Raw genomic sequence first — 53,913 nt, forward strand, 5'->3', positions numbered from 1 at the left:
CACCCGGGCGGGGTTCACAGGGCCGCGCGACGCCGTCATCGGGACGCTCGCCTTCTCGATGGGCTGGCAGTACGCGGTGGTGCGTGCCCTCCGGGTCAGGGACGTGAACATGACGGTCGTCACGACGACGCTCACGTCGCTGTTCGCCGAGTCGGTCGCGCCCGCCCGGCAGGGCCGCAGGCTGCTGTCGATCTGCGCGCTGCTGGCCGGGGCCTGCGCCTCGGGGCTTGCTGCGCCGCGCGGTCGACCCGACGGCGCCGCTGTGGGCCGCCACCGCCCTCCTGGCCGCCTGCGTCCTCGCCGCTGCGGCGGCGAGGCCCCGGTCCGGGCGCCGGAGCTGACCCCTGTCAGCGGGGCAGGACCGACCGCACGGCGCGGATCTCGGCGGAGACGTCGCGCAGGACCTCCGCCTGCGGCGCGTCTTCCCGGACCGGGAGGTTCCGGCCCAGCCTGACTTCGCCGGCGGTCGCGCGGATCTCCGCGGCGACGGCCGCGACGGCGTCCGGCGGGGGCGGCGCGCCCGCGGCGTCCGCCCGGACCGCGGCGGCGGTGACGGCGGTGGCGAGCCGGTCCAGCCCGAGCACCGCGGGTCGCCAGGCCGCGCCGGCGCGGCTCGCGGGCGGCGGCTCGGCGAGCAGCCGGTCGATCCGCGCGCGCAGCCCGTTGAGGACCCGGTGAACCCTGCGCCGCTCCCGGCCCCGCACGTCGGGCGGGGCGGTGAAGGCCGCCTGCACGTAGTCCGCGATGAGGACCAGCGCCTCGGCAGTCCTCTCCCGGGGCCGGACGCGCCAGCTTCCCGGCCACAGCGCGTACCCGAAGACGAGGACGATCACGCAGCCGAGCAGGGTGTCGGCGAGCCTCGCCGCGACGAGTTCCCCGGGCGGCTGCGATGAGACGGTGTCCAGCAGGAAGAGCATCATCGGGGTGACGGTGACCGCGCGCATCGCGTACGACCTGCTCTTGAACAGCGGGATGAGCGCGCCCAGGAAGGCCGCGAGCGGCACGGCCGCCCAGCCTCCGCGTGGGACGGCGACGAGCAGCAGCAGCGTCGGCACGGCGGCGGCCACCGTTCCGGTGGCGCGCAGGAACGCCCGGACGAACACCGAGCCGAGGTCGGGCTTCATGACGATCGCGACGGTCAGCGGTACCCAGAAGGAGTGGAACGAGGGGAGGCCGAGGAGGTGCGGGGCCTGGAACTCCACGACCGCCGAGGCGATGCCCATGCACAGGGCGAGCCGGACGCCGTAGCGCCAGGACGACGCCGACGTCAGCGCCGTCCGAACGGCCTCGGTCGCTCGGCGCGGCTGCGGGTCGGCCGCCGCGTCCCACAGCTTGCCGTCGTCTTGGCCGCGCAGGGCGCGCAGCACGCCGTCCAGCGAGGCGGCGAAGACCGGGTCGTCGACGGCGGCCGGGATGACGGCGTCCCGCCGTCCCGCGCGAACGGCCTCGGCGATCCGGCGGACGGTGTCGGCGAACCCCGGCGGGGCAGGCCGCACCGACCCGACGAGCACACTGACCACCTCCATCAGCGGCCCCGCGGCGGTCAAGAGAGCGATCAGCCACCGCGTCTCCGGGTCCTGCCGGCCCGCCGCGGGGATCTGGTGCCGCAGGAGCGTGTCCTCGGCCCGGTCGACGGCTTCGCTGAGGGCGGCGGCGTCGTCGCCCGGCCGGCCCGGCGCGTCGACCAGGTCGGCGATCCGCGCGTAGACCTCGGCGACCGTTCGCTTGCCGGGATCGCCCCCGCCGCCGGGCAGCCGCCAGCTCAGCACGACGAGCAGCAGATAGAACATCCCACCGGAGACCTGGAACAGTGGGGGCGCCCACCACTGTTCCCCCGCCGGGATTCCGGTCCCGATGACCTCGAGGAACAACAGGCTGAGCGCCGCCGTCGAGACGATCTTGCCGATCGGGCTGACCAGCCCGGAGACCAGAGCCACCAGCGTGGTCACCGCCACGGTCCCCCAGCCGAGCCCGTGCGAGAGCTGACCGATGACCAGCCCCGCCGCGCCGCTCAGTTGCGGGACGACCGTGCCGATCACCCGGGTGCGGTGCGCGCCGGTGTCCGGGCGGACGGCGGCCAGCACGATCCCGGCCGCCATGAACAGGCCCACCGCCGCTTCGCCCAGCGCGGTGGACAGCGCGATCACGGCGGCGAAGGCGAGGGCGGCGCAGACCGCCTCGGCGCGGGACGGGGGCGCGTCGGACCATGCGAAGGCACGGCTGAGCCAGCCCCTGGTGTCGGCGCGCGCGCCGCCCGTCGCCATGTCCCGCTCCTCCTTTCCAGCGGTGCGGTCCGCGCCGTCAGACGTGCGACAAGAGCGCGTACAGGAGGCCGAACACGACGAGGCCCAGCACGAGCGAGGCGAGCACGTTGATGCCCGCCTTGACGTACTGCCCGTCCTGGTAGAGGTGGACGGTGTCCAGCTCGAACGTGCTGAAAGTGGTCAGCGCGCCGCAGAAACCCGTCCCGAGCAGCGCCTCGGCCGAGGTGCCGACGCCCGCGCCGTGCAGCCCGCCCAGGATCGCGGCGCCGAGGAGGTTGACCGTCAGGGTCCCCCAAGGGAACGCCTTGCCCGCACGCTTCTTGACCGCTGTGTCCAGGAGGTAGCGCAGGACGGCTCCGAAGGCTCCTCCGATGAGCACGAGCAGCGCCGTCATCGCGTGCCCCCCGCGGCGTCCCGGTGCGGCGTCCGGTGGCCCGCCCACAGGCCGAGGACGATCGCGATCCAGCCGCCGACGACGCTGGCGAAGGCGTAGCCGACGCCGCTGCCCCACCCGGGATCGCGGCCGAGCGCGGCGATCCCGTCGACGAGGTGGGAGAAGGTGGTGAAGCCGCCGAGGTAGCCGGTCACCAGGAGCGGGCGGGCGAAGGCCGGCGAGCGCCCCTTGATCAGATAGGCGGTGAGGAAGCCCATGAGCAGGCAGCCGAGGAGGTTGACCGTCAGGGTCCCCCACGGGAAGCCGCGCTGCGCGCCGGGCATGGCCGCGGTAATGAGCCAGCGGGCCAGGGCGCCGAGCGCGCCGCCGAGCGCGACGTCGAGCACCGCCGTCATGATGGCACCCGGATGGAGCGGCGGGCTCGCACCCGTCCGGTCCAGCGCCGAGGCCTCTGCTCGCTCCCGTCGTCCGAGATGCTCGCCCGCTTCGCTCACGGCCCGTCCTCCTTCGGATGTCGTCCGCGCTACTGCTTGCGCATGTCCGGTGCGGGCACGCCGAGCAGCAGCCTGCGCACGGTGTCCCACGCGGCCGAGAAGGCCGCGTTGACCTCGGGCGATCGTGCGCCGAGGACGCGGGCCCAAGCCCCCCGGTCGCCGGGCAGGACCCCCGCGCCCGCCCGCAGTCCCGTCCCGGCGAGCGTCTCGTGCAGGGCGTCGGCGATCTCTTCGGCGGGCCGCAGCCCCGAGACGACGTACAGGGACGCCACCACGCCGAATCCGTCCATCACCGCCGGTCCCGTGGGGGCGCGCTCCTCCGGCACCAGGCGCACCGGGTCGGCGAACAGCAGCCGCCCGTCCGGATCATGCACCTCCACGTCGCTGCAGTAGGCGGTGTAGGCGTGCCGCTCACCGCGCGCGAGCCGGCCGGCGAGCAGCGTCTCGCCCAGGACGACGGTGGCGTCGTCGGCCGCCTCCACGGCGATCCGCTGGTAGTAGCGGGACCCGCCGAACGGGATCGTCGGATCGGGCAGGTACTCCAGGTAGCCGCCGGGCCCGACCGTCAGGTGGACGAGCTGGGTCGCGTAGTCCTGCTCCATCCGGTACAGCCGGGTGGCGCCCTGGGTGGTGAGGTGCACCGCCGCCCCGGCTCCGCAGGACGCGTCGAGGCGGTAGCGGTCGCCTTGGAGGATGCCGCCCCCGTTCATCATGAGCATGACGTACGGGAGGTCGGGCCTGGCCGGGTCGTGGTAGAGCGGGCGCGTGATGTGCAGCGGCGCCTTCTGGTAGTGCCCGGTCAGCTCGGTGCGCGGCCCGATCCGCTCGAACGCCAGCTCCAGCACGCCGACCTTCCCGGGGCTGCCCACCGGCAGCATGTCCGGCTCGCGGGAGTGCCGCCGGACGGGCTCGGGCACCCAGCACGGCTCGTATCGCTCGGGCGAGAGCCGGTCCACCGCCGCGGGACCGCTCGCCTCGGCTACGCCGGCGCGGTACACGCCGCTCCCGCCCGGGTCTCGATGAGGTCGGCGACCTCGCCGACGCCGGTGCCGGTGAGGCAGTCGGTCAGCATGACGGGGCCGTTGCCGCGCACGGCGCGCGCGTCGCGTTCCATGACCGACAGGTCGGTGCGCACGTACTGAGCGATGTCGATCTTGTTGATGACGAGCAGGTCGGAGTCCGTCGTGCCCGGACCGCGCTTGCGGGGCATCTTCTCGCCCTCCGCGGTGTCGAGGACGAAGATGTACATGTCGGCCAGGACCGGGCTGAAGGTGAGCGTCAGGTTGTCGCCGCCGCTCTCGAACAGGAGCAGGTCGATGTCGGGGAACCGGTCGAGCAGGTCGGCCGCCGCGGCGAGGTTCATCGTCGGGTCGTCGCGGACCGCGGTGTGCGGGCAGGCGCCGGTCTCGACGCCGACGATCCGGTCCGCGTCGAGGACCCCGGTCAGGGTCCGCCGGACGTGCTCTGCGTCCTCCTGGGTGTAGATGTCGTTGGTGATGACGCCCATGTGCCGGCCCCGCTCTTTGAGCATCGGCACCAGCGCCTCGATGAGCGCGGTCTTGCCCGAGCCGACGGGCCCGCCGATCCCGACCTTGAAGACCTCGTTCAGTTGCATGTACTTCCTCCTTCGCCAGGGGTGTCGATCAGGTCGATCAGGTCGATCAGGTGACGAACAGGCGGGCCGGTGCCCGCTCGTGCGCGGCCGAGACGGTGTCGGCGACGAACGTCGAGCCGTGCAGGTCCCGCGGGTCCTCGGCGGCCAGCGCCAGGCCGGCGACGGCCGCCAGGTCGGGCCGCACCTCGCGCAGCAGGGCCTGGGCCCTGCGGAAGTCGGTGCGCGCCAACCGGACCGCCGCAGCCGCCCAGCTCGCGGCGAACGCGTACAGGTCCCCGGCGACCGCCTGCTCGACGGAGACGCCGAGACCCGCGTACAGCGTGCCGACGACCACCGCGTGGTTGCCCGGCGTGGCGCGCTCGGCGACGAGCGCGGCGAGCCGGGCCGCCTCGGGCACCGCGAACGCCGAAACCGCGGTGTCGAGGACCTGCTTGCCGGTCCGCACGGCGGCCGTGCGCTGCTCGCGGCTGAGCTTGATCGCGTGCAGCCGCCGGTCGACCTCGACGACCCGGTCCCAGTCGCCCGCGCGGACCGCGCGGTGGGCCAGGACCAGCGCCGTGGCGTCCCCCGGGCCGACGGAATGGTAGAGCAGGTCCGTGAGCAGGTCCCGCAGGCCCTCCGGGCCGACCAGCCCGAGCTGGGCATACCCTTCGAGCCCGTGCGAAAGGGTGTACATCCCGCTCGGGAAGCCCGAGTCCGTGAGCTGGAGCTGGGCGAGCAGCGGACCGAGGTCCGCACGGCCCCCTTCGATGCTCATGCCAGGAAGAAGAGCCGGTTGAGCGGCAGCTTCTTGGCGGGCTCGATGTGCGCGGGCTCGCCGTCCACCGTCACCTTGTAGGTCTCCGGGTCGACGCGAATGTCGGCAAGGGTGGAATTGTGAAGCATGTGCCGCTTGTCGACGGTCCGGCACTGGCGGACCGGCCGGATCAGCCGGTTCAGCCCGAGCTTCTCCGGCACCCCCGCTTCGATCCCCGCGCCCGACATGAAGGTGACGCAGGTGCTGGCGAGCGCCTTGCCGTAGGCGCCGTACATCGGCCGGTAGTAGACCGGCTGCGGCGTTGGGAGCGAGGCGTTCGGGTCGCCCATCGGAGCCCAGCTGATGAGCCCGCCCTTGACCACCATCGACGGCTTGGCGCCGAAGGAGTGCACCGGCCACAGCACGATGTCGGCGAGCTTGCCGTCCTCCAGCGAGCCGATGGTGTCGGCCATCCCCGACGCGCGGGCCGGGTTGATGGTGAGCTTCGCGATGTAGCGCAGCACCCGGAAGTTGTCGCTGCGGGCGGAGTCCTCGGGCAGCGGGCCGCGCTTGTCCTTGTTGTGGTGGGCGATCTGGAAGGCGCGCGTGAACGACTCGCCCACCCGTCCCATCGCCTGCGAGTCCGACCCGATGATGCTGATGACGCCCAGGTCGTGCAGCACGGTCTCGGCCGAGATGGTCTCGGCGCGGACCCGGCTCTCGGCGAACGACACGTCCTCGGGCACGTCGTAGCTGAGGTGGTGGCACACCATCGTCATGTCGAGCAGCTCGTCGATCGAGTTGACCGTGTACGGCAGCGTCGGGTTGGTGGAGGCGGGCAGCACGTTCGGCTCGCCCGTCACCCGCAGGATGTCCGGGGCATGGCCGCCGCCGGCGCCTTCGGAGTGGTAGGTGTGGATCGCCCTGCCGTTGATCGCGTTGATCGTGTCCTCGACGAAGCCCGCCTCGTTCAGCGTGTCGGTGTGGATCGTGATCTGGATGTCGAGCTCGTCGGCGACCGACAGGGCGCAGTCGATGACCGCGGGCGTGCTGCCCCAGTCCTCGTGCACCTTCAAGCCGCACGCCCCGGCCCGGATCTGCTCCTCCAGCGACGTCGGCAGGCTGCTGTTGCCCTTGCCGAGGACCCCGATGTTGATCGGGATGTCCTCGTAGGCCTGCAGGATCCGGGCGATGTTCCACCCGCCGGGCGTCGTGGTGCAGCCGCGGCTGCCGTCGGCGGGGCCGGTGCCGCCGCCGAGCAGGGTCGTGATCCCGTTGCTCAGCGCGTGCTGCGCCTGCTGCGGCGCGATGAGATGGACGTGGGTGTCGATCCCGCCCGGCGTCGCGATGAGGTTCTCCCCGGAGATCACCTCGGTGGACGCGCTGACGATGAGGCGGCGGTCCACTCCGTTCTGGGTGTGCGGGTTGCCGGACTTGCCGATCCCGGCGATCTTCCCGTCCTTGATGCCGATGTCGCCCTTGATGACACCCAGCACCGGATCGATGATCACCGCGTTGGTGATCACCGTGTCCAGAGCGACCGCCCGACCGGAGGCCGGGTCGGCCGACATCCCGTCCCGGGCCGTCTTGCCACCGCCGTACTGGGTCTCGTCACCGTAGTGGCCCTCGGTGTAGTCCTTCGTCACCTCGACGACGAGGTTGGTGTCCCCGAGGCGGATCCGGTCGCCCACGGTGGGCCCGTACATCGCCGCGTACTGCTGACGGCTCATGGTGGTCATGGCGGCTCAGCCCTTCTTCTCGGACTTCGACTTCTTCGACGGCTTCCCGCTCTCCTTACCGGAGGACGTGTCCGGCTCGTCGAGGTAGCCCCGCTCCCGCATGCGCTTGAGCGCCTCGCGGTGTGCCTGCTGCGACCGGACGCTGCCGTTCAGCAGGCCGCCGAAGCCCACCAGGCGCAGCCCGCCGCCGTACTCGACGAGGTTCACCCGCTTGGTGTCCCCGGCCTCGAAGCGGACCGCGGTGCCGGCCGGGATGTCCAGGCGCTTGCCGAACGCCTTGTCCCGGTCGAACCTCAGCGCGCGGTTGGCCTCGAAGAAGTGGAAGTGCGAGCCGACCTGGACGGCCCGGTCACCGGTGTTGTGCACGGTGAGGGTCACCCTCGGCTGGCCCTCGTTCAGCTCGATGTCGCCTTCGGCGTAGAGGTACACGTCATCCGACATGGGCTCGCGCCTCCTTCGGGTAGGCCGCCGCGGGCACCGTGAGGTCCGGGCGGTGGTCGTGGTGATCGGTGTCATGGTGATGCGTATGGCCGTGGTCATGGGTGTGGCTGTGATGGTCGTGGTCATGGCCGTGGCCGTGGCCGTGGCCGGTCGCCTGCGCGAGGCCGTCGTCGCCGTGCGCGTCCCACCGCTGCACGGCCTCGGTGGCGCGGGCGCGGGCCAGGGTGCCGAGCGCTGCCGGTCCGAGCAGGGGCCCCGCCGTCCTGACACCGTGCGTCGCGGGCGGCGGCACGAACGAGGCGGGCACCAGGACGGTCCCGGCCGCGCCGAGCCTGCGGCACCGGTCGAGTCCCTCGGCGACGTCCGGCGCGCCCCCCGTCAGCGCCACCTCCACCAGACGGGACGGCGCGCCCGCCCGCACGAGATGCGCTGCCTTGAACAGGTCGGCGTCGGGTTCCGGCGCCACGGCGGGCGCCACCAGCAGCGCCGCCCATCCGGGCGGCGCCGCGCCGAGCGCCGCCCGCACCGCGCCGCGCAGCCACCCGACCAAGTGGTCGAGCGTGCCCAGGGGCGGCGCCAGGAGCAGATCCCCTGCAGCCCGATCCCGCGCCGCCCAGCGCAGGGCCTGCGCGACGCTCTCGGCTAGCCCGGGATCGCGGCCCAGCGTCATCGGCACGACGACCGCGGGTCGCCCGTCGGCCAGCGCCGCCGCGAGGTCGCTTCCCGCGGCGCGGACCTCGGGCGCCCCGGCGCCGAGCAGGTCCGGCAGGCATCCTCCGTCCCGGCTCTCGGCACCGCCGACGAGCACGACGCGGCGGATCACTTCCCGCCCACCGGGTCGTGGCAGGAGACCAGCTTCGTGCCGTCGTCGAAGACGGCCTCGACCTGCATCAGCTTCAGCATCCCGCGCACCCCGGGCAGGACGTCGTCCGGCCCCAGGATCTGCTTGCCCAGCTCCATGCACTCCGCCACGGTCTTGCCGTCCCGAGCCGCCTCGACGATCTCCGAGCTGATGATCGACACCGTCTCGGCGTAGTTCAGCTTCAGGCCGCGCTCCTTGCGGCGCCGCGCCATCTGGGCCGCGGTGAAGATGTAGAGCTTCTCCATCTCCCTCGGCGTGAGGTTCATCTGCATTCCTTTCTCAGAGTGGTCCGCCCCGACCAACGGTGCGTCAGGCGCGCGCGATCTTCCGGTACATCGGGACGGCGGCAAGGAAAACCCAGGTCACGAGCACGAACGGCCAGGTGAGGGTGTGGCCGCCCACCACCGCGAAGAGGTTGCCGATCCCCGCGGTCAGGCCCGCCGCGGCCACCGCGCCGACGAAGGCGTACAGGGCGCTCAAAGGCGTGACCAGGACGAAAGTTCCGAAGAGGGCCAAGCCCGTCAGCACGGAGTTGTAGCCGTAGAGCCCGGCGCCGAGGTCCGCGGCCTGCGCGCCCAGCACCCAGCCGGTGAGCAGGCCCACCAGGCTGGACACGAGCGCAACGAGCCCGGTTCGCCAACCGGCGATGAACAGACCGATCAGGAAGATCACGCCGACGTACCACTGGTCCTGGAAAAAGACCTGCCCCACGCCGCTGAGCGTCCCCTGCCAGAGGTCGCCCCAGCTCAGCGCCGTTCCCGGGTCGGTGGCCGAGGGCGGTGCGGTGCCGGCGTGCCGGTCCCACACCCGGGTGAAGGACGGCCCGCCGATCACCATCACGGTGGTGATCACACAGAACGGCGCGGTGAACGTGGGCAGACCGTAGGGTTTCAACAGCACGACGAGCGCTGCCGTGAGCACGCTCCCCGCGATCGCCCCGAAGATCACAAGAAGCACCGTCATCCACCGGACGTCGAGGTAGAGCACAAGGCTGATGCCGATCAGCGTCCCGCAGAAACCCTCAAGGCCCAGCGAAACCCTGTCACGCCACGAGACCCCCAGCACGAGCGCCGTCAACGTGGCGACCACCGTGCCGAGCAACCCGAACACCCCGAACTGCCATCCCCCGACGAACAACGCGACGAGGAACACCAGCCCAGTCCACACGTTCGACTGGAAATCGACCTGCGCTACGCCGCGCGGGACGGTCGCCAGCAGGCGGGCACCATCACGACCGGTGGCGGATTCCTCAGCACCGGGTTCAGCCGGATCAACAGAACTGGACACGCAGAGTAGCTATCCGTTCCACGGCGCGCCCACAGGCATGAGGTGGTCATGAATTGGCCAATATCAATGATTCCGATCAGGGTCTGTTTAGCTGAATGGTGGGACAGCTTGTTGCTGCTGTTCGGTGAGCCTTTTTCATCCCTGGCGTGGGTGGGCTGATCACATGTGCAGTTTCATGCAATACCTACTCGAGATTGGCCGATTGCGGAGTCTGGTGATCGCAGACCGAGCTCTAGGAAGGAAGTGGTGGCTTCGGAACACAGCCCGGCTCGCGAAGGGGTGGTACGGCGGAAGCGGCCCTCGACCGTCGTTTACGGGTCGTTTCTCATGACGCTGCACGCCGTCGTGATCATCCTCTTCGCCCAGCCCCTCCCTCCTGCTGTGGCTGCTCCCGTCACTGCTTCCAGGTCTTGTCGCGTTCGTTCTACTGCGCACCCCTTCCGCCCGGAACTCCTACCGCGTACAGCCCGAGCCCAGACGGTGACAGTGGGAGGCTCACGGTGGGGACGTGGCTGCCGCCGTACCGCACCCTCGCGGTGGACCTGGGGTCGTCGCCCCGGACGCGGCGTCCTTTCCCCGTGCCGCATGGGCCGCGCTCTCCGAAGCCGCACGGAACGCTTTTTGGTTCTTCACCGGCATCCATACGAGCCGCGGCCAAGGGATCACGCTCGGCGGTCCTCGGCTCGTCGAGCGAGGCTTCTGAGCCGGGAGCGGCCGGATGCGGACGAGCGCCCGGGGTGGGCGGGGCGGAGGTCCCTGCGCGGGAGGCCTGCCCGGTTCCTAGCGTCGGGGGATGGAATCTCTGGTGTTCTTCTTCGGCATGGGCGGGATCGGGCTGGCGTTCGGGCACTTGGCGCGGTTGATGGCGCGGGACCTGCTGGCGGAGCGGCGGTTCCGGCAGGTCGCGGTGGGGGTGCGCGGGGAGGTGCTGGAGCGGGAGGACCTTCCCGGACCGGGCACCGCGGGCAAGGGTCAGGTGCGGCGGGCGGCTCTGCGGGTGAGCTTCAGGGCCTCCGACGGCTGTGAGCGCGTCGCGCGGGTGGTGGTGAACGATCCGTCGGCGGTGCCGGGAACGCGGGTGTCCCTCGAATACGATCCCGCGCGGCCCTCGGAGGCCCGGCTGGAGCGGGGGCCCGGCGCGGGCGGAGCCCACACGCTGGGATGGACGCTCGTCTTCGGCGCGTGCTCCATCGGCTGCTTCCTGATCCTGCTCTCCGCCGTCATCGCCTGATCCCGGGCCTGACGCCCCTGGGAAGCGTCCGGCCGGAACCGAGGACGTCGCTTCCCTGGGGAGCGGCCCGTCCGCCGTAGGCGCGCGGGGCGTCAACGCCGTCGAGCGCGTCGGCCGCCGCCATCGTCGCCCTGATGCGGTGGGGCGACGTCCACCTCCAGAACGGGAGCCCCCCGCTCCGGTATGTCGAGCCCGTCCCGCACCGCGCCGTCCTGGACGTCGACGAGTACGACCTCTCCGACGATCGACCCCCCGGACCACGACGCATGGCGCTGATCGATCTCGCCAGGGCGGACGAGCGCATCGTCGGGATTCACGGGCGGCATCAACTGGTACCCGAACCTCGACCGCCAGCTCCCGAAGATGGCCCCAGCCGCCACTTCGGCCGCAGAACCTTCGTGTGCGTGGGTGGTGAATCGGGGTAGTCTGGGCTTCCCCCGCCGCCGGAGCCGACAGACGCCTTCTTGTGAGGCGCGAAGAGGCGGTCGCCATGAGACAGGAGCAGGCGGGCGGGCGGCCTTGGACACCGCCCGGGGAGATCTCGGTACGGGAACTGCCACTGCCCGCACACGTCCAGGTCGCTCTCGAAGAGGCGGGGCTCGGCCGCGCGGCCGCGTCCGAAGGGTACGGCGCCGCGGGCCTCCTGCTCCGGGCGCCGCTTCTCACCCCGGAGTCCGCCCGTGCCGTGGCCGCGGTGTTCGACCTCCTCGCCGCGCCGGCCCCCGACGAGGACGACCTGATCGGGCCGCACCTCTGCACCGTGGGCTGGGAGCCCACGGCTGCGGTCACCGCGCGATATCCCATCGAAGAACTCGACCTCCCCGTGCGCCCCTACAACCTGCTCAAGAGAGCAGGCCTGCACAGCGTCGGCGATCTCAGAGAGATACTCGGCCGCCTGCCTGAAGCGGTCCCCCGCCTGGGCCCGACAGGCCTCGCCGCCGTCGAGAGCGCCCTCGCCGCATTGGACAACGAGCCGCACCGGTGACACCCGGCCGACCCGGGTGATGGCCGGGTCGGCGGCGTCTTCGGTCTTCGCGAACGAAGAACAGTGATGCCGCTCATGACGCGAGGCGATCTTTCCTCCCGCTCCTAAGAAGCCCTGCCGCCGCCGGATCGGCACACGCTCTTCTTGCGGACCGAGCCCCGCCCCGGTCCGGCGCCGGGCGCATCGTGCGCGCGCCCGTGAGGACGCACGCGGCCTCGGCGGTGCGCTCGCGCGGCGCACGGGTGCGTCGTCCGCGGGTTCGAGGCGCCGCCGGGCGTCAGCGCCGGCCGCCACGGCGGCGGGCCGACTCGAAGCGGCGTTCCCGGTCCAGGCGCCTGCGGCGGCGCCGGAGCTCGCGCACGCTGAGGTACAGGGCCACGACGATCGGGAGGGCGTAGGAGAGCCAGTCGAGATCGGGCGGGTCCCAGTCCGGGAGATCCCAGGATGGCGGGTCCGGAAGCCACGACCAGTCGATCCGCGGCAGCAGATGGCGGAAGAGGGCCGAGAGCAGCGCGCCGATGCCCAGGAGGGCCGCGGTCATCACGATCCCCTCGTTGACGACGTGGCGCATCGCGTACAGGGCCGGATGCCGTTCCCGGATCTCGTGCCACCGCCGTGCCCGGCAGCCCGGCGGGGGCGTGAACCGGGTGACGATCGGGGACCTCCACAGCCTTCGGCGGCCGTGGACGTCCAGCAGATCGCAGGCCCACGCCCGCCCGCCCCACAGGAACCGCACCTTCACGCGCTGCCGGGACCGCGCCTCCCGGGGCCCGGCCGGTGCCTCACCGAGTTCGAACGCCGCAGAGCGCAACACCCGGGCCGCGCGCGCCTGGACGGGTCTGCCCTCCATCAGCAGCAGCGCGCACTGCCTGCCGTTCGCCGCCCAGAGCTCCACCGCGAGGTTCCGCCCCCGGTCGCGCAACGTGTATCCGGTGTCCACTTCCGCCTCCCCCCCGGAAGGTGCCCACCGCGTTCGTGATCGGAACGGCGCGGCGGCCCCTGCCGGAACCGGTACGGCCAGGGCGAGGCGGGAGCGGTCCGGCCGAGCGCCGCCCCCGCGCCCGCTGCCCGCGGACACCGCCGAGCCGGGCGCCGCCCCGGGGTGTCCGGCGCCGAGACGGCGGTCCGGCAGAGCGCGGCACCGGCCCGCGCGCTCAGTCCTCGTCGCGCGGGGGCGCGCCGACGCCCCCGAGGCGCCAGTAGCCGCGGACGGCGATGCGGCCGGCGGGGATGCCGCGGTCGTTGCGCAGGTGGCGGCGGAGCGCGCGCATCACGCCCGCCTCGCCCGCGCCCCAGGCGTAGACGTCGTCGCCGAGCGGGATGCCGCCGAGGAGCTTCACGACGGCGTCGGAGAGATCGTCGGTGAGCGGGAGCCAGTGGGTTGATCGAGGCGATGATGCTCGGCATGCCGGTCGTCGTGCTGGCGACGACTGAGGCGGCCGAGGCGGTGCCGAACGACGCGGGCATCATCCCCACCGATCCCGATGTGCTGGACAGGGGCCTGCGCCGGCTCATGAACGACTCGGCCGAGGCCGCCGAACGCGGGAAGGCGGCTCGTGGGGCCGCCCTCAAGCGGTACGGCGTGGACCGGTTCCTCGCCGCATGGGACCGCGTCCTCCCACCACCTCGGCCGGGCCGCGGCGTGCCCCGCCAACCGCCTGCTGGACCGGCTCGGCGACAAGTGGGCCCCGCTCGTCCTGCGGGCCCTCGCCGACGGACCGGTCCGCTACAACGCGCTGTCCCGGACCGTCGCGGGCGCCAGCCAGAAGATGCTCACCCAGACCCTGCGCTCCCTTGAGCGCGACGGCTTCGTCCTGCGCACCGCGGTCCCCGGCGTCCCCGCCCGCGTGGACTACTCCTTGACCCCGCCGGGAGAGAGCCTCCCGGCCCTCCTGGACTCCCTGGCGTCATGGGCCGAAGAGCACATGCCCGGCGTCGACCTGGCCAGAGCCGCCTACGACGCCCGGGAGGACTGAGCGCGGCCGGCCACGCAAGAGCCGCCTACCGAGCGTGGAACACCCTCTCCTCGGACGCCGCGGTGACGCAGATCGAGGCGGACGGGTTCCCGGTCGCGGACGATGTGCGGCAGGCTGTCGCCCCAGGTGGGGTCGGAGAGGATCGCGCGGATGAGGGCGGTGAAGACCTCGCCCCAGACGGCGAGTCCGTCGCGCACCACCCGCGACACCGAGCTCGGCGGCGTCCGCCTCCCCGCCGGGTCCCGCCTGATGCTGGCGCGGGGTGCGGCCAACCGTGACCCCGACGCCTTCCCCGACCCCGACCCCGACCGCCTCGACCTCCACCGGCCCGCGATCCGATCCCACACCGCCTTCGGTCGCGGCATCCACTTCTGCGTCGGCGCCCGCCTCGCCCGCCTCGAAGCGAACCTCGCCGTCAAAGCCCTCCTCGACGCCGAGCCCTTCCACCGCACCGCACCCACCCGATACGTGCCCAGCCTGATGGTCCGCCGCCTCACCCGTCTGGACCTCGCCTTCTCGGGGCAGGACGCCGGTGAGCCTGCGTGACCGTCTGGTGGCCGATGTCGTCCCGGTAGTGCATTCCGGGAAAGCTGATCTGCTCTACGGCGGAGTAGGCGGCCGTCCGGGCGTCGGCGAGGGTCGGGCCGCTGCCGATCACGTGGGTGATCCGGCCCTTCGTGGTGAGGTAGCCGTTCGGGCCCCGCTTCAAGCCGGAGTGGAACAGCAGGACTCCGTCCCGGCCGGCGGCCTCGGTCAGTCCGGTGACCGGGACATTCCTGGTGGAATCGTAGGGGTAGTCAGAGGGAGTGAGGGCGACACCGAGATACGCGTCGGGCCGCGCCGCGAGGCTCAGGCCGGCGAGGCGGTGTTCGACGGTTTCCCGCAGCAGCAGGCCCAGGTCGGTTTCCAGCCTGGGCACAATGACCTGGGCCTCGGGGTCACCCGGCCGAACGTTCATTTCCAGGATCTGCCACCCCAGCGGAGTGGAGATGAGGCCGGCGTAGAGGATGCCGGTGTAGGTGATGCCTCGTGCTCGCAACTGCCCCAGGATCGGCGTGACGAACGCCGCCATGAGCTCCTCGGACGTCGCGGGATCCACACCGGGGACCGGTGAGAACGCACCCATGCCCGCGGTGTTCGGCGCCCCAGGGGCGGAGGACGACCTTTTGTGGTCGCGTGCGCTGGGCAGTATCCGGCATGAGGTCCCGTCCGTCACGGCGAAGAACGACAGTTCGTCCCCGGTGACGTGTTCCTCCAAGATGATGCGCACGTCGCTGATACCTGGATCGACCAGGGCACCGACCCGGCGTATCGCTGCCTCGGCGTCGCGACGGTCGTCGCAGATCCTGACGGCGGTGGCGTCCGCCTGTCCGGAGCATTTGACCACGTAAGGAGGGGCGAAGTCGTCCAGGCCTGCGATGGCTGTTCGGGGATCGTCGAAGACCGCGTACCGAGGAGTGGGCACCCCGGCGTCGGTCGCGAGTTGTTTGAAGAACGCCTTGGAGTTCTCCAGCCGGGCCGCGGCGACGGTGGGGCCGAATGCGGCGATCCCACGCGCCTGCACGGTGTCGCAGACGCCTGCGGCGAGATAGCTCGCGCCCAGGGGGACGACGATGTCGATCGCCCTGCGTTCGGCGAGGTCGGCGATCGCGGTGACGTCGTAGGGATCGACGTCGTGGCACTCACCGACGGCGGCGACCCCGATGTTGGCACCGATGCCGTGGATACGGCCGGTGACGCTGGAGCGGGACAGCCCCCATGCGAAGGCATGCGCCATTCCGCTGTTGCCGACGAGAAGTACCGAGAGGCTCATGTCGATCACTCCGTTCGGACGGTGATGGCAGCGCGCAGTTCGTCGTCGAGTCGCCGCAGGTCGGCCGGTGCCGGCGCATCGAAGATCGCGGTGACCGCGCGGTGGGAGGACTCGGCGATCCGGTAGAGCGTCTCTCCCTGTTCTTTGAGGATGAGGATGTCGTGCAGCCTGGCGGGTTCATGAGGGTGGACGGGCCGGGGCAGCGGCCAGACGCCGGTACGGGTGAGCCAGCGCGGCTCGGTACCGGTGGAGGTGGCGGTGACGTCCATGAGCGTCCCGGGGGTGTGGTCGAGGTAGATCTGTCGGCTCCACCGGGTCGGGCTCGGATGGTCCACCTCGCCTCCGAGCAGCGCGGTGATGATCGACCCCTCCAGCGATCTGCCCGTCGCCAGATGGTGGAGCGCCATGATCCCGTCTCCGGGAGGCCGTGCCGCGATCTCCATGAGGACCGCGCGGCCGTCGGGGGCCAGACGGAACTCGGTGTGCGCCATACCGGTACCGAACGCGAGCCGTTCGAGGATGCTCGCGTTGGCGTCGAGCAGACCGCCGGGTTCGGCGAGACCCAAGGGGGGTGTGGTGTGCCCCAGTTCGACGAAGTACGGGGACTCGCCTTCGTTGGTGAGCTTCTCCGTCACCGCGGCGAACACGACCTTCCCGCTCTGGACGATGGACTCCACCGAGAACTCGGGTCCCGTGATGCGCTCCTCGATGAGGAAGTCCTGATCAGGTGCAGCCGCGAGCGCGGCGTTCAGGTCATCGTGGTCGGTGATTCGGCGTATACCGATACTGGAGTAGAGGGTGAGCGGCTTGATGATGGTGGGGCATCGGTCGAGGAGCTCGTGGGCCTGGTGAGCTCGGCTGGCGGAGGCGATGGTGTGGCGAGGGCTCCAACGCGTGAGGTAGAGGCGTTGCAGGTGTTTGTTGCGAGCGACACGGCCTGCGCGCAGGCCGATGCCTGGAAGGTCGAGGAGGTCGGTCACCACGGAGGCGATTTCGACGTAGGTCTCGGCGGTGGAGAAGGCTCCGCGGATGGTGTGGGTCTCCGTCCAGGAGCGGATGCGCCGGAGTACGGCGGTTTGGTCGTGGGCGGAGATGAGCGCGAGGTCGTGGATGAGGCCGAGAGGGTGGCCGGGAGCACGCAGGAAACCGTGGGCCGCGCGCTCCAGGCTGGATTCGGGCGTTCCCGTGATGACCAGGACGTGGAGTCCGCGCTGGTGCAGCTCGATGACGAAAGGGGCGATCTTCGGCAGATCGCCGAACAGGACGAAACCCGGAGCCGTCACGGAGTCTCCCTGTCGTCCGGACCGAGGCGGTCTGTCATCCGAGGGCTTCGGCGGCGTCGTCGAGCCGGGCGAACCCCTCTTCGAGGTCCACGATGGACGTGGTGAGCGGCGGCATCAGTTTCACCATCGTTCCTCCTCTGCCCGCTGGGGCGCAGAGCAGCAGGCCGTGCTCGGCACAGGCCTCGACCAAGGCGGTGGCCGCCTCACGAGAGTCGGCGCCGCTCGGACCGGACATCCCTATCCCGGCAACGAGCCCGAAAACCCCGTAGACGCGTCGGCGGGAGCTTCGGGCCAGCCATGCCGCCAGCGCGGTGCAGAACACCTCGGCTCCCCGTGCCGCCTGGGCGACGATCCCTTGGTCGGAGAATAGCTTCAAGTTGGCTTCCACCGCCGCCAACGACACCGGGTTGGCGGCATGAGTCGTCGACAGATCACCGGGCGCCAGGTGGGCCGTATGGCGGGCATCCGCGATGAGGACCGCGGAGACGGGAAGCGAACCTGAGATGCCTTTACCGCAGAGCAGCAGGTCGGGCCTGACCCCGAACTGCATGTGAGCGAACAATGTGCCGGTGCGTCCGAATCCTGACTGGATCTCGTCCAGCGCGAGCAGCGCCCCGTTGGCGTCGCACCAATCCCGCAGGAGCCGGAGCGCCCGCCCGTCGATGATCTCCAGCGTGGAACCCTGGTAGATCTCGGTGAGGACCAGCGCGACATCGGCCGGAGCGGCACCGACACAGGCCAGTGCCTCTTCCAGGTGGGCGGTCTTCCAGGCGCTGCCCCGCGCGGGAAAGGGCACACGCACGAACACGTCGTCTCCCAGAGGCCTCGTCCACTGTCTCTGCGATGCCAGGCCTCCGGCCATCTGGGCGCCGAGCGTGCGACCGTGAAAGGCCCCGTCGAAACTCACGATGACAGCCCTGGCGCGCCCTGCCGCCTGGGCCCGGCTGCGTGCGATCTTCAGGCATGCCTCCACGGCCTCGGCACCTGTCGTGGCCAGGACCACCTGAGGGAATCCCGTCAGGTCACAGAGAGCGCGTACGACGCGCGCTCGCACCGCGGTGGGGAATCCGTACGCGTGCAGCAGTTGTGCGTTGGCCTGGGCGCAGATCGCCTCGACGACGGACGGAGGCGCGTGGCCGGCGTTGGCGGTGAGGATCCCGCTCGTCCAGTCCAGCCAGGATCGGCCCTGCTCGTCCCAGACCCGTGATCCGTGCGCGCGGTGCCAGACCACCGGGATCTGGGTGTGCAGGGCCGCGGGCTCGTAGCGACGGAGCGTGTCGATCACCCACCCGGCGGGTTCGATCGGTGACGGCGGGCCCACCGGCGTCAGCGTCTCACCGTGTAGATCGACCCGGACGGGTCGGGGCCGGTCACGACGACGGCGAGCAGGGGCTCGGTCCCGATGTTGATCAGTCCGTGATAGCGGCCCGCCTCCGTCATCGCCGCCGCTCCAGGGCCGACCGGGAGCCGACGTGGCAGGGTGCCGTCGAGGGCCGCCGGCGGCGGGACCACGACGGCGTCGGCTCGCGGGACGTAGCAGACGGCCGCATCGGGCGGACTGTCGTACGCCAGGTATTCTCCTTGGCCGCTGACCACCAGAAGGAGCTCGTCGGCCGCCGGATGGCAGTGCGCGATGATGCTCTGGCCGGGGGCGAGCCGCCAGCTGGCCGCCTGCAGCTTGTCGGTGAACCAGATGCCGCGCTTGTGCGGCTGCTCATCGCTTTCGGCGTCGTCTCGGAAGAACTCCACTATCACCCGGTCAGCCTTTCCGCTGTCTCATGCAGCTCCAGCTGCATGAACTGCACGAAGTACTTGCCCTCCGGTCGCCATTGGATGTCGTCCACCTCCAGGCGTATGCGCCGGGCCGGGGCGGGGGAGAGACGCCATGCGTGCCACAGCCGTCCGGTCGTCGGGGCAGGGGTCGCGGGCACCTCGTTCCAGGGTGACGACATGCAGGAGTAGACCCGGATGCTTGTGGGGAATCCGAGGTGGCCCTCGATGGGCCGATGCTGGAGCCTGAGCAACAGCGGTATGGCCGTTCTCGGCAGTTCCACCTCGAGGTACTCCAGCCGGGCCCGTGTTCTGCTCGGGGTGCACCATCCGGTGTCAGGCCGGCCGTCGAAGAGCGCCTGTTCGTTCCAGTAGTCGTAGCGGTGGCATCCGGAGGAGCCGGTGGCCCGGCAGCCTTCGATGAGGCGCAGGTCATCGGTCATCCCGCCCCTCCAATACGTCGGCCATGGCGTCCAGAGCCGTCGCGATGTCGGTGAAGACGTCGTGCGGGTCCTCTATGCCGACGGATATGCGGACGAGTCCGTAGTCGAGCCCGATCTTCGACAGGTCGCGGGTGGGGCGGGCGAAGGTCCCGAAGTGGTAGGCGAGCGACTCCAGATTCCCGAAGGTCGTCGCGATGCGGACCAGCCGGAGCCGCCGCAGGAACTCCGTGCCGTGCTCCCGGCTGGGCAGCGTCAGCGCGAAGACTCCGGTGGCTCCTGCGATCTGGTTCGTCCGGGCCTGCGGGGTGTCGAGGACTGTCGCCACCGGGTAGCGCGGGTAATGCCTGCGGAGCAGCTCCACGACCGTCGAGGCGTTGGTCGAGTGCCGGTCGAGACGGAGTGGCAGAGTGCGCATCCCGCGCAGGGTGAGCCAGGCCGAGAACGGGTCGAGGATGGAGCCGGTGTACTCGCGATGCGTGGCCAGGCGCTGCGCGATCGCGGAGTCGTCGGAACAGACCATGCCTCCCATCGCGTCGCCGTGGCCGTTGATGTTCTTCGTGGTGGAGTACACCGTCACGTCGGCGCCGAGCCGCAGAGGCTGCTGGTAGACGGGCGTGAGCAGCGTGTTGTCGACGACCAGGATGACGCCGCGTTCGTGGCACGCTTCGGCGAGCTTGCCGATGGGCACGTCGAGCAGAACGGGGTTGGTGGGCGTCTCCACGAAGACCAGCCGTGTCCGTTCGGTCATCGCCGCGGTGAAGGACTCGACGGAGTAGTCGGTGACGAAGGTGACGTCGACGCCGCATGCTCGGACGTCTGTGAGGAACTGGTCGGAGATCTCGTGGTAGAGGGCATGCTGAGTGACGATGTGGTCGCCGGCCGCCGTCAACGCGCGGAAGGTCGCGTAGCAGGCCGACATGCCGCTGTTGAACGCCAGGCAGTGTTCGGCGCCCTCGAGCCGGGCGAACTTCTCCTCCAGCACGCCGACGGTGCGGTTCGCATAGCGCTGGTAGGCGGTGTTGGGCACCGTTTCCCGGGTCAGCTGCTCCCAGCCGTGCTCAACGGATTCCAGGGGGATCGCGGCCGTCACCGACAGGGGAGGGGAGGGGAGGTCCTCAGGAGCCGACTGTCCGGCGTGCACCGCGAGGGTGTGCGGAGAATCAACGGGCGCGTTGGTCATGAACATCCCTTTTCCTGCGAAGCACCGCCGCCGGTCCGACGATCGATGCCGCGGCGGCCTGGAGGCCTGCGACGACGGCGTCGGCGTCGGCTTCTGCGGCGTGGCGGTGCGGCAGATCCCGATCGAGGAGAATGGTGCGCATTCCTATGGCCCGGGCGCCGGCGAGCTCATCATCGCCACCATCGCCGACAAAAGCGAAGGACTCCGGTGGGATCGATATATCTGCCACCGCTCGTAGATATATGTCGGGATGCGGTTTCATCCTGCCTATGCGGTAGGAGAGGGTGATCGAATCAAAGAACGGCCTCAGTCGCAATTCGTCGAGAACTGTTTCCGAATAAGATGAGGCGTTGGAGACGAGGGCGATCGGGATGTCGAGGGATCGTAGGAGTCGAAGGGCCGGCAGGGCCTCGGGATCGATCGAGATGTTGGCGACGAACTGAGGAAACCTTCGGTCCACCACCTCGGAGACCATCTGGAAAGACCGGCTTTGCCCGACATCGTTTCCCGCGATCAGGACGCGCTCCGTCATGCCCTCCAGCGCGCCTGACATGGATTCGATGCCGCGATTCTTGTAGGCGCGGTACCAGTGCCTGAAATCATAGTCGAGGTCATCGGCGACCGATTGATAGAAAGTGTTGTCCGGGCTTTCGTGGATCAGGGTCGAGTACAAGTCGAAACAGGCGGCACGCACGGCGTTCATCGATATGTATTGAAACACAAGGGTTCGTTCGTATTCAATGTCGGCGAAGTCGAGTGAATGGCCGCTGTAGGACAGGTGAGAATAATTCGGTGCTCGGGTCCAGAGGTTTTCCGGGCAGCCCGGAACCACTTCTTCCTGTTGCCGGACTCTGCGCGGAGTCAGGTGCGCCGTCGGCACCGGGCCACGATCGCCCCGCCTCAGCTCTGCGAATGAGCATCGGAGCCGCGAATCCGGTGAGCATGAAGATCGAGCCCAGGAGGCACCAGCCCGGTCTGCCCAAATTCGTGCACAAGAGGACCAGAAATGCGGGCCCTACGAAGTCCGCCAGGCCCATGCCCAGGCCGAACACGCCGAGGTACTGTCCGGAAGCATGATCGGGCGCAAGCGTGAAGGAGACCTCGAAACCCGCCGCAGCGTGCCACAATTCGCCCACCGTATGGACGAGGGCGGCGCACAGGATGCCGGCGGTCGCCGCCCACACCGGAGCCTCGCCGACCAGGGACATGATCGTGCACGAGGAGAAGAAGGCCAGGCCCGCGCGACGGTAAGCGCGCCCTCCGCTCCGGGGAGAGGTGACGCCACGACTGGCCCGTACCTGGAAGAGAATCACCATGACCGCATTGACGATCATTGCCGTGGCCGTCAGCCACCGCGGCGAACCGGTCAGGATGAGCCACAGGGGCAGGCCCACGGTCAAGACCTTGAATTGCAGCGCCATGACGCCGTCCAGAAGAGCCAGGGTGACATAGCGGCCATCGTGCAGAGCGCACCACCGGTGTGCCGCCTGCGGGGCCGCGACCCGCCGCGCGGAGGGAAGCATGATGATCAGCGTGGCCGCGACCATGTAGGACAACGCGCTGCCTGCGGTGAGCACCCGATAGGCGAAGGAAGAATCGAACTGCGTGGCGCAGCCGGCTGCCAATGCGCCGAGAGAGATGCCCACGTTCGTGACGGAGCGCAGATACGCGCGGAATTCCTGTGGCCGCGGTCCGCCGTGCTGCCGGATCAAGGGGCTTCGCGCCGCGAGCCCCGCAGAATGCGCACACATGACCAGGCTGACGGTGATGGCGAAGCCGGTGAACGAGGTGCTCGCGATGAATCCGGCGGTGGCGGCGCCTCGCACCGACAGCATCAGTGCCATCACGCCGCGGGCGCCGCGCGCATCGGCCAGCCGCCCGACCATGACACCGGCCGCAAGGGACAGGAGCCCTGCGAGGCTCAGCCCCAACCCGACCTGCGCAACGGGAATCCCGATCAGCTGGTTGAAGTAGAGGACCCCCGCGGTGAGGAAGACACCGCTGCCGGCGGAGTACGCCAGGGTCGCGAAGGCCAGAAGGCGCTGTGGGCCGTTCTGGAGCAGGAGAGCCGTCATGGGTCGGGTTCGGTGCGGATCCGGTTTTCGGAACGCCGCGTCCGGCACGGGTGCGCGCACGTCGACGATCTGTGCTGGTCCTGAGGACTGATTACCGTTCGCCGCGGTGTGAAACGCCCCGTCATCCTGGGAAGGGGCGCGCGAGGCAATCAAAGGCCCTGGATACCGTCAAACGCAGGGTCTGCCGGATTGGCGCCCGGACAGGAGCGGAACATCAAGAGTGGCCTGTCTTCAGGATTTCTCGCGAGCGGAGGACGTCATGAGCGCCGAGCGTGGTCCGGGTCCTTTTTCGCTCGTGATCGAAGGATCCGGCAGGGTGAACGACATCGAATTCACTGCTTCCGGACGTGGAGAAGGCGACACGCTGACCGGTGATCTTGAATTCGAGGTTGCCTTCTCCGACGTGAGTGCGCACACCGACCCCTTCGCCAACCTCTTGGCGGTTCTGATCCTTCCTACCGGCTTGTTCGGGCGAGAAGGGGAGAATGCGGCGAACCTGCTGACGATCTCCGGTGGTGACTTCTTCTTCCGTCAGATTCTGTCCGGGCCGAACATCGCGGCACAGAGCAGCGGCCGGCTCGACCGCACCGGACCGCGTGAGTTCACGTGGACGTCGTTCGCCGAAGGACAGGTGGAACTCGCCGAGGTCACGGAGATCCAGCCGTTCAACGTGGTCATGATCCCGGCGGGCCCTGGTGGCATGATCGAAACCGCAGAGTGGCCCATCGTCGACGACGGTCAGGTCAAGCGCGTACACGCCATCCGCGACTTCACCTTCGATCCAACGGCTGGCCTTGCCGGGCACCAGCTGCGGCACGTCCAGATCGAGTCGGCATCCGATGGCCTAGCCCTCCGGCTCCGAATTCAATCCACCATTCGACGTCTGCAGACCCCCGCTCTTCACCGCCCGTAGCGATCAGCCTTGCCGCTGGAGCCGGTTCCAGGCCTGTTCGGCTGAGGCCGTGACCCGCCCCGAAGGGTCCGGGCAGTGCTCCCGCCGGCATGGGTGCGTCCGGATAGGTAGTTCATCTTGGCTCGTCAGTGGCCGTGATCGGTTCGAAAGTCGAGTTCCTCCACCGTCCGCATCCCGGTCCACGGGTTCGTACGGCGGGCTGCAGGGCCGGTGAGCCCGAGCAGCGGTGGGACGACCTCGTCGGCATCGTCCGGTCGATTCACCGACAGCGCCGCAGGCTGCGGGAGCGTTCGGGGGGCGGGTCAGGTGGGGGTGGGCAGGAGGGCGGTGAGGGTCGCGGTGATGGTGGTGGTGAGCAGGGCGGGGTCGTGGCCGGCCCGTTCGCGGACGCGCAGGCCGAGGACCGTGGTGAACAGGAGTTCGGCGGTGGTGTCGGGGTCGGTGGCGGGGGTGAGTTCGCCGCGGGTTCGGGCGGCGTGCAGGAGGTCGCGCAGGGCCTGGCGGGTGACGTCGAAGGCGGCTTCGGTGCGGGCCGTGACGTCGGGGTCGGTGGCGCCGAGCTCGGTGGCGGTGTTGACGATGAAGCAGCCCTTGCGGGGGTCGCCGGCGGAGGCTTCGGAGCCGTCGCCGGTGGGGGCGGGGCAGGTGACGAGCCAGAGCAGCCAGTCGCGCAGGGTGTCGCGGACGGGATCGTCGATGCGGTCCAGGAGGGCTCGGGCCTGGGCGGACTCGGTGGCGCGGTAGTAATCGAGGGCGCGCAGGAAGAGCGTGTGCTTGTCGGTGAAGGTGCGGTAGAGGCTGCTGGGCGTGAGGTCGAGCGCCGCGCCGAGGTCGCGGACGGAGGTGGCGTGGTAGCCGTGCCGCCAGAACAGGTCGGTCGCCTGGACGACGGCGTCGTGTTCGTCGAACTGCCGGGGTCGGGCCATGTCCGTCACTCTATCCGAGTTGTGGAGCGTTCGTTCCCGTACTAGGGTCCCTCGGCATACGGGAGCGATCGCTCCCAAATAGTGAGGGGGTGGACGGTGACGACTGCGGAACAGGACGCCGCCGCGACCGTCGGCGGCCCGGGGCCGGAGCGGACCCGGTGGGCGGCGGTCGCGGCGGTGGCGTTCGGCACGTTCCTTGTGGTGACCGCCGAGCAGCTGCCGATCGGGCTGCTGACGGCGGTCGGGTCGGAGCTGTCGGTGTCGGAGGGCACGGCCGGGCTGATGGTGACCGTGCCGAGCCTGGTCGCGGCCGTCGCGGCTCCGCTGGTGCCGGTGCTGGTCGGGTCGCTGGACCGGCGGGTGCTGCTGCTCGCCCTGCTGGCGCTGATGACCGCGGCGAACGTGGGGACGGCGCTCGCGCCGGGGTTCGCGGTGCTGGTGGCCTCGCGGGTGCTGGTGGGGGTGGCGGTCGGCGGGTTCTGGGCGGTGGCCGGCGGCCTCGCCGTCCGGCTGGCGGTCCCGGCGCATGTGCCGCGCGCGACGGCCGTCGTCTTCGGCGGGGTCGGCGCGGCGAACGTGTTCGGGGTGCCGATCGGCACGCTGCTGGGCGAGTTCACCGGCTGGCGGATCGCGTTCGCGGCGCTGAGCGCGCTGGCGCTGGCGGTGCTGGTGGCCCTGCTCGCGGTCCTGCCGCCGCTGGCGGCGGCCCGGCCGGTGCGGCCGGCGCTGCTCGCCGCGCAGCTGCGCAACCCGGCCGTCCGGGTGGGGATCCTCGCGACGTTCCTGCTGGTGACGGGCCACTTCGCCGCCTACACGTTCGTGGCCCCGGCGCTGCGCGACCTGTCGGGGATCGACGCGCGCCTCGTCGGTCCGCTGCTGTTCGGGTTCGGCGTGGCGGGCATGGCCGGCAACTTCGCGGCGGGGGCGGCGCTGGCGCGGCGCGCGCACCGCACGGTCCTGGTGATCGCCGTCGCGCTGGCGGCGGTGCTGCCGCTGTTCCCGCTGCTGGGCCGGAGTCCGGTCGGCGGGATCGTCCTGCTGCTGGTCTGGGGCCTGGCCTACGGCGGGGTGTCGGTGGGCCTGCAGACCTGGATGATCAGGGTCGCGCCGCGGGCCGTCGAGGCGGCCTCGGCGCTGTGGGTGTCGGTGTTCAACCTGTCGATCGGGCTCGGCGCGCTGGTCGGCGGCCTGGTCGTGGACGCGGTGTCCCCACGTGGGGTGCTGTGGCTGGGCGGCGCGTGCTGCCTGGCCGCGGCCCTGGCCGTCTGGACGGCCCGCGCCGATCAGCGGCTGGGCTGACCGGCGCGGTGCTTTGCACCGGGGCGCCGCCCCGGTGCAAAGCCCATGACCAGGACGGTCTTCGGCGGCATCATCCCTCGCCACTGCCGAGCTCCCCGCCCGCGCCGTGGGCGCCGGCTCCGCCGCCCTCATCGGCGCGAACGGATGCTCGCCGGACGCCTGGCGGACCTGCTGGTTCGAAGATGCCGTTGAACGCGGTGGAGCGCCGTCCGCACGTGCGGCCGGGGCATGAGCCCCGCCATTCGCTGACCCACGAAGGTCCGCGCGGCCGAAGGGCGCCGGATGACCCGGTCGTGTCCCCGCGGGTGTGCTGGTCAGGGCCGGTGGGCCCGACGTCGGCGCCCGCTACAAGAGGGCCGCCGCCGTCAACCTCACCGCGCTCATCGCGCTCACCCGCCACCACCTGCCCGAACTCTGCGACACCGCACAACAGGCGTGCGCCCAGATCCTCATGGCCACCGGCGCCGTCTGGACCCACTCACGCCCCTCGCCCGCCATGCTCCAGGCCTACGCGAAAGACCCCGGCCTCGCCGCCCTCAGCATGGACTTCGCCTCCGCCCTCCAAGAGACCGTCGCCACCCTCATCGCCGGCACGCTCAGCCGCGCCGAACCCCGCGCTCAGCCGATCGGCCCTTAGCGTCGATACCGGCCAGGGAACCACGGTGCTCATGTCCTCCCACCTCATCGGCGAAGTCGCCCGCACCTCCGACGACGTTCGCCGCCCGGTCGCCCGGCGCCGACCCGGCTGGCCGGTCGTCGGACGACGTGTCGGTCATGTCAATCGGTCGTGCCGGCGTGCACGGCGATGATTCGCCAGCCGTGCGTCTCGTCGTGCAGCCAGGTGCGGGTGTAGCGCATCCTGGCCGCGAACGGCGTGCCGGAGACGCTCCCTTCGATGGTGCCGAGAAACCACGTCACCCCGGTGCGCCCCTCGGCGAACACGGTCAGCTCCTCCTCGGCGACCTTCGTCAGCACCTGCGTCCGAGTGCGGTGCAGCTCCAGGTCATCCGCCTTGGTCGCGACGTTCGCACCGAAGGTGAAGAGCAGCCGATCATCCAGCAGGCGATCCAGCGCCTCGACATCGCCCGCAAGCTGCGCGGCCTGGAGTCGGCGCTCGGCGTCCCGCAAATCCTCCATCATGAGATCCACCCTCCCAGCCGGCGCCGTGTCCATGCCAGGACGTTCACGCTCGGCTGATCTTCGCGGTCCGTTCTCAGGCCACGAAGACCTGGCGGTAGAGCGCCGAGAGGTGGTCGGTGAGTTGCCGGCGGGTCCACTGCCGCTCGTTGAGGAGCAGGTCGATCACGTCGAACGAGCTGAGTGCGAGGAGCATGTCCGCCCCCGTCTGGATCGTCCACTGCGGGGCCAGCCGGCCCTCGTCGGCCAGCAGCTCGATGGCTCGCCGGCACCCGTCGTAGCGGGAGGCGGTGGCCAGTTCCCAGTGCCGGGCGGCGTCCGGGTCGTGGCGGGTCGCCTGCTGGATGGCGCGGGCGGTCGGCATGATCCGCGGAAGGAAGTCGGCCGCCACCTGGGCGCGGGCGTCCAGCGCCGCGATCCCGTCCGCCGCCTCCCAAAGGGGCCGGAAGGCGGCGTCGCGGTCCTCGACCTCATTGAGGTAGTCGAACAGCGCGGCGAGGAGGTCGCTGCGCGAGGAGAAATGCAGGTAGATGGCCCGTCGGGAGACTCCGGCGCGTTCGGCCACCGCCGCCATCGTGGCCGCCGCCGGGCCCTGCTGCTCGATCAGCTCCCGGGCGGCCTTGAGCAGTGCCCGGGAGGTGTGGCGACTGCGTGCGTTCTGCGGGGTCTCGATGGCGGCCATGTCGACAGCCTAGCCAAAACTTCACATGGTGTGTACTTTACGAAGTGCACACCATGTGAAGTTAGGAGCATCGTGATGTCGCTATTCGCCTCTCCTTAGCGGCTCCGGGGCCCCACCGACCTGTCGGTCGGCACGGTCGTCCTCGTCAGCGCGGCCACTGCGTTGACTCGGCCGGGGTGTGCTCCCGCTGCACTTGGCGGTAGGGGCCGTGGTCATCCCTGACCCGGCCATCACGGCCCGTCGCGCCGGTTGAACCACTGGCCGCCCGCCGGCCCGCGAACTTGGAGGTCTTCATGCCCGTCGGCTATCTGATCCCTGTGGCGCTCGTCGCGCTCGGCACGCTGTTCGCGCTGCGGCCGGTGCCGTTCGAGCGGCCGCTCGGCCGCCCGAGTTACTACTTCGGTCTGGCCGCCAACGAACTGCCGTTCGCGGCCTTCTTCTGGCTGCTGCTGCTCCCGACGGCGCTGGCGTTCGTTCAAGGCGACATCGACTCGGCGGGCGGCTGGGCGATCGTCGCCCTGGCCGCCGTGACCACGCTCGGGCTCGTGGTCATCGCCCATCGCGCGCTCGGCGACCGCGCGCGGATCGCCCGCGCCCTGGACCAAGGGCTGGGCGCCGGATGGCGCGCCGCCCTCGACGCCGACCTCGCCGCAGGGCTGCGGCGCCGGCCGCCGCTGGCCCGCATCCTGTTCCTGCCCATCCTCAAGCGCCGGCCGGATGTGCGGCGCGTGGCCGGCCTCTCCTACGGCGACGCGGGCCGCCGCAACCTGCTCGACCTCTACCACCACCGCTCACGCCCGCAGGGCGCGCCCGTCATGATCCACCTGCACGGCGGCCACTACGACAGCGGCCACAAGAACAGCCAGTCGCTTCCCCTGCTCTACCACCTCGCGAGCCAGGGCTGGGTGTGCGTCAGCGCCAACTACCGGCTACGGCCCCAAGCCCAGCACCCCGACCACCTGATCGACCTCAAGAAGATCATCGCCTGGGTCCGCGAGCACGGCCACGACTACGGCGCCGACCCATCGACACTGTTCGTCGCGGGCAGTTCGGCGGGCGGCCACATGGCGGCCCTGGCCGCGCTCACCCAGGGCGACCCCGCCCTCCAGCCGGGCTTCGAAGACGCCGACACCTCCGTGACCGGAGCCGTCTACCTGAACGGCTGGTACGGGCCCTACTTCAACGGTGAACCCGGATCCTCGCCCCTCGACCACATCGGACCGGACGCCCCGCCGTTCTTCGTGGCACACGGCGACCTCGACCCGCTGGTGCCCGTGACCGACGCGCGGAACTTCACCGACCGGCTACGCCAGGCCTCGAACGCCCCCGTCGTCTACGCCGAACTGCGCGGCGGCAACCACGCCTTCGACCTGTACCACTCCTTCCGCTTCGAGGCCCTCATCGACGCCATCGAGGCGTTCACCGTCCACGTCAGATCGCAGCACAAGACGCCCCGGCCTTAGCGCTCGACCTGCCCGGGCCGGCGGCACAGACCAGGTGGGGCTGAACTGCGGAAGTCCGCACTTCCAGCGCCGCGGGGGAGGAGACCCGGCACGCCCGCCGTCCGGCGAGAGCCCTTTCAAAGCGGAGCAGGCCGTAGAGGAACTGAGGGCCCCGGACGGCAAGCGGGAGCCGTGGTGGTGGACGGGGCCGGCGGGAACGCGACCGGGCGCGGGCGTTCTCGTCCCCCGTGCGAGCTACCCGAAGGTGTCCACCGCGTGGTGACGCTTCGGGAGCGGCGGATCTCTAGCGTCATGGGCAGCGGCGACGTCTCGTCGCGAAGCCCCCGTACTGGAGTCGTCATGCGGTTGTTGAAACAGCTCGTCCCCGTCGCGCTGGTCGCCTTCGCCGGTGGTACCGCCGTCGGCGCAGTGGAGGGGAATCCGTTCCTCACCCTGGTCGTCGGCCTCGCGACGGCGGCGCTCGCCGTGTTCGTGTACGCCCGCGTCGTGCGGTGGTCCGAGCGCCGCGCGCCGGTGGAGGTGGTCGGCGAGGGCTCCGTCTCCGCCGTCGGCCGGGGCGCGCTGATCGGGGTCGCGATGTTCGCGGCTGTCATCGCGAACATCGCGTTCCTGGGCGGCTACCGGATCGACGGCCTGGGCTCGCCGGCGGGCGCGGTCGGGCTGCTCGGCTTCATGGCCGCCGCCGCGGTGACGGAGGAACTGATCTTCCGCGGGATCCTGTTCCGGATCGTCGAGGAGCGCACCGGCACGTGGGCGGCGCTGACGCTCACCGGCGTCGTCTTCGGTCTGTCGCACCTGGCCAACGAGCACGCGAGCCTGTGGGGGGCGGTCGCGATCGCGATCGAGGCGGGCGGCATGCTCGCCGCCGCCTACGCCGCCACCCGCACCCTGTGGCTGCCGATCGGGGTGCACTTCGGCTGGAACTTCGCCGCGGCCGGCGTGTTCGGCGCCGAGGTCTCGGGCAACGGCGCCTCGCAGGGGCTGCTGCACGGCGTGACGTCGGGCTCCGCGCTGCTCACGGGCGGTGAGTTCGGGCCGGAGGCGAGCCCGTACGCGGTCGTGTTCGGCCTGCTGCTGACCGCGGCGTTCCTGTGGCTGGCCCGCCGTCGCGGCAACCTGGTCCCCTTCCGGCGCGGCGCGCGGGCGGAGACCCTCGCTAGGCTCGCCCGGTGACAGATCTGCGCGGGCTCCCGGACCGGTGGCGGCGGTGCGACGTCACGGTCCGGGACGCTCCGCTCGCGGTGCTGCTGGCCGCGGCGTCGTTCCTGCCCGCGTTCCAGGGCACCGGGACGCAGCTGGGCGACGTGCCGGTCCGGCCCTTCGACGCCCTCGCGGTCGTGGCGGTCGCCCTCCAGAGCCTCCCGCTCGCCGTGCGCCGGCGGTGGCCCGATGTCTGCCTGGTCCTGGTGGCGCTCGGTTTCGTCCTCGACCAGTCGCGCGGCTACCACGCGCTGGCGGGCACCGCGCTGCCCATCGCGCTCATCAGCGCCGGAGCCCATCTCGAACGGCGCCGCCGCCTCACCGTGGTCCTCATGTCCGCGGCGTACCTTCCGCTGGCGGTCGCGCTCGAGCGGCCCGACGGGGCCGAGCGGCCCGAAGGCTACGCGCTGTTCTACCTGGCGCTGGCCGCCTCCTGGGTCATCGGGTCCTGGCTGCGCTCCACCCGGGCCGCCGAGGCCGAACGCCGCGGCCACCTCGCCGAGGCCGCCCGCGCCGCCGAACGCACCCGCATCGCCCGCGAACTCCACGACGTCGTGACCCACCACGTGACGGCCATGGTCGTCCAGGCCGAGGCGGCGCGCTATCTGACCGCCGCGCCCGACCGCCTGGACGAGGCGCTCAACGCCGTCACCGACACCGGCAGGCGGGCCATCGCCGATCTGCGACATCTGCTCGACCTGCTGGACCCCGGCCATGACGCCGACGTCAGGACGCCGTCCGTCCGAGACCTCCGCACGCTCGTGGAGCAGACGCGCCGGGCCGGGCAGCCCGTGGAGCTCATCGAGGAGGGCAGCCCGGCCGAATCGGCGGGCAGCGAGGAGTTCGTGACCTACCGGGTGGTGCAGGAATCCCTGACGAACGCCCTCAAGCACGCGCACGGCAGCCGCACCGCGGTCCTCGTCCACTACGGGGCGAGGGAGATCGTCGTGGAGGTCAGCACCGAGGGATCCGGCGCGCGGGACGCCTCTCCCGGCGGGGCGGGCAGGGGCCTCGCCGGGCTCCGCGAGCGGGTCCACACCCTGGGCGGCGAGTTCAGCGCCGACCGGCGGGCGGGCGGCGGCTTCGTCGTGCGGGCGCGCATCCCCGCGGGGAGCCCGTCGTGAGCGCGCCGGTCCGGGTGCTGGTCTGCGACGACCAGGCGCTCAGGGTGCAACTGTGGGACGTGGAGACCCGCACCAAGCAGGGCGAGGTCCTGAGATCCGCCGCAGGCCAGGACGACCCCGGCGACCAGATCCTCAAAGTGGTGTTCAGCCCGGACGGCCGGCTGCTGGCCACCGGCACCAAGTACGGGGACGGCGCCGTCCACCTGTGGCGCCCCTGACTCCGCCCCCGGCCGCAGCATCTGGGCTTCCATCCGTGGCCAGTAGGGGGTGAAGCCTTGGGGGAGACCGGCTGCGCGATGAACGGGGCCTTTGAGGTCGATGAACGTGACGGGCGTACGCCCCGGGCCGGGGGCCGGGGCGTACGTGCGTCAGGCCTGCCGGATCTCGCTGTGCAGGTCGGGGCCTCGGGTCACCGGCACGCGCCAGGGGCCGGCTTCAGCATGCGCGGCTTTGGGTCCTCGATCCCGGTTCGAAACCGGCCGAGGTCGTCTCCGGCGCCGTGCGGGCTCGTCCGGCGGTAGAGCTCCCAGACGGGGATCGGGACGCGGGCGCGGGGCCGTCCCTCGGCGTCGACGGTCGTCATCGTCGCGTAGCCGTCGCCGATGCAGGCGTCGAACCGGCTGGCGATCCGCGAAGCGCCGCACTCTGGTGGCCATCGGCCTCTCACACTTCTGCCAGGGCGGGTGACGGGGCCGGCGCGCGCAGGTTGCCCACCGAGACGACGGCGGCGGCCACCGCGGCGACGACGGGCACGAGCAGCGCGGTGCGCAGGGAGTCCAGGCCGGGGCCTCCGGCCACGTACACGGCGGTGACGGCCGAGACGCCGAGGGCGGTGCCGAACTGGAAGGAGGTGTAGAGGAGGCCGCCGGCCAGACCGTGCTCCGCCTCGTCGATCCCCTCGGTGCCCGCGATGGTGAGCGGCCCGTACACGAGGGCGAAGGCGAGGCCGAGGAGCAGCATCGTCGGGAGCATCAGCGTGTACGACCAGTCCATGCCGAGCGGAAGGAACACGGCGTAGGCAACGGCCGCGAGCAGGACCCCGCCGAAGATCACCCGGAAGACGCCGAACCTCTCGATGAGTCTGGGCGTGAGTGTGGGCGCGAGGATCGCGTCGATGCCGATGACCGCCATCGCCAGGCCCGTCTGCACGGTCGACCAGCCGCGGATCTCCTGGAGGTAGAGGGTCACGAGGAACTGGAAGCCCATGAACGAGCCGACGAAGAGCAGCGCCGCGAGGTTCGTCCGGACGAGCGCGCCGGAGCGCAGGATGCCGAGCCTGACCAGTGGTTCCTTCGCCCGCCGCTCCACCGCGACGAACACGCCGGCCAGCGCGGCGCCGGCGAGGAACACCAGGGCCGTCAGCACGGGGCCGTCCCCGGCGTGCTCCAGGCGGACGACGCCGTAGACCAGGAGCAGCATCGCGCCCGTCACGCTGAACGCGCCGGCGAGGTCGAAGCCGCCCCGGGCGCGCTCGGGCACGCCGTCGTCGCGGACGAGCACGACGGCGGCGGCCAGGATCACCGCGGAGAGGATGACCGGCGCGAAGAACACCCAGCGCCAGCCGAGGGCAGTGAGAAGGCCGCCCGCGACCATGCCGAGGGAGAATCCGCCCGCCGCGGCCCCCGCGTAGACCAGCAGCGCCTTGGTGCGCACCGGGCCCGCGGCGAAGTTCGTCGTGATGAGCGAGAGCCCGGCCGGCGCCATGAACGCGGCGGCGACGCCGGTGACGAACCGGGCCAGCAGCAGTGTCCAGCCCCCGTCCGCGAGGCCGCCGAGCCCGGAGAACAGCAGGAAGACCGTCAGCCAGAGCAGGAACATGCGGCGGCGGCCCAGCAGGTCGGCGGCGCGCCCGCCGAGCAGCATGAAGCCGCCGTAGCCGAGGACGTAGGCGGACACGACGCCGCTCAGCACGCCGGTCGACAGGCCCAGGTCCGCGCGGATCGCCGGGAGGGCGACGTTGAGCATGGCGATGTCGATGCCTTCGAGGAAGATCGCCCCTGAGAGGACGAAGAGCACGCCCCAGGCTTTCGCCGACATCTTCTCGATCGGTGGATTCACCGTGACTCCAGGTTCCGGAAGGTGAGGTCGGTTACCTCTTGATACCGACCTCAGCCTGGGGCAGGATGCTGGATCATGGAAGAAGGCACTTCAAAGTACCCGGGTTACTGCGCGGATACCGGCGCCGACTACGACGTCCGCCAATGGGACACCCGCGAGGACTGCGAGGTCCGCCAGATCCTCGACCGCATCGCCGACAAGTGGTCGCTCCTTGTCATCGCGCTCCTCGACCGCCGCAGCCTGCGCTTCAGCGAACTGAAGCGCGAGATCGACGGCGTCAGCCAGCGCATGCTCACCCAGACCCTCCGCCACCTGGAGCGCGACGGCCTGGTCTCCCGCACCGTCTTCGCCACCGTCCCGCCCCGCGTCGACTACGCCCTCACCCCGCTGGGCGCCGGCCTCCACACCACGATCAAGGCCCTGGTCGACTGGACCGAGCACCACCAGAACCAGATAGCCGCAGCCCGCACCGCCTACGACGCCAGGGAGGCGGCGGCCGCCTCCCCCTGACGCGCCGAGGACTCGCAGCCACCCTCACCGACGCAGCCACCGCCCGCCGCCCGGCGGGTTCCAGGCGGACGACGACCTCCTTGAAGGTGGGCGTGTTGCTGTCGGCGACGCTGTCGAGGGGGACGACGACGGTTGGTCTCCGGGGCGAGGGCGCGCTCACGTTCGCGGGCCTCTACGGCATCCCGGAGGCCGACGCCGCCCAGGCTCTGGAGACGTTCGGCGGAGTCGAGCGCGAGCAGAGGACGGCTCGTCCTGGCCTTTCAGCCCTCCGGCCTGCACCGCGCCACCACCATCTACGCGAGATCGCCCTGTCCCTCGTCGCGGCAGACGAGACCGTCCTCCTACCGCTCCACCCAGCCCATCTCGTGGAGGGCGCGATCGCGGACGTCGAGTCCGGCCATCTGCCATGAGGACGGAGTGTCGTTGCGGCCGTCGAGCATGGGGCTGATCTGCATCCGGCCCCCCATGGCCGGCCCGTTCCGGTCGCCCGGAGCCCGGTCGCCGGGGCGCGGCCGCTCGCGACCCGGCTCCGGCACCGCGCTCTCTGGCGCGGCGCCGTCGGGCCGTGGTGTCAGAGGTCGGGGCGCAGGGGGCGGAAGAAGGTGCGCAGGTCGGTGATGAGGAGGTCGGGGGCTTCCATGGCGGGGAAGTGGCCGCCGCGGTCGAACTCCGACCAGTGGACGACGTTGTGCTCGCGTTCGGCGATGCGGCGGACGCCGGAGTCGCCGGGGAAGACCGCGACGCCGGTGGGCACCGCGGACTTCTCGACGGGACGGCCCCAGTCGGCCGCGGTCTCCCTGTAGAGGCGTGAGGACGACGCCGCGGTGCCCGTGAGCCAGTAGAGGCTGATGTCGGTGAGCAGCTGGTCGCGGTCGACGGCGTCGCCGGGCAGGTCGTGGGCCGGGTCGGTCCATTCCTTGAACTTCTCGGCGATCCACGCCATCTGGGCGGCCGATGAGTCGTGGAGGCCGAACGCGAGCGTCTGGGGGCGGGTGGACTGGATCATCGCGTAGCCGGCGCGGTCCTGGTCGGAGTAGGCGGACAGGCGCTCCAGTTCGGCCTCGGTCAGCCCTTCCCTCTCCTCGGGCGCGAACGTCGGGAATCCCAGCGCGCCGTTGACGTGGACGCCGACGACCTGCTCGGCGGCGATCCTGCCGAGCTCGGGGGAGACCACGGCGCCGCTGTCGCCGCCGTGCGCGCCGTAGCGGGCGTAGCCGAGCCCGTCCATCAGCTCGGCCCAGGCGCGCGCGACCCGGCGCAGATTCCAGCCGGTCTCGCGGGTGGGCCCGGAGAACCCGAAGCCGGGCAGCGACGGTGCCACCACGTGGAAGGCGTCGGCGGGATCACCGCCATGCGCGCGCGGATCGGTGAGCGGGCCGCCGTGCTCCCGCCGCATGGCGATCTCGGCCCAGAGGTCGCCGCACCCGCTGCTGCCGCGCGCGTGCTGCTGGACAGCAACCGCGGTGCGTCGTTCCTGGCGGTGCTGATCTCTGGCGCGGTCATGCTCGGGACTTGCTGTTTCTCACCTACTACCTGCAGCAGAACCTCGGCTTCAGCCCGATCAGGACGGGCTTCGCGTTCATGCCGACGGTCGCCGGCCTCATGCTGAGCTCTACGCTCTCCTCGGCCGTCCTGCTGCACCGCGTGGGGCCCAAGCCGATCGTCCCGGCCGGCACGGGTCGGTCGGTGGCCGGGCTGGTGCTGCCGACCGGCCTCGACCTGGGCACCGCCTACCTGCCCGACGTGGTCGTGCCGCTGGTCGTCATCGGCCTCGGCATGGGACTCATCATGGCCTCCGCCAGGAGCCTGGCCGTCTCCGGCGTGGAACCCGCCGACGCGGGCGTCGCCTCCGCCACGGTCAACACCACCCACAGGTCGGCGGCTCGCTGGACGCCTATGACGCGGCCTACTGGTGGCCCGCGGCCTTCTTCGCCGTCGGCCTCGTGCTGTACCGCCGCGGCGCCGCCACCGGGAAGTCCGAGGTGCCGGCCATCCACCTGTGACGCCCTCTCCGCGAACGGGCCGAGGGACCGCGCGAGCGGAGCACGCACCCGCAGCTCATGCTGCGGGTGGTGTGGCTCGTCATCGCGGCGGACGCCAGGAGCAAAGACATGCCCCACCGGGTCGCCACCGTCGACGGCGACCTCCACGACTCGGAGAAGGCCGTCCTCGCTGAACTCGGCTACCGCTGCCACCGCTCCTGACACCGCCCGCTGAGGGGGCAGGAGGTTCAGCGGGCGCGGATGAGGAGGGGCTGGGAGACCTCGGCGAGGAGGCCTTTGGGGTCGCGGAGGGTGGCCGCGGCGAGGCCGAGGCCGTCGTCGGACAGGTGGGTGCGGCACTCCATGTGGACCCATTCGCCGGTCGGCGGGCGCAGGAGCGTCGCGGTCATGGTGGGCGGGATGGAGAGCCAGCGGTCGGGCGGGAGCGTCAGGGACAGGCCGTTGGCGGAGTCGGCGACGATGAGCGCACGGGCGAGGCCGGTGATGTCCTGCCCGGCGAGGAGGGGGACGCGGACCCGCGTCCAGACTCCGGTGGTTCCGGGCGCGCCGGACTCGGTGAAGCGCCACTCGATGGCCTGGCCGTAGCCGAAATCGGAGGAGGCGACGGACTGAGGCCGCTCCGGCGCGACAGGGACCGGCGGTGGGGGAGCGGTCGGGGTCTCCACGGGCGGGGTGGGCCCGGTGGCGATGTACCAGGCACGGGCGGTGACCGCGGCCCGTCCGTCGATGACGAGGTCGGCCTGGGCGAGCCGGACGAGCCGGCCCGGCCGCAGCTCCGTCACCTCCACCCGCGCGGGACGGCGCGGGATCGGGCCGAGGAAGTCGACGCTGATGCGGCCCATGCGCGTCCCGGGCGCCGCGGAGCCGTCGAGGACGTGCGCGAGCAGTGCCGTCGGCGGGCCGCCGTGCTGGGCATCGGGATCCCACAGGCTCTGCGTCGCGCTCGTCGGCTCGAATCCTCCGTCGGCGGAGGGCAGGTAGAAGGCTTCGGGGAGCGCGCTCATGCACGGATCCTCCCAGCCTCCCCCGCCGCTCGACAGGCCGCCCCCGCCAGGAGGACGGCACCAAGGCGAGAGGCCTATCAGGAGGCGGCGCAGCGGGCCCAGACCCATTTGCCGGCCGGCGGTGTAGGGCGGAAGCCGCAGGCGGTGGCGAGGGCCTGGACGAGGGGCAGGCCCCAGCCGCCGCCGTGGTCCCAGTCCTCGGGGCGGGTGGCATCGAGCGTCGCCAGGGTGAGCGGCGCGGCGTTCCGGGGTCCGGGCAGGCGCGGGCTGGGGTCCCAGACCTGGAGAAGGACGGCGGCCGGTTCACGGGTGAGGTGGAGGCGCAGTTGCTCCCCGGGCGCGGCTTCGGCGGCGTTGGTCAGGATTTCGGAGGCGACAAGGAGAACGTCGTCCGAAATGCTCTCTAGATCCCATTTGTTAAGTCGCTGGGAAATGAGCGTGCGGGCCAGTCCGGGAGTGGCGGGAGAGGCCAGGAGGCGTAGATCGAGAATGTCGTGGCGCATGGTCCGATTCCGGTGTCGTCGCAGGTGGTCGGCGGTGTAGAACTGCGTTGACGATGGCAGTCATTCGGCCGTGGTCCGGATGTTCTGCGCGAACGCGATACAACGGAGGCGTTGATGCCGGTCGTCCGCGAGCCCCTCGACCCCCGCATTTCGCTGTGGCACTGGCTCGCCTTCCAGCTCCGCCACCTGCGCGAGAAGAACGACCTCACCCTGGCCCAGGTGGGCTCGGTGATCAGCGCCGCCCGCTCCACCGTCTCCAACATCGAGGCCGGCCGCCTCCGCATCGACGACCGCCAGGCCTTCCTCCTCGACCAGCACTACCGCACGGGCTTTCTACTCCAGCTCCTCCTCCACTACGCCCGCCTCGGCCACGACCCCGAGTGGATGAAGGAGTTCATCCGGTATGAGTCCGAGGCGCACGTCATCAAGGCGTACGCAGGGAACGTCATCCCGATCCCGTTCCAGACGGAGGGCTACATCCGAGGGCTGTTGAGCGAGAGCCTTCGCGGCCCGGAGGGAGTCGAGGCCGAGGTGGAGCGCCGCCTGATGGCGCAGGCGACCACGCTCGACCGCGAGGGTGCGCCCTGGGTTTGGGTCCTCATCGACGAGGCGGCCATCGAGATCCCCGCCGGAGACGCGGGCGTCATGATCGAACAGTTGGCGTATCTGCTCAGAATCAACCAGGGGACGAAGACCTCGGTGCGCATAGTCCCCAAGTCGGCAGGGCATCATGCGGGCGCAGACGGGAGATTCCGGATTCTCAGCCTGGAGTCGCGAGAAGTCGCTTATGCGGGTGCGAAGAACGGAGGCCGACTCATCGAGGAACCTTCCGAGACCCGCAGGCTCGGCATAGATTTCGACCGTATCGGCAGGATCGCCCTGTCCCAGGCCGAGACAAACGCCCGGATCCATCGCCAACTGGAGGTCTTCTCATCATGGATGTGACCTGGCGCAAAAGCTCCCACAGCGGAGGCGTCGACGACGACCTGTGCGTCGAGCTGGCCTCCATCCCCTCGGCCGTGGCGGTCCGGGATTCGAAGAACCCGGGTCTCGGCCATCTGACCCTGTCCTCCCGCCGCTTTGCCCGTCTGCTGTCCGGCATCAAGGACGCCCCGGCCTGAACGCAAGCGGAAGACGTCGAACCCTCTGAAGACCGGCAGCGTTCAACCCTGTGCCCGGACGGTCTGACGCCGGTTGACCGGAACCCGCGCACGGGCCGGCCGTGACCTGCGCTCAGGTGGTGTCGATGTCGGTCTCGCCCGGCTCGACGGGTGCGTCGTCGACCCCGAAGGACGCCATGAATTCGCGCTCTCGGGCGGAGAGGTAGGCGATGCGCGCCTTGATGAAACCCTCCTCGTCGGATTCGGCGAGTGCCTGGACCGCGTCAGTGGGGATGCCGTGGGATGCGAGGACCTCGTCTCGCGTCTTGCCGAGGTCCAGGAGCGCGGCGCGGACGGAGACGCGCGACTTGGTGGGCATGATGACCCGATTGGCCGGGCTGGAGGCGAGGGCGAGGCCGGTCCGCATGACGACCTGCCGGTACGCCGAGGTCGGGGACTCGGCGAGCAGCTCCGATGCCTGCAACTTCCGGCCTGCGGGGTCGACGCGGTGCGGGAACTCCCGCAGCTCCCACAGCAGGTAGGCCCTGACGCGGGCGCTGCGGAGGTCGAAGCGGTCGGGGAACGGCCTTGCCCGCCGCTCAGTTCGCGACAACCAACTCTCGCCTCGCGCGAAGGCCTTCATCTCGACGAGCGACTGAGCGCGATGACCTCCCGGGCGGCGGCGATGGCAGAGTCCGAGGGCCGGCTCGGAGGTGAGAACAGGGTCGCCACGTGTCCGCCAGGACGGCTCCCGGATCCTCGGCGGGGGGCGCGATGGCCGGGTTCCCCCGCATGGTGGGGAATCCCATGAGGTGCCCTCGGGCGGGTGTCGGGCCGGGGCTCGGGTTCGTCAGGCGGTGGTGAGGGCGGTGAAGGCCTGGTCGAGGAGGGCGGCGAGGTCTTCTTCGCCGTTGGAGGCGGACCAGTGGGTGACGGCGAGGCTGAGGCAGTCGAGGGCGGCGGCGGCGCGGACGGGGGCGACCAGGGGAGGTGCGGGGGAGGAGCGGTCGGCGAGTGCCTGGGCCAGGGCGGGGAGCCAGCTCGCCTGCTTCTCCAGCTGGCGGTTCTTGAGGGCGGGGCTCTGCTGGATGAGGCGGGTGACGGCGAGGGAGCCCGGCGGGTCGGCGCGGTAGGAGTCGAGGAAGGGGTCGAGGCAGCGGCGGAGGGCGGTCCAGTCGGACTCGTCGGCGGGGCGGGCGCGGAGGGCGGCCGCGGCCTGGGCGCCGAGGTCGTCCATGGCGCCGAGAACGGCCTCCTCCTTGCTGCCGAAGTAGCGCAGGAAGGTGCTGCGGGAGACGCCGGCGGCCGCGGCGACGTCGTTGAGGGTGACGTCGTCGAACCCCTCGCGCCGGAACAGCGCGATGGCGGTCCGTGCCAGTTCGGCCCTGATCGCCGCGCGGGCGATGTCCCTGGTCTTCGCGCGTGCCGAGTCCTCCACCGGCGGATCCTATCAACGCAGACACCTGCTCGCGCTCCTGAAATGGCATTGCTACTCTGACACTCAGTTTCAAGTTGGGTATGTCGATCCGGACCAGGAATGGGATTCCGTGGCGTCCGGACGGAAGAGGGAGACGATGATGTCCACCGCTGAGGTATCGAGCAGCTCGCTCGCCGAGCTCGTCTCCTTGCAGGGCAGGCGCGCGGTCGTGACGGGCGGGGCCCGCGGGCTCGGCAGGGCGATCGCCGAGCGGCTGGCGGAGGCGGGTGCCGACCTGCTGATCGGCGACATCGAGGTGGAGCTCGCCGCGTCCACCGCCAAGGAGCTCGCCGAGCGCCACGGGGTGCGCGTGATCAGCGCCGCCATGGACGTCACCGACGCGGCGTCCGTGGCCTCGGCCGCCGCGCGCGCGGTCGACGAGCTGGGCGGACTGGAGGTGTGGGTGAACAACGCGGGCGTGTTCCCCGCGGTCCCGCTGCTGGAGATGAGCGAGGAGACCTGGGACAAGGTGTTCGCGGTGAACGCGCGCGGCACCTTCGTCGGGGCGCGCGAGGCGGCCCGGCAGATGGCCGCCGCGGGCGGCGGCGGCGTGATCGTGAACGTCGTGTCCACCGCCGGTTTCCGCGGGAGCGCGCCGGGCCTCGCGGCCTACGTCGGCTCCAAGCACGCGGCGCGCGGCCTCACCCGGGAGATGGCTCTCGAACTCGCGCCGCTCGGCATCCGGGTGCTCGGGGTGGCGCCGAGCTTCGTCCCCACCGAGGGCAACATGCTGGCCGCGGCGGCCGCCGGGGTCGGTCCTGACGACGTCCCCCCGACGGACCTCATGTTCACCGCGCCGATCGGCCGGATCGGGGTGCCGGACGACATCGCCAGAGTCGTGCTGTTCTGCGCTTCGGACATGTCGGCCTTCATGACGGGCAGCACGCTGCTCGCCGACGGCGGCACCATGGCCTGACGCCGACCTCGCGTTCGAGTACGCCCGCCCGATCACCGCATCGGGCGGGCCTCCTCCATGCGCAAGCCCGTCTTCTCCGCCGGCTCCGAGCCGGTGCGGCGATGAGAATCATGCTCTCAGATTCAGAGAATCTGACATAGCATGCTCGGCGTCGCGCGGCGCGGCGGTCCGGTACCGACGGAAAGAGGAGATTCCATGGAGCTGGCAGGGCGTTCGGCCGTCGTGGCCGGAGGCGCGGGAGGGCTGGGAGGCGCGACGGTCCGGCGGCTGGCCGCGGCGGGTGTCGGCGTGGTCGTGCTCGATCCGAACGAAGAAGGCGCCGTCGCGCTCGCCGACGAGCTCGGCGACCGGGTGAGGCCCGTCGTGGGCGACAGCGCCGATGACGAAGCCGTCCATGCCGCTGTCGCCGCGGCGGGGGAGCTGGGCGTCTTCTCCATCGCCGTCAGCGCCACCGGGGTGGTCATCCGCAGCCCGCGCCTGGTGGGCTCCGACGGATCGGTGATGGACAAGGAGATCCTGCGCGCGAACTTCGAACTCCACGTGATGGGGCCGTTCAACCTGGCGCGCCTGTCGGCGGCGGCGTTCGCGGGCAACGATCCCGACAAGGACGGACAGCGAGGCGTGGTCGTGCAGACCGCGTCGATCAGCGCGTTCGACGGGCAGGCGACGATGGTCCCCTACGCCGCGGCCAAGGGGGCGGTCGTCAGCATGGTCCTTCCCATGGCGCGCGACCTGGCCCCGCTGGGCGTGCGGGTCTGCGCCATCGCGCCGGGCGCGGTCGCGACGCCGCGCCTGTCGTCGCCGCAGGCCCAGCGGGCCCTGATGGGCGACATCCTCTTTCCCGAGCGGCTGGGCAGGCCCGAGGAGTACGCGTCGCTGGTGGCGTCGATCATCGGCAATCCCTACCTCAACGGCGAGGTGATCCGGCTGGACGGCGCCACCCGCCTGTCGCCGGAGTTCGGCGCGCGGCCCTGAGCCCGAGCGCACGTCCGGCCGCCGCCCCCTGGTTCGGGGGCGACGGCCAGACGGGTCGGAGCAGCGCTCGGATCAGCGCAGGGGAACGGTGACGTAAGGCGTCATCGTGATGGGACCGAGGAGGCCCTTCACGGCGGCGTCGGACAGGACTCCGGGAGACAGGTATTCGTAGGTGTACCCGGCGGAGGCGGTGGCCGAGTCGACGCCGAGCATGTGCCCGGGGGACTCCTGGACCCCGACGCTCATCCCGGCGAGTCCGAGGTCCTGGTAGTAGACGGCGAGGTCGAGGCGGGGCTTGCCCTGCCGCAGGACCAGTTGCAGCCGGGACAGGTGGTCGTTGACGGAACGGTGGTCCCGCCACTGGGGCAGCCGGGGTCCGAAGAGCTCTCCCACGTTGAGGAAACCGCGGATGATCCACGGGTTGTAGCCGGGCCAGGCGCCGCCTTCGCCGACGTTCGGCGAGGCGAGCCCGGCAGGGGCGTCCTTGTAGGCGAACCCGTGCCAGACGACCTGGGTGACGCCGCCCGCGAAGGACTTGTAGACGGTGTCGAGGTTGCCGTTCTGAGCGTCGCCGTTGACCCACGGCTGGTCGGTCTTCACGTCCTGGTAGAGATCGCGTCCGGCGGCCGTCGACCGGTAGGCGCCGTTGAAGACGGCGCAGCACTCGGTCGAGATCCGGCTGGTGCCGGCGGCGTGCGCTCCTCCGGCGATGACCTTGTAGCTCTGCGGCGGTAGCGGGCGCCGCTGCCGTCGCTGAAGTCGAACGCCGGGATGGCGGTGCCCTGGGCGCCGACCCCGGTGAGGGCGGGCAGGGCGTCGGCGACGGAGTAGCCGCGCCGCTCGGTGAACTCCTCGGCGAAGTCCCAGGTCCAGAGCTGGTTGGCGCCCATTTCGAGGGAGTCCTCGAAGATCGAGCCGGGTGCGGGCATCCGGGCGAGGAGCCGCTTGGTCTCACGGGTGAGGATCGCCGAGTCCCAGAAGGAGGAGACGGCCTCCGCGCCCGCGCCGCTGAGGTGGTCGACGACGTAGTTCGGCGACGTCGCCGACATGCCCGTCTTCGTGAGCCCGTCCGCGGTCTGGTAGAAGGCGAGCAGGGCCCATGTCCCCGATCCGGCGGGGGCCGTCCAGGTGAGGGAACCGTCGCGGACCTCGTCGGTCAGGTCGGTCACCGTGGTGCGGTCCAGTTGCCGGGACCCGCCTTCGGGGAGCGGACACGAGGCCTCGGCGCACCGGGCGGCGACGACGGAGACCAGGGTCGTCTTCGCGCCTGACGGGACGCCCGCCGCGGGCCGGGGCAGCGTCCCGCTGAACGACGCGCCGGCCTCGACCAGGGCCGAGCCGTGCACGAGCTGCTGGGCGGCCGCCGGATCGTTGACGTCCTTGACCGTGGGCACGGTCGGCGGATAGTGCGGGCCCATGTTCTGGTCCACGATCAGGCCGTACTTGTTCGCCTCGGCGATGATGACCTGGAGCTTGCGCGTCCACCGCTCGGTGCCCCACCCGTGGGTCTCCAGGAAGCCGGGCCGCTGCCCGTCGGCGCCGGGCACGCCGAACGGGGCGACCTCGACGCCGCCGGCGCCCGAGGCGGCGATCTGCCTGATCTCCTCGCGCAGGTTCGCGTCATCGGTGGCGGCGAGGGGCACTCACCACCGGTACTTGGGCCGCACGCTCGCCGGCGGGTTCTGGAACGCGGACGAGGTCAGCTTCGGGGCGAGGTCGGGCACGGCGGAGCCGCGCGAAGCGGGGCCGGGCGCCGTGACGACCGCTCCCGCGGCGAGGCAGACGCTCATGCCGAGGGCGGACAGCCCGATGGCCAGGGCCCGGCGGACGTGGCCGCCTCGCGGAGGTGGCGGAGGTGGCGGAGGTGAAGCGGGGATCTGCTGCGCAGGGGTGGGCAACGTGGACACTCCATTCGGTCGGGGGCATGGGCGAAGGCGCGCTGAAAACGCCGTGAAGGTGCGTCGGACGCGGTCGCGCGCGAACGGTCAGGAGGAGGCGGCGGCGGAGATGCCCGTCACTGGGGAGCGGGAAGCCCCAGGTACCGGAACCGGCTGAGGACCGCCTCGTCGTGCAGGGCCTCGACGCCGACGACGCGGCCGGTGAAACCGCCGGCCACCTCGGTGGACAGGTAGCGCCCGTCGATCTCGGCCAGGGGGTCCAGCTCTCCGTCGCGCACCAGGCCGAATGCGAGGCGGTCGGGTCCGTTGCGGCGGTCGAAGCCGGCGGCGCTGCTCGTGGCACGGACGGCGAGCGCCGCATCGGGGCCCGCGCCGGTGCGTTCGGCGATGATCTGGTCGAGCGGGCCGATGACGACGCGCACGGACACGGTCCCGCCCACGCGCTCCACGGCGGCCCAGTGCGCGTCGTCGACGCGGACGGTCAACGCCGCGTCCCCTCGGGGCACGGCGGCTTCGACCTGCCAGTCCGCGTCCTTCACCCGGACGGCGAGGAGCCGCCGCGCCTCGCGGTCCTGCGGTGCGCGGCCTCCCGAAAGGACGGCGCCGTCCTCCTCGTGCCGGACGAACGACCGGGGGTCGACGCCCGGGGCGATCCACCGCGGATGCAGGGAGCCTCCGGTGAACTCGTCGGTGAAGGACGTGGGCGCCGCCGGCACCTCGAAGGCCCGCTCGTCGGCGACGGGCCATCCGTCGGCCCAGCGGATGCCGGTCAGGAAGGTCTCCCGGCCGTTGACGTGCCACCGCGGGAAAGCGCCCCGCGTCCGTACCCCGAGGTGGACCATGGCCCACCGGCCGTCCGGCCCTTCCACGAGGTCGGCGTGGCCCGCGTTCTGGACCGGGTGCTCGGTGCTGCGGTGGGAGAAGAACGGGTTGGCCGGATGCCCTTCGAACGGTCCGGTCGCCGACCGCGAGCGCGCGACGGAGACGCAGTGACCGCGTCCCGTTCCGCCCTCGGCGATGACGAGGTACCACCAGCCGTCGTGGAAGAACACGTGCGGCCCTTCCGGATGGGACAGGCCGGTGCCGCTCCACATCTCGCGCGGCTCGCAGAGCAGCCGACCGGTGTCGGGGTCGACCGCGGCCTGCATGATGCCGAGCATCGACCAGGTGAGGTGGCAGGTGCCCGAGGCGTCCCACGACAGGTCGGGGTCGATCCCGACCGCGCCCTCGGTGTACACCGGGTCGCTCCAGTCGCCCGCGGGGTCGTCGGTGTGCACGATGAGGTGCCCGCGGTGGAGGTCGGTGACGTTGGTCGTGGCGAGGTAGAAGACGCCGTCGTGGTGGCGCAGGGTCGGCGCGTAGACGCCCGCGCCTGCTCCGGCCGGACCGGGTGCCACGTTGAGCTGGGACGGGCGGTCGAGCACGTTGCCGATCTGCTCCCATCCGACGAGGTCGCGGCTGTGGAAGATCGGGATGCCCGGGAAGTATTCGAAGCTCGATGTCGCCAGGTAGTAGTCGGCACCGACGCGGCAGACCGACGGGTCGGGGTGGAAGCCCGGAAGGATGGGGTGGGTGCTCACACTGCGTCTTCCTGGAGGCGGCGGGGTGCTGTCGACGCAGATTCCAGTCTCGGCCGCCATGGGGCGGCAAGCGGTTGCCGCTTGTTGCCCGGGAAGGGGCGGCTTTTGCGCGATGGCGAAGGCCGCGGTGGCGGCGCCGGCGGGCGAGGGCCCGGTCAGTGTGCGGGGGCGTCCGTTGAGACGCCTTCGGGGCGGGGCGCCTCCAGGCGCGGGGCGCGTCCGCGGGAGCGGCGGGTGGCGACGGAGGCTGCTCGGGCGAGTCTGCGGCCGAGGTCGAGGAGGTCGCCGACGCTGGTGGGCCGCCCGGTCCCGGTGACGCTCAGGGCCAGCAGAGCCCGGCCGTTCGGGTCGAAGACGGGGGCGGCGACGGCGCGGTAGGCGATCTCGTCGGAGTTCGAGAGGTCCTCGAACGACACGAGCATCTGCTCGCTCTTGTGCAGGACGTCGACCAGGTGGCGCTCCGCGGCGGGGTCGGCCGGTTCACCGCGCAGCCGCCCCATGGCCGCGATGACGGGCGGGTCGGCGATCGGGGGCGCGGCGACGCTGAAGCCGTGCGCGCGCACCTCGGCGAGGACGCGCCGGTAGAAGGCGGCGAGGTCGGGGTCGGCGTCGGCCCTGGTGAGCCACTCCTCGACGGCGCCGTCCTCCGCCCAGGCGATGAACGTCGCGCCGAGCGGCGCCAGCAGCGGTGACCGGTCGCCCGGGTACCCGGCCCCCGCCGTGACGGGCTCGGGTCCGCGCTGCGCGAGGAGGATGACGTCCCGCCCGGCGACCGCGGTGACGGCGACCTCGGTCTCCAGGTCGGCGGCCAGGACCTCCGCCTGCTCGATGGCGGCGGGGATCGAGGGGTGCCGCTCCAGGGCGGCGAAACCGGTGACCGCGAGCGCCGGCCCCAGGACGTAGGTGCGGTGCACCGGGTCGCGGACGACGAATCCGCAGTCGGCCAGGACGGCGAGGGTGGCGTGCGCCGAGGCGATGTTCATCCCGAGGTGCTGGACGAGCTCGCTGATCGTGAAACCGCGCAGCGGATGCGTGGTCAGGAAGGAGACGATGGCCGCCGCGCGGGCGGACGCGGGCGCGGGACGGGCCATGCGCACAAGATACCGGATCACGTCCCCGTCGCCCGGCCTCACCCTTGACCGCAATGTCGATATTGCTATAGCAATACCTTGTTCGCCGATGTGGCGTGCGTCGCATCGATGGGGGCCGACGGGGACCGGCCTCCACCGGGAAGAATCGAGGAGCAGTGGGAAAACTCGACGGCAAGGTCGCCTTCATCACGGGAGTAGCCAGAGGCCAGGGCCGCAGCCACGCGGTGCGCCTGGCGGCCGAAGGAGCCGACATCATCGGCGTCGACATCTGCGCCGACATCCCGGCCAACAGCTACGCCATGGCGACCCTCGAGGAACTCTCCGAGACCGAGGCGCTGGTCAAGGAGCAGGGTCGACGGATGATCGCCTCCGTCGCCGACGTGCGCGACCACCACCGGCTGAAGGAGGCGCTCGACGCGGGCGTGGCCGAGCTGGGGCGGCTCGACATCGTCTGCGCCAACGCCGGTATCGCGCCGATGGCCTTCCGGCAGCTCACCATCGAGGAGGAGCTGGAGCACTGGGACGCGGTCGTCGGCGTGAACCTCTCGGGGACCTTCAACACGCTCAAGGCCGCGGTGCCGCACCTGATCGAGGGTGGTCGTGGCGGCTCCGTGATCATCACCAGCTCGTCCGCGGGCCTGCGCGGCTTCGGCGGCACCCAGGGCGGGGGAGTGGGCTACGCGGCGTCCAAGCACGGCGTCGTCGGGCTGATGCGGACCTTCGCCAACGCCCTGGCGCCGCAGAGCATCCGCGTCAACACCGTCCACCCGACCGCGGTCCGCACGATGATGGCCGTCAATCCCGGCATGGTCGAGTGGCTGGAGCAGAACCCCGAAGGAGGCGGTCCGCACCTGCAGAACCCGATGCCGATCGACATGCTGGAGCCGGGCGACATCAGCGACACCGTCGTGTTCCTCGCCTCCGACGAGGCCAAGTACATCACCGGCGTGACGATGCCCGTCGACGCCGGCTTCAACAACAAGCTCTGAACGAGGGAGCGGCAACGATGTCTGGACGAGTGTCCGGAAAGCGCGTCCTGATCACCGGCGCGGCGCGGGGCATGGGGCGCAGCCACGCGCTGCGCCTGGCCGAGGAGGGCGCCGATCTGATCCTTGTCGACGTGTGCGCGTCGCCTCCCGGCCTGGAATACGGGCTGGCCACCAAGGAGGACCTGGACGAGACCGCCCGCCTCGTGCGGGAACTGGGCCGCCGGGCGGTGGCGGCGGTCGCCGACGTCCGGGACGCCGACGCGCTGCGCGAGGCCGTGGACCAGGGGGTCGCCGAGCTGGGCGGGCTCGACGCCTCGGTCGCCAACGCCGGCGTCCTCACCGCCGGAACCTGGGACACCACGACCCCCGAGCAGTGGCGCCTGGTGGTCGACGTCAACCTCATCGGCTCGTGGAACACCTGCGCCGCGGCGATCCCGCACCTCGTCGAGCGCGGCGGCAGCCTGGTGAACATCAGCTCCGCGGCCGGGATCAAGGGCAGCCCGCTCACGACCCCCTACACGGCGTCCAAGCACGGGGTCGTCGGGATGAGCCTGGCCCTGGCCAACGAGCTCGCCGCCCAGAGCATCCGGGTCAACACCGTGCACCCCACCGGGGTCATCACCGGCATGGCGCCCGCCTCGATGCACCGGCTCCTCGCCGAGAAGCGGCCCGACCTCGGGCCGATCTACATGAACGCGCTCCCCGCGCCCGTGGTGGAGGCCCGCGACATCAGCAACGCGGTCCTGTTCCTCGTCTCCGACGAGTCCGTGCACGTGACCGGCCTTCAGTTCAAGGTCGACGCGGGCGTGACCATCCGGTAGCGGGAGCGGGCCGTCCCGGCGCCGTGGGACGGCCCGCTCCCTCCTCAGAGGAACGGCAGCCAGGTGATCTTTGCCGAGGAGTCGCGCAGGGCGTCCATCGAGGCGGAGGAGACGGGCGCCTCCAGGAATCCGACCAGGCCGTCGAGGACGCTCGCGAGGTGCAGGGCGAAGGGCAGGACCGGGTAGCCGTTCACCTGCGCGTGCTCGCGGTCGGAGGCGGCGTCGACGCTGAAGGCGACGGCCTGGATGATGCGGTGGGTCCGCAGCGGCTCCGGCACGTGCGCGATGAACGCACCGACGCGTTCGTGGAACTCGCGGGTCGAGGCCTGGAAGTCCTCGGGAAGGCGGGCGAACACGTCGCGCCGGTCATGGTGGCGCAGCATGGTCACGAAGGTCATGTACCGGCTGCCCTCCTGCTCGCCCTGCTCCAGGATCGGCAGCACATAGCACCGGACCCACGAGCGCAGGTCGGCGGGCCGGTACTGGGCGATGAGGATGCGCCGTCGCTCGTGGATCCCGGGAAGGCGGTGCTCGCAGATCGCCTGGATCAGGTGGTCCTTCGTGCCGAAGTGGTACTGGACGGCCGACCTGTTGCCGTTGCCGGCCTCGGCGCCGATCTGGCGGAGGGAGACCCCGTCGATGCCGTGCTGCGCGAAGAGGCGTTCGGCGGCGAGGACGATCTGCGCCTTGGTCGAGGGCGTGAGAACTGACACGGCTGACGCGGCCCACCTGAAGTCATGAGAATCGAATTCTCCCTGCGCGGCCTCCATCTTAGGAGCAAGGCCGCTTCGAGGCGTGCACCGGGGCCCGGCGGCCGGAGGTGCTCCACCGGGCGGCCGCACGGGAGCCGGGAGGCCGGCCGGGATCCAGGTCCGCGGCCGGCTCCCGGCCGCTCAGCGTTCGCGCTCCGCCCAGATCGCGTCCGCGGTCTCCTGGAGCGCCTGGCCCTTGGCGAAGCCCGAGTAGGCGGCGAACTGGAGCGCGATCTCGTCCATCTCGGCCTTGGTGATGTCGCCGGAGTTCAGCGCTGCGCCGACGTGGGAGCGCAGCGGTGTGGGCGCGTCGCTGACCGCCACGCAGGCCACCGTGATCACGCGGCGCTGGCGGCGGTCGAGGCCGGGCCGCTGCCAGACGTGACCGAACACGAAGTTCAGGATGCCGGCGTGGATGTACGGGGTCTCGGCGCGCGGTGCCTGCACCAGGTTGACGTCGACGAACTCCTCGACGCCGCGCTTGAGCCGCTCCTCCCAGTCACCGGGCCCGAGCGACGCGTTGTCCAGCAGCGGAAACGGCCGCGGCTCCTCGCCCCGCTCGCCCTGGATGCGGGCCCACTGCCTGCGGATCACGCCCTCGACATGGGACGCCTTCGGCCAGCCGCAGTAGACGGCGAAGTGCAGCACGAACTCGAGCATCGCCTCAAGGTCGATGTCCCCGCTGTTCAGCGCGGCGTAGACGTGCTCGTCGATCGGTCCGGGCGCGTCGGCCGCGGCGACACAGGTCAGGGTCACCCACCGGCGGTCGCGCCGGCTCAGACCGGGACGCCGCCAGACCTCGCCGAAGAGGAAGTCGCGGAGCGCGGCGGTGAGCGGGGTGCCCGCGGCCGTCGGTTCCCGGGTCATGACCTCCGCGAAGGTCAGGTCGGCGCCTTGCTGGTCCATGGTGTGTCCTCCTGGCATGCCGCGTCTGCGCTGAATGCAGTCGTCTTAACTCTAAGACGGGTGACTTCCGCTCTCAAGGGCCGAAGCGGTGGCAAGCGTGGCTCGGAGGCTCTGGTAGCACCGTTCTCGCGCCCGGCGAACCGCATTTGTAGTGCATCTACGCAGGCCAGAGCGAAGGGAGTGGGTTTGATCGACCTGACTGGAAAATAAGACGATTGACTTCCATCGCGAGGGCGTGTTTTGATGCGGTCTCGGCGGTAGCTGTGTTCTCTCTGAGTGGAAACATGACTCTCGCCGCTGATCTCGGACCATCACCCAAGGCGGTAGCCACCCATGACCACCCCTCAGGCCGCCTCGCGTGAGCTCGGCTCCATCGGACCGCTCATCGACGGCGCATGGCTCGACCGGACTTCACGCGGCAGTACCGACCACGTAGATCCCGCGACGGGCCGCGTGAACGGCACCGTCCTGCTGAGCGGCCCGGAAGAGGTCGACAACGCCGTGGCCGCGGCGAAGGCGGCTCATCCCGAATGGCGGGCCATGTCGCCGCACAAGCGGCGGCGCATCCTCCAGCGGATCGAGGAGCTGATGGAGGCCCGGGTGCCCGAGCTGGCCCGTCTCACCACGCTGGAGATCGGCGCCCCGGCGCTGATCTCGGGCGCGCTGGCGCACCTGTGCTCGGGATGGTTCGGCTACTACGCGGGCTGGGCCGACAAGATCGAAGGGGCCACGATCCCGCTGAGCCCCCTTCTCAACACCGGCATCGACTACACCCTCCCCGAGCCGTACGGGGTCGTCGGGATCATCCTCACGTGGAACGGCCCGATCACGTCGATCGGCATGAAGGTGGCGCCGGCGCTGGCCGCGGGCAACTGCGTGGTGATCAAGGCGCCCGAGCTCGCGCCGTACACCGTCGCCCGCTTCGCCGAGATCGCGCTCGAAGCGGGGCTCCCGCCGGGTGTTCTGCACGTCCTGCCCGGGGGCCCGGAAGCCGGAGACCGGCTGGTCCGGCATCCGGACGTCGGCAAGATCTCCTTCACGGGCGGGATCCCGACCGCCAAGAAGATCCTCGACGCGGCCAGGGACACCTTGAAGCCGGTGCTGCTGGAGCTCGGAGGCAAGTCGGCCAACGTGGTCTTCCCCGACGCAGACCTCGACGAGGCCGTCGCCCTGACCGTCCGGTCCTGCTACAACATCACCGGCCAGGGCTGCAACCTCACCACCCGCTTGCTGGTGCACCGGGACGTCCATGACGAGGTGGTGGAGGCGGTCCGGACCAGGGTCGCGGCCCTGACCGTCGGCGACCCCTTCGATCCGGCGACGGCCGTCGGCCCGGTCATCGACCAGGCGGCCCGCGAACGGATCCTCGGGATGGTCGAGCGCGCGGGAAAGGAGGCCCGGGTCGTCATCGGCGGCCGGGCCGTCGAGCGCTCGGCCCTGGCGGCGGAGATCCGCGACGGCTTCTACCTGGAACCGACGGTCCTGGCCGACGTGGACCCCGCGAGCGAGATCGCGCGGCAGGAGGTCTTCGGCCCCGTCCTCTCGATCCTGCCCTTCGGCAGCGAGGACGAGGCCGTCGAACTCGCCAACGCGACGCCGTACGGCCTGGGCACCTACCTCCAGACCCGCGATGTTGCTCGGGTGCACCGGCTGGCGCCGCGGTTCCAGTCGGGCAGCGTGCACGTCAACGGCGTGTCCGGGCAGCCGCCCGGCGCTCCCTTCGGCGGCTACAAGCAGAGCGGGGCAGGGCGGGAAGGCGGTAGGGAGGGGCTGTTCGAGTTCCTCCAGGTCAAGAACGTCTTCATCCGCGCATGAGCGTCCTCACCGCTCGTCGACGACGGACCTGCCGTCGATCGGCTGCCGGAGATAGCGCTCGATCAGGGCCTGGAGTTCGGCATGGCCCAGGGTGAGCCCCATGGTGTCCTCCAGCACCAGGGACCTGGAGGCCATCGAGATCAGCACCGTCAGCGCGAGCGGCGGCAGCGCGTCGGGCCCGATCCCGCGCTTCGCCAGGTAGCGCGCGACGGCCTCCTGCTGGAGGTTGCGCAGCCGTTCGGCGTGGGCGGCGACCTCGCCGCGGATCGCCTTGCGATGGTTGGCGAGCGCGATGAACTCCAGGTTCAGCACCGCGCCTTCGGGCTGGCCGTTGTACTCCCACAGGGCCTTGATGAGCTCGTCCGATTCCAGGGCCTTGGCCTGCGCCTCGATCTCCTGGTCGAAACGCCTGCGCATCGTGGCGAGGAACAGGTCGTCCAGCGTGCGGAAGTAGTACAGGACCAGGGCCGGCGCCACCCCCGCCTCGCGCGCGACGCGCCGCACCCCGACCGCGGCGTAGCCCTCTTCGGCCATCAGCCGTTCGACGGTGTCCAGAAGCAGGTGGCGCGTCTTGGAACTCTCGGCGCCCATACGGCGGGGTGCGGTCATCGCCCCATTGTCGTTGACGACCGAGGGCGCCGGTGTTAAACAGTTGTTCAGCACTGCGATGTGTCGCCCGTCACTCCGGCCGGGTGCGGCCGCCGAGCGCGGCACATCAGGCCCCCGTACGTGCGGTGCGGCCGGACCACCCCTCCCTTGCGAACACCGGCCCCGAAAAGAACGGAGAAGCCGCTTTGATGGCACGCACCACGCCCGTCCCGCGCGATACGCAGCGGACGGGCAGGACCGGCGCCTCCCCGGCGCGGGCGCGCCGATGAGCGCCCCGGAGGCGGGCACCGCCCGCTACGCGGGCGCCCGGGTGCCCCGGGTGGAGGACCTGCGGCTGCTGACCGGCCACGGGACCTTCGTGGACGACATCGTGCGGCCCGGCATGCTGCACGCCCACTTCGTCCGCAGCCCGCTCGCCCGCGCCCGCATCCTCGGCATCGACGCCGCCGAGGCGCTCGCGCTGCCCGGCGTCCACGCCGTCTTCACCGCCGCCGACCTGCACCCCGAGGTGCACCGGCCCTGGTACTCCCTCATGGGCCCGGACGTGCCCGACACGCCCCGCCCGCCGCTCGCCGAGGGCGAGGTGAGATTCGTCGGCGACCCGGTGGCCCTCATCGTCGCCGCCGACCGGTACCTGGCCGAGGACGCCGCCGAGCTGGTCGTGGTCGACTACGAGCCGCTCACGCCGGTCGTCGACTACGCGAGCGCGCCCGAGGCGCCGGAACTGGTGCATGCCGCCTATCCGGGGAACATCGCCGGCGAGCTGAGCGGCCGTCCGGTCGAGGAGATCGACGAGATCTTCGCCGGCGCCGCGCACGTGACCCGCGCGACGATCAGGCAGCAGGCCTACGCCGCCGTGCCGATGGAGACCCGTGGTCTCATCGCCGAATGGTCGTCCTCCACCGGCGAGATGACGATCTGGGCGTCCACCCAGACCCCGCACGAGACCCGCGTGTTCTGCAGCCGCCTCCTCGGCATCGACGAGCACCGCATCCGCGTCGTCATGCGCGACACCGGCGGAGGCTTCGGCCAGAAGGCGGTGCCGCAGCGCGAGGACATGTGCGTCATGCTCGCCGCCCGCAAGGTGCCCGGCGCGCTGAAGTGGATCGAGGACCGCCAGGAGAACCTCATCTCCGCCGGCCAGGGCCGCCACGAGCACGGCGACGCCCGCATGGCCTTCGACGCCGACGGAAGGATCCTGGCCGCCGCCATCGACCACGTGCAGGACGCCGGGGCCTACCCGACGCCGTGGCCGACGCAGACGACGATGGTCGTGGGGCTGCTCTTCCCCGGCCCCTACCGGGTGCCGGACGCCACGTTCTCCTGCAAGTCGGTCTTCTCCAACACCACAGGGCGGACCGCCTACCGGGGTCCGTGGCAGTTCGAGTCCGTGGCGCGCGAGGTGCTGCTCGACCGCGCGGCCCGCGAGATGGGCATGGACCCGGCCGAGCTGCGCCGCCGCAACCTGATGCGCAGCGACGAGTTCCCGACGTTCAACGCCCACGGCATGCCCTACACCGAGGTCACGCCCCTGGAGACCTTCGAACACGCGCTGGAGATCCTGGACTACGCGG

General features: G+C 71.2%; 62 protein-coding genes and 1 pseudogene (2 of these 63 only partly in view). 23 read left to right on the forward strand and 40 right to left on the reverse strand.

Annotated elements, in window-relative coordinates:
• Positions 1-454, forward strand: the 3' portion of a protein-coding gene (locus ACYVOM_RS24535) for a YoaK family protein (RefSeq protein ID WP_460305837.1). It extends 326 nt beyond the left edge of the window; 454 of the gene's 780 nt are visible here — the last part of the coding sequence; the start codon falls outside the window, past its left edge; it ends in the stop codon at positions 452-454.
• Here the strand turns inward: ACYVOM_RS24535 and ACYVOM_RS24540 are convergent.
• The 11 genes from ACYVOM_RS24540 to ACYVOM_RS24590 are packed head-to-tail and all read right to left on the reverse strand — an operon-like array spanning position 348 to position 9,832.
• On the reverse strand, positions 348-2,264 hold the full coding sequence (locus ACYVOM_RS24540) for an FUSC family protein (RefSeq protein WP_460305838.1): 1,917 nt from the start codon (positions 2,262-2,264) through the stop codon (positions 348-350). The two genes, ACYVOM_RS24535 and ACYVOM_RS24540, sit on opposite strands and share 107 nt — an antisense overlap.
• A 37-nt stretch (positions 2,265-2,301) precedes the next feature.
• Entirely contained in the window at positions 2,302-2,658 is a 357-nt protein-coding gene (gene crcB / locus ACYVOM_RS24545; RefSeq protein ID WP_460305839.1) for a fluoride efflux transporter CrcB, read from the reverse strand.
• Positions 2,655-3,152: a FluC/FEX family fluoride channel gene (locus ACYVOM_RS24550; RefSeq protein ID WP_460305840.1), complete on the reverse strand. Its 498-nt coding sequence runs from the start codon at positions 3,150-3,152 to the stop codon at positions 2,655-2,657. The genes crcB and ACYVOM_RS24550 overlap by 4 nt, the downstream gene beginning before the upstream one ends.
• 29 nt (positions 3,153-3,181) lie before the next feature.
• Complete coding sequence (locus ACYVOM_RS24555; RefSeq protein WP_460305841.1) at positions 3,182-4,150, reverse strand: urease accessory protein UreD; 969 nt, start codon at positions 4,148-4,150, stop codon at positions 3,182-3,184.
• Positions 4,132-4,767, reverse strand: a complete 636-nt coding sequence (gene ureG / locus ACYVOM_RS24560) for an urease accessory protein UreG (RefSeq protein WP_460305842.1) — start codon at positions 4,765-4,767, stop codon at positions 4,132-4,134. The genes ACYVOM_RS24555 and ureG overlap by 19 nt, the downstream gene beginning before the upstream one ends.
• A 46-nt stretch (positions 4,768-4,813) precedes the next feature.
• Entirely contained in the window at positions 4,814-5,524 is a 711-nt protein-coding gene (locus tag ACYVOM_RS24565; protein WP_460305843.1) for an urease accessory protein UreF, read from the reverse strand.
• Positions 5,521-7,242, reverse strand: a complete 1,722-nt coding sequence (gene ureC / locus ACYVOM_RS24570) for an urease subunit alpha (protein ID WP_460305844.1) — start codon at positions 7,240-7,242, stop codon at positions 5,521-5,523. Before ureC ends, ACYVOM_RS24565 begins: the two co-directional genes overlap by 4 nt.
• A gap of 6 nt (positions 7,243-7,248) precedes the next feature.
• On the reverse strand, positions 7,249-7,683 hold the full coding sequence (gene ureB / locus ACYVOM_RS24575) for an urease subunit beta (RefSeq protein ID WP_460305845.1): 435 nt from the start codon (positions 7,681-7,683) through the stop codon (positions 7,249-7,251).
• Positions 7,673-8,506 carry a sirohydrochlorin chelatase family protein gene (locus tag ACYVOM_RS24580; protein WP_460305846.1) on the reverse strand — a complete coding sequence of 278 codons (834 nt, stop codon included), beginning with the start codon at positions 8,504-8,506 and terminating at the stop codon, positions 7,673-7,675. Before ACYVOM_RS24580 ends, ureB begins: the two co-directional genes overlap by 11 nt.
• A complete protein-coding gene (locus ACYVOM_RS24585; protein ID WP_460305847.1) occupies positions 8,503-8,811 on the reverse strand; it encodes an urease subunit gamma in 309 nt (102 codons plus the stop codon). The genes ACYVOM_RS24580 and ACYVOM_RS24585 overlap by 4 nt, the downstream gene beginning before the upstream one ends.
• A 43-nt stretch (positions 8,812-8,854) precedes the next feature.
• On the reverse strand, positions 8,855-9,832 hold the full coding sequence (locus ACYVOM_RS24590) for an urea transporter (protein ID WP_460305848.1): 978 nt from the start codon (positions 9,830-9,832) through the stop codon (positions 8,855-8,857).
• Positions 9,833-10,625: 793 nt separating this feature from the next.
• Here ACYVOM_RS24590 and ACYVOM_RS24595 point away from each other — a divergent pair.
• Both ACYVOM_RS24595 and ACYVOM_RS24600 read left to right on the forward strand, forming a co-directional pair.
• Positions 10,626-11,063 (forward strand): DUF3592 domain-containing protein, encoded by a 438-nt coding sequence (locus ACYVOM_RS24595; protein WP_460305849.1) that lies wholly within the window; start codon positions 10,626-10,628, stop codon positions 11,061-11,063.
• Positions 11,064-11,553: 490 nt separating this feature from the next.
• Complete coding sequence (locus ACYVOM_RS24600; RefSeq protein ID WP_460305850.1) at positions 11,554-12,048, forward strand: DNA-directed RNA polymerase subunit alpha C-terminal domain-containing protein; 495 nt, start codon at positions 11,554-11,556, stop codon at positions 12,046-12,048.
• A gap of 277 nt (positions 12,049-12,325) precedes the next feature.
• Here ACYVOM_RS24600 and ACYVOM_RS24605 read toward each other — a convergent pair whose 3' ends face one another.
• Both ACYVOM_RS24605 and ACYVOM_RS24610 read right to left on the reverse strand, forming a co-directional pair.
• The gene (locus ACYVOM_RS24605; protein WP_460305851.1) at positions 12,326-12,988 is read right to left on the reverse strand and encodes a hypothetical protein; all 663 of its coding nucleotides are present in this window, start codon (positions 12,986-12,988) and stop codon (positions 12,326-12,328) included.
• A 214-nt stretch (positions 12,989-13,202) separates the two neighbouring features.
• Positions 13,203-13,403 (reverse strand): annotated as a pseudogene (locus tag ACYVOM_RS24610) (SIP domain-containing protein); the annotation flags it as partial.
• A 201-nt stretch (positions 13,404-13,604) separates the two neighbouring features.
• Here ACYVOM_RS24610 and ACYVOM_RS24615 point away from each other — a divergent pair.
• Together ACYVOM_RS24615 and ACYVOM_RS24620 are read left to right on the forward strand one after the other, a co-directional pair.
• Complete coding sequence (locus tag ACYVOM_RS24615; protein WP_460305852.1) at positions 13,605-14,024, forward strand: winged helix-turn-helix transcriptional regulator; 420 nt, start codon at positions 13,605-13,607, stop codon at positions 14,022-14,024.
• A gap of 150 nt (positions 14,025-14,174) precedes the next feature.
• On the forward strand, positions 14,175-14,570 hold the full coding sequence (locus ACYVOM_RS24620; protein WP_460305853.1) for a cytochrome P450: 396 nt from the start codon (positions 14,175-14,177) through the stop codon (positions 14,568-14,570).
• On the opposite strand, the gene purD is transcribed toward ACYVOM_RS24620, so the two are convergent.
• The 8 genes from purD to ACYVOM_RS24660 are packed head-to-tail and all read right to left on the reverse strand — an operon-like array spanning position 14,518 to position 22,588.
• Positions 14,518-15,837, reverse strand: coding sequence for a phosphoribosylamine--glycine ligase (purD, locus tag ACYVOM_RS24625; RefSeq protein ID WP_460305932.1), 1,320 nt, complete (start codon positions 15,835-15,837; stop codon positions 14,518-14,520). The genes ACYVOM_RS24620 and purD overlap by 53 nt on opposite strands.
• 5 nt (positions 15,838-15,842) lie before the next feature.
• The gene (locus tag ACYVOM_RS24630; RefSeq protein WP_460305854.1) at positions 15,843-17,120 is read right to left on the reverse strand and encodes an ATP-grasp domain-containing protein; all 1,278 of its coding nucleotides are present in this window, start codon (positions 17,118-17,120) and stop codon (positions 15,843-15,845) included.
• 34 nt (positions 17,121-17,154) lie between these two features.
• Positions 17,155-18,405, reverse strand: a complete 1,251-nt coding sequence (locus ACYVOM_RS24635; protein WP_460305855.1) for an aminotransferase class III-fold pyridoxal phosphate-dependent enzyme — start codon at positions 18,403-18,405, stop codon at positions 17,155-17,157.
• A 41-nt stretch (positions 18,406-18,446) separates the two neighbouring features.
• Entirely contained in the window at positions 18,447-18,869 is a 423-nt protein-coding gene (locus ACYVOM_RS24640; RefSeq protein WP_460305856.1) for a cupin domain-containing protein, read from the reverse strand.
• Between the two features lie 2 nt (positions 18,870-18,871).
• A complete protein-coding gene (locus tag ACYVOM_RS24645) occupies positions 18,872-19,333 on the reverse strand; it encodes a discoidin domain-containing protein (RefSeq protein WP_460305857.1) in 462 nt (153 codons plus the stop codon).
• Positions 19,323-20,513 carry a trans-sulfuration enzyme family protein gene (locus ACYVOM_RS24650; RefSeq protein ID WP_460305858.1) on the reverse strand — a complete coding sequence of 397 codons (1,191 nt, stop codon included), beginning with the start codon at positions 20,511-20,513 and terminating at the stop codon, positions 19,323-19,325. The genes ACYVOM_RS24645 and ACYVOM_RS24650 overlap by 11 nt, the downstream gene beginning before the upstream one ends.
• Complete coding sequence (locus ACYVOM_RS24655) at positions 20,494-21,216, reverse strand: HAD family hydrolase (protein WP_460305859.1); 723 nt, start codon at positions 21,214-21,216, stop codon at positions 20,494-20,496. Before ACYVOM_RS24655 ends, ACYVOM_RS24650 begins: the two co-directional genes overlap by 20 nt.
• A gap of 34 nt (positions 21,217-21,250) precedes the next feature.
• The gene (locus ACYVOM_RS24660; RefSeq protein WP_460305860.1) at positions 21,251-22,588 is read right to left on the reverse strand and encodes an MFS transporter; all 1,338 of its coding nucleotides are present in this window, start codon (positions 22,586-22,588) and stop codon (positions 21,251-21,253) included.
• A gap of 259 nt (positions 22,589-22,847) precedes the next feature.
• Between ACYVOM_RS24660 and ACYVOM_RS24665 the strand changes: the two genes are divergently transcribed.
• Positions 22,848-23,501, forward strand: a complete 654-nt coding sequence (locus ACYVOM_RS24665; protein WP_460305861.1) for a hypothetical protein — start codon at positions 22,848-22,850, stop codon at positions 23,499-23,501.
• A 302-nt stretch (positions 23,502-23,803) separates the two neighbouring features.
• Here the strand turns inward: ACYVOM_RS24665 and ACYVOM_RS24670 are convergent, their stop codons facing one another.
• Positions 23,804-24,427 carry a TetR/AcrR family transcriptional regulator gene (locus ACYVOM_RS24670; protein WP_460305862.1) on the reverse strand — a complete coding sequence of 208 codons (624 nt, stop codon included), beginning with the start codon at positions 24,425-24,427 and terminating at the stop codon, positions 23,804-23,806.
• Positions 24,428-24,523: 96 nt separating this feature from the next.
• Between ACYVOM_RS24670 and ACYVOM_RS24675 the strand changes: the two genes are divergently transcribed.
• Both ACYVOM_RS24675 and ACYVOM_RS24680 read left to right on the forward strand, forming a co-directional pair.
• Positions 24,524-25,726, forward strand: coding sequence for an MFS transporter (locus tag ACYVOM_RS24675; RefSeq protein ID WP_460305863.1), 1,203 nt, complete (start codon positions 24,524-24,526; stop codon positions 25,724-25,726).
• A 307-nt stretch (positions 25,727-26,033) separates the two neighbouring features.
• Positions 26,034-26,363, forward strand: a complete 330-nt coding sequence (locus ACYVOM_RS24680; RefSeq protein WP_460305864.1) for a hypothetical protein — start codon at positions 26,034-26,036, stop codon at positions 26,361-26,363.
• A gap of 140 nt (positions 26,364-26,503) precedes the next feature.
• On the opposite strand, the gene ACYVOM_RS24685 is transcribed toward ACYVOM_RS24680, so the two are convergent.
• Together ACYVOM_RS24685 and ACYVOM_RS24690 are read right to left on the reverse strand one after the other, a co-directional pair.
• Positions 26,504-26,899 (reverse strand): nuclear transport factor 2 family protein, encoded by a 396-nt coding sequence (locus ACYVOM_RS24685; protein WP_460305865.1) that lies wholly within the window; start codon positions 26,897-26,899, stop codon positions 26,504-26,506.
• A gap of 40 nt (positions 26,900-26,939) precedes the next feature.
• Complete coding sequence (locus tag ACYVOM_RS24690) at positions 26,940-27,545, reverse strand: TetR/AcrR family transcriptional regulator (protein WP_460305866.1); 606 nt, start codon at positions 27,543-27,545, stop codon at positions 26,940-26,942.
• Positions 27,546-27,838: 293 nt separating this feature from the next.
• On the opposite strand from ACYVOM_RS24690, the gene ACYVOM_RS24695 reads away from it, so the two are divergent.
• The 4 genes from ACYVOM_RS24695 (at position 27,839) to ACYVOM_RS24710 (ending at position 31,550) form a co-directional block, all read left to right on the forward strand.
• Entirely contained in the window at positions 27,839-29,008 is a 1,170-nt protein-coding gene (locus tag ACYVOM_RS24695; protein WP_460305867.1) for an alpha/beta hydrolase, read from the forward strand.
• A gap of 339 nt (positions 29,009-29,347) precedes the next feature.
• The gene (locus ACYVOM_RS24700) at positions 29,348-30,181 is read left to right on the forward strand and encodes a lysostaphin resistance A-like protein (RefSeq protein ID WP_460305868.1); all 834 of its coding nucleotides are present in this window, start codon (positions 29,348-29,350) and stop codon (positions 30,179-30,181) included.
• A complete protein-coding gene (locus ACYVOM_RS24705; protein ID WP_460305869.1) occupies positions 30,178-31,332 on the forward strand; it encodes a sensor histidine kinase in 1,155 nt (384 codons plus the stop codon). The genes ACYVOM_RS24700 and ACYVOM_RS24705 overlap by 4 nt, the downstream gene beginning before the upstream one ends.
• Positions 31,329-31,550, forward strand: a complete 222-nt coding sequence (locus ACYVOM_RS24710; protein ID WP_460305870.1) for a hypothetical protein — start codon at positions 31,329-31,331, stop codon at positions 31,548-31,550. Before ACYVOM_RS24705 ends, ACYVOM_RS24710 begins: the two co-directional genes overlap by 4 nt.
• A 191-nt stretch (positions 31,551-31,741) precedes the next feature.
• Here ACYVOM_RS24710 and ACYVOM_RS24715 read toward each other — a convergent pair whose 3' ends face one another.
• Positions 31,742-31,999, reverse strand: a complete 258-nt coding sequence (locus ACYVOM_RS24715) for a hypothetical protein (protein WP_460305871.1) — start codon at positions 31,997-31,999, stop codon at positions 31,742-31,744.
• Positions 31,996-33,390 (reverse strand): MFS transporter, encoded by a 1,395-nt coding sequence (locus ACYVOM_RS24720; RefSeq protein ID WP_460305872.1) that lies wholly within the window; start codon positions 33,388-33,390, stop codon positions 31,996-31,998. Before ACYVOM_RS24720 ends, ACYVOM_RS24715 begins: the two co-directional genes overlap by 4 nt.
• A 75-nt stretch (positions 33,391-33,465) precedes the next feature.
• Between ACYVOM_RS24720 and ACYVOM_RS24725 the strand changes: the two genes are divergently transcribed.
• A complete protein-coding gene (locus tag ACYVOM_RS24725) occupies positions 33,466-33,900 on the forward strand; it encodes a winged helix-turn-helix transcriptional regulator (RefSeq protein ID WP_460305873.1) in 435 nt (144 codons plus the stop codon).
• Positions 33,901-33,995: 95 nt separating this feature from the next.
• Positions 33,996-34,310: a hypothetical protein gene (locus ACYVOM_RS24730; RefSeq protein ID WP_460305874.1), complete on the forward strand. Its 315-nt coding sequence runs from the start codon at positions 33,996-33,998 to the stop codon at positions 34,308-34,310.
• Positions 34,311-34,471: 161 nt separating this feature from the next.
• Here the strand turns inward: ACYVOM_RS24730 and ACYVOM_RS24735 are convergent, their stop codons facing one another.
• Both ACYVOM_RS24735 and ACYVOM_RS24740 read right to left on the reverse strand, forming a co-directional pair.
• Positions 34,472-35,296, reverse strand: coding sequence for an alpha/beta fold hydrolase (locus tag ACYVOM_RS24735; protein ID WP_460305875.1), 825 nt, complete (start codon positions 35,294-35,296; stop codon positions 34,472-34,474).
• A gap of 334 nt (positions 35,297-35,630) precedes the next feature.
• Positions 35,631-35,897 (reverse strand): hypothetical protein, encoded by a 267-nt coding sequence (locus ACYVOM_RS24740; protein ID WP_460305876.1) that lies wholly within the window; start codon positions 35,895-35,897, stop codon positions 35,631-35,633.
• Between the two features lie 63 nt (positions 35,898-35,960).
• On the opposite strand from ACYVOM_RS24740, the gene ACYVOM_RS24745 reads away from it, so the two are divergent.
• Entirely contained in the window at positions 35,961-36,104 is a 144-nt protein-coding gene (locus ACYVOM_RS24745; RefSeq protein ID WP_460305877.1) for a hypothetical protein, read from the forward strand.
• Between the two features lie 26 nt (positions 36,105-36,130).
• On the opposite strand, the gene ACYVOM_RS24750 is transcribed toward ACYVOM_RS24745, so the two are convergent.
• Both ACYVOM_RS24750 and ACYVOM_RS24755 read right to left on the reverse strand, forming a co-directional pair.
• Positions 36,131-36,907, reverse strand: a complete 777-nt coding sequence (locus ACYVOM_RS24750; RefSeq protein WP_460305878.1) for a thioesterase family protein — start codon at positions 36,905-36,907, stop codon at positions 36,131-36,133.
• Between the two features lie 77 nt (positions 36,908-36,984).
• Entirely contained in the window at positions 36,985-37,410 is a 426-nt protein-coding gene (locus ACYVOM_RS24755) for an ATP-binding protein (protein ID WP_460305879.1), read from the reverse strand.
• 114 nt (positions 37,411-37,524) lie between these two features.
• On the opposite strand from ACYVOM_RS24755, the gene ACYVOM_RS24760 reads away from it, so the two are divergent.
• Both ACYVOM_RS24760 and ACYVOM_RS24765 read left to right on the forward strand, forming a co-directional pair.
• Positions 37,525-38,355, forward strand: coding sequence for a helix-turn-helix domain-containing protein (locus tag ACYVOM_RS24760; protein ID WP_460305880.1), 831 nt, complete (start codon positions 37,525-37,527; stop codon positions 38,353-38,355).
• The gene (locus ACYVOM_RS24765; protein WP_460305881.1) at positions 38,346-38,531 is read left to right on the forward strand and encodes a DUF397 domain-containing protein; all 186 of its coding nucleotides are present in this window, start codon (positions 38,346-38,348) and stop codon (positions 38,529-38,531) included. Before ACYVOM_RS24760 ends, ACYVOM_RS24765 begins: the two co-directional genes overlap by 10 nt.
• A gap of 112 nt (positions 38,532-38,643) precedes the next feature.
• On the opposite strand, the gene ACYVOM_RS24770 is transcribed toward ACYVOM_RS24765, so the two are convergent.
• Positions 38,644-39,123 carry a hypothetical protein gene (locus ACYVOM_RS24770; protein WP_460305882.1) on the reverse strand — a complete coding sequence of 160 codons (480 nt, stop codon included), beginning with the start codon at positions 39,121-39,123 and terminating at the stop codon, positions 38,644-38,646.
• Between the two features lie 237 nt (positions 39,124-39,360).
• A complete protein-coding gene (locus ACYVOM_RS24775) occupies positions 39,361-39,948 on the reverse strand; it encodes a TetR family transcriptional regulator (protein ID WP_460305883.1) in 588 nt (195 codons plus the stop codon).
• 139 nt (positions 39,949-40,087) lie between these two features.
• Between ACYVOM_RS24775 and ACYVOM_RS24780 the strand changes: the two genes are divergently transcribed.
• Together ACYVOM_RS24780 and ACYVOM_RS24785 are read left to right on the forward strand one after the other, a co-directional pair.
• A complete protein-coding gene (locus ACYVOM_RS24780; RefSeq protein WP_460305884.1) occupies positions 40,088-40,903 on the forward strand; it encodes an SDR family NAD(P)-dependent oxidoreductase in 816 nt (271 codons plus the stop codon).
• A gap of 195 nt (positions 40,904-41,098) precedes the next feature.
• Complete coding sequence (locus ACYVOM_RS24785; RefSeq protein WP_460305885.1) at positions 41,099-41,878, forward strand: SDR family NAD(P)-dependent oxidoreductase; 780 nt, start codon at positions 41,099-41,101, stop codon at positions 41,876-41,878.
• A 72-nt stretch (positions 41,879-41,950) separates the two neighbouring features.
• On the opposite strand, the gene ACYVOM_RS24790 is transcribed toward ACYVOM_RS24785, so the two are convergent.
• The 5 genes from ACYVOM_RS24790 to ACYVOM_RS24810 form a co-directional block, all read right to left on the reverse strand.
• Entirely contained in the window at positions 41,951-42,478 is a 528-nt protein-coding gene (locus tag ACYVOM_RS24790; RefSeq protein ID WP_460305886.1) for a hypothetical protein, read from the reverse strand.
• A complete protein-coding gene (locus ACYVOM_RS24795) occupies positions 42,475-43,521 on the reverse strand; it encodes a glycosyl hydrolase (protein WP_460305887.1) in 1,047 nt (348 codons plus the stop codon). The genes ACYVOM_RS24790 and ACYVOM_RS24795 overlap by 4 nt, the downstream gene beginning before the upstream one ends.
• Positions 43,522-43,776 carry a hypothetical protein gene (locus ACYVOM_RS24800; RefSeq protein WP_460305888.1) on the reverse strand — a complete coding sequence of 85 codons (255 nt, stop codon included), beginning with the start codon at positions 43,774-43,776 and terminating at the stop codon, positions 43,522-43,524.
• A gap of 116 nt (positions 43,777-43,892) precedes the next feature.
• A complete protein-coding gene (locus ACYVOM_RS24805) occupies positions 43,893-45,356 on the reverse strand; it encodes a glycoside hydrolase family 43 protein (RefSeq protein ID WP_460305889.1) in 1,464 nt (487 codons plus the stop codon).
• A 155-nt stretch (positions 45,357-45,511) separates the two neighbouring features.
• Positions 45,512-46,447, reverse strand: a complete 936-nt coding sequence (locus tag ACYVOM_RS24810) for a helix-turn-helix domain-containing protein (protein WP_460305890.1) — start codon at positions 46,445-46,447, stop codon at positions 45,512-45,514.
• Between the two features lie 155 nt (positions 46,448-46,602).
• On the opposite strand from ACYVOM_RS24810, the gene ACYVOM_RS24815 reads away from it, so the two are divergent.
• Together ACYVOM_RS24815 and ACYVOM_RS24820 are read left to right on the forward strand one after the other, a co-directional pair.
• Positions 46,603-47,436: a mycofactocin-coupled SDR family oxidoreductase gene (locus ACYVOM_RS24815; RefSeq protein ID WP_460305891.1), complete on the forward strand. Its 834-nt coding sequence runs from the start codon at positions 46,603-46,605 to the stop codon at positions 47,434-47,436.
• Positions 47,437-47,453: 17 nt separating this feature from the next.
• On the forward strand, positions 47,454-48,257 hold the full coding sequence (locus ACYVOM_RS24820; protein ID WP_460305892.1) for a mycofactocin-coupled SDR family oxidoreductase: 804 nt from the start codon (positions 47,454-47,456) through the stop codon (positions 48,255-48,257).
• 44 nt (positions 48,258-48,301) lie between these two features.
• Here ACYVOM_RS24820 and ACYVOM_RS24825 read toward each other — a convergent pair whose 3' ends face one another.
• On the reverse strand, positions 48,302-48,970 hold the full coding sequence (locus tag ACYVOM_RS24825; RefSeq protein ID WP_460305893.1) for a TetR/AcrR family transcriptional regulator: 669 nt from the start codon (positions 48,968-48,970) through the stop codon (positions 48,302-48,304).
• Between the two features lie 180 nt (positions 48,971-49,150).
• Positions 49,151-49,915, reverse strand: a complete 765-nt coding sequence (locus ACYVOM_RS24830; protein ID WP_460305894.1) for a carboxymuconolactone decarboxylase family protein — start codon at positions 49,913-49,915, stop codon at positions 49,151-49,153.
• Positions 49,916-50,248: 333 nt separating this feature from the next.
• Between ACYVOM_RS24830 and ACYVOM_RS24835 the strand changes: the two genes are divergently transcribed.
• The gene (locus ACYVOM_RS24835) at positions 50,249-51,730 is read left to right on the forward strand and encodes an aldehyde dehydrogenase family protein (RefSeq protein WP_460305895.1); all 1,482 of its coding nucleotides are present in this window, start codon (positions 50,249-50,251) and stop codon (positions 51,728-51,730) included.
• A gap of 6 nt (positions 51,731-51,736) precedes the next feature.
• On the opposite strand, the gene ACYVOM_RS24840 is transcribed toward ACYVOM_RS24835, so the two are convergent.
• On the reverse strand, positions 51,737-52,339 hold the full coding sequence (locus tag ACYVOM_RS24840) for a TetR/AcrR family transcriptional regulator (RefSeq protein WP_460305896.1): 603 nt from the start codon (positions 52,337-52,339) through the stop codon (positions 51,737-51,739).
• 265 nt (positions 52,340-52,604) lie between these two features.
• Here ACYVOM_RS24840 and ACYVOM_RS24845 point away from each other — a divergent pair, with 265 nt between their 5' ends.
• Positions 52,605-53,913, forward strand: partial view of a xanthine dehydrogenase family protein molybdopterin-binding subunit gene (locus ACYVOM_RS24845; RefSeq protein ID WP_460305897.1) — the 5' portion only. Its footprint extends 1,040 nt past the window's final position; only the first 1,309 of its 2,349 coding nucleotides appear in the window; the start codon lies at positions 52,605-52,607; the stop codon falls past the right edge of the window.

This window comes from Actinocorallia aurea (assembly GCF_054783995.1).

Excerpts from the sequence above, each read along its gene's own strand:
- ACYVOM_RS24540 (WP_460305838.1), bottom strand. The coding sequence starts at position 2,264 with ATGGCGACGGGCGGCGCGCGCGCCGACACCAGGGGCTGGCTCAGCCGT.
- crcB (WP_460305839.1), bottom strand. The coding sequence starts at position 2,658 with ATGACGGCGCTGCTCGTGCTCATCGGAGGAGCCTTCGGAGCCGTCCTG.
- ureG (WP_460305842.1), bottom strand. The coding sequence starts at position 4,767 with ATGCAACTGAACGAGGTCTTCAAGGTCGGGATCGGCGGGCCCGTCGGC.
- ACYVOM_RS24565 (WP_460305843.1), bottom strand. The coding sequence starts at position 5,524 with ATGAGCATCGAAGGGGGCCGTGCGGACCTCGGTCCGCTGCTCGCCCAG.
- ureC (WP_460305844.1), bottom strand. The coding sequence starts at position 7,242 with ATGACCACCATGAGCCGTCAGCAGTACGCGGCGATGTACGGGCCCACC.
- ureB (WP_460305845.1), bottom strand. The coding sequence starts at position 7,683 with ATGTCGGATGACGTGTACCTCTACGCCGAAGGCGACATCGAGCTGAAC.
- ACYVOM_RS24585 (WP_460305847.1), bottom strand. The coding sequence starts at position 8,811 with ATGAACCTCACGCCGAGGGAGATGGAGAAGCTCTACATCTTCACCGCG.
- ACYVOM_RS24595 (WP_460305849.1), top strand. The coding sequence starts at position 10,626 with ATGGAATCTCTGGTGTTCTTCTTCGGCATGGGCGGGATCGGGCTGGCG.
- ACYVOM_RS24600 (WP_460305850.1), top strand. The coding sequence starts at position 11,554 with ATGAGACAGGAGCAGGCGGGCGGGCGGCCTTGGACACCGCCCGGGGAG.
- ACYVOM_RS24620 (WP_460305853.1), top strand. The coding sequence starts at position 14,175 with ATGAGGGCGGTGAAGACCTCGCCCCAGACGGCGAGTCCGTCGCGCACC.
- purD (WP_460305932.1), bottom strand. The coding sequence starts at position 15,837 with ATGAGCCTCTCGGTACTTCTCGTCGGCAACAGCGGAATGGCGCATGCC.
- ACYVOM_RS24645 (WP_460305857.1), bottom strand. The coding sequence starts at position 19,333 with ATGACCGATGACCTGCGCCTCATCGAAGGCTGCCGGGCCACCGGCTCC.
- ACYVOM_RS24650 (WP_460305858.1), bottom strand. The coding sequence starts at position 20,513 with ATGACCAACGCGCCCGTTGATTCTCCGCACACCCTCGCGGTGCACGCC.
- ACYVOM_RS24655 (WP_460305859.1), bottom strand. The coding sequence starts at position 21,216 with ATGAACGCCGTGCGTGCCGCCTGTTTCGACTTGTACTCGACCCTGATC.
- ACYVOM_RS24660 (WP_460305860.1), bottom strand. The coding sequence starts at position 22,588 with ATGACGGCTCTCCTGCTCCAGAACGGCCCACAGCGCCTTCTGGCCTTC.
- ACYVOM_RS24665 (WP_460305861.1), top strand. The coding sequence starts at position 22,848 with ATGAGCGCCGAGCGTGGTCCGGGTCCTTTTTCGCTCGTGATCGAAGGA.
- ACYVOM_RS24670 (WP_460305862.1), bottom strand. The coding sequence starts at position 24,427 with ATGGCCCGACCCCGGCAGTTCGACGAACACGACGCCGTCGTCCAGGCG.
- ACYVOM_RS24685 (WP_460305865.1), bottom strand. The coding sequence starts at position 26,899 with ATGGACACGGCGCCGGCTGGGAGGGTGGATCTCATGATGGAGGATTTG.
- ACYVOM_RS24690 (WP_460305866.1), bottom strand. The coding sequence starts at position 27,545 with ATGGCCGCCATCGAGACCCCGCAGAACGCACGCAGTCGCCACACCTCC.
- ACYVOM_RS24695 (WP_460305867.1), top strand. The coding sequence starts at position 27,839 with ATGCCCGTCGGCTATCTGATCCCTGTGGCGCTCGTCGCGCTCGGCACG.
- ACYVOM_RS24700 (WP_460305868.1), top strand. The coding sequence starts at position 29,348 with ATGCGGTTGTTGAAACAGCTCGTCCCCGTCGCGCTGGTCGCCTTCGCC.
- ACYVOM_RS24725 (WP_460305873.1), top strand. The coding sequence starts at position 33,466 with ATGGAAGAAGGCACTTCAAAGTACCCGGGTTACTGCGCGGATACCGGC.
- ACYVOM_RS24735 (WP_460305875.1), bottom strand. The coding sequence starts at position 35,296 with ATGCGGCGGGAGCACGGCGGCCCGCTCACCGATCCGCGCGCGCATGGC.
- ACYVOM_RS24745 (WP_460305877.1), top strand. The coding sequence starts at position 35,961 with ATGCTGCGGGTGGTGTGGCTCGTCATCGCGGCGGACGCCAGGAGCAAA.
- ACYVOM_RS24750 (WP_460305878.1), bottom strand. The coding sequence starts at position 36,907 with ATGAGCGCGCTCCCCGAAGCCTTCTACCTGCCCTCCGCCGACGGAGGA.
- ACYVOM_RS24755 (WP_460305879.1), bottom strand. The coding sequence starts at position 37,410 with ATGCGCCACGACATTCTCGATCTACGCCTCCTGGCCTCTCCCGCCACT.
- ACYVOM_RS24760 (WP_460305880.1), top strand. The coding sequence starts at position 37,525 with ATGCCGGTCGTCCGCGAGCCCCTCGACCCCCGCATTTCGCTGTGGCAC.
- ACYVOM_RS24765 (WP_460305881.1), top strand. The coding sequence starts at position 38,346 with ATGGATGTGACCTGGCGCAAAAGCTCCCACAGCGGAGGCGTCGACGAC.
- ACYVOM_RS24780 (WP_460305884.1), top strand. The coding sequence starts at position 40,088 with ATGTCCACCGCTGAGGTATCGAGCAGCTCGCTCGCCGAGCTCGTCTCC.
- ACYVOM_RS24785 (WP_460305885.1), top strand. The coding sequence starts at position 41,099 with ATGGAGCTGGCAGGGCGTTCGGCCGTCGTGGCCGGAGGCGCGGGAGGG.
- ACYVOM_RS24810 (WP_460305890.1), bottom strand. The coding sequence starts at position 46,447 with ATGGCCCGTCCCGCGCCCGCGTCCGCCCGCGCGGCGGCCATCGTCTCC.
- ACYVOM_RS24820 (WP_460305892.1), top strand. The coding sequence starts at position 47,454 with ATGTCTGGACGAGTGTCCGGAAAGCGCGTCCTGATCACCGGCGCGGCG.
- ACYVOM_RS24830 (WP_460305894.1), bottom strand. The coding sequence starts at position 49,915 with ATGGACCAGCAAGGCGCCGACCTGACCTTCGCGGAGGTCATGACCCGG.
- ACYVOM_RS24835 (WP_460305895.1), top strand. The coding sequence starts at position 50,249 with ATGACCACCCCTCAGGCCGCCTCGCGTGAGCTCGGCTCCATCGGACCG.
- ACYVOM_RS24840 (WP_460305896.1), bottom strand. The coding sequence starts at position 52,339 with ATGACCGCACCCCGCCGTATGGGCGCCGAGAGTTCCAAGACGCGCCAC.